Here is a 54,571-nt window from a genome sequence, read left to right as displayed (position 1 = left end):
TGGAGGCCAAGGCGTGAGGTGGTTGGCGGCACTGACCGGGGCTTTGGCTTTGATGGCGGGCGCCGCGATGGCCGAACCGCCGCCTCCGCCGGACCGCCCCCTGCCCGACGCGGCGCAGGAGGCGCGGGCGCGGGCCCTGTTCGGCGACATCCGCTGCGTCGTCTGTCAGCACGAATCCATCGCCGACAGCCCGGCGGGCATCGCCGCCGACATGCGCCGTCTGGTCCGCGAGGAGATCGCGGCGGGCAAGAGCGATGAGGCCGTGCGTCAGGACCTGGTGCGGCGCTACGGCGACTATGTGCTGTTCCAGCCGCCGGTGCGGACGGGGACCTGGCTTTTGTGGTTCGGGCCGTTTGCTTTGGTGCTGGGTGCGGGGGTTTTGTTCGTCTGGCGGGCGCGTCGTCGCCGCGTCGAGGCGCTGCCTCTGACGGCGGAAGAAGAACGGGCGCTGGCCGAGCTGACGGGCGATCCTGACGAAACCGAGAGCCTTTCGCCCCGATCCTGACGCACCCGCGCCTCACGGGGAACGCTGATCGCGGTCAACCATCGCGAGGGCGTGCATTGGCTTCGGCCATGACGCCCTATATCCATGGGCGAACGGAGCTTTTGGAGCTCCGGCTTACAGGACTGCAAGGACGACGATGCTGAAGCGCAAGGAGTTCATTCTGGGGGCCGCCGTCGGCCTGACCTTCGCCGCCGCCGCGACGGCGGGCGGGGTCATCAGCTGGCCGGGCGCCCAGGCCGCCCCCGCCGCCCAGGCGGGACAGCTGGTCCCCTCCGCCGGGGCCGGGGGGGCCGCCTTCGCCCCGCCGCGGGGCGCGCCGCTCAGCTTCGCCGACATCTTCCAGCAGGTCGCCCCCGCCGTGGTGCAGATCGACGTCAAGACGCGGGTGCCGCGCGCCAGCGGCCCGACCATCCAGATTCCCGGCCTCGGCGCCGTGCCGATCCAGCCGCGCGGCGGTTCTGGCGAAGAGGGCGAGGACGAGAACTCGACCACGGCGCTCGGCGCCGGTTCGGGCTTCTTCATCTCGGCGGACGGCTACATCGTCACCAACAACCACGTCGTCGAGAACGCCGAAGAGATCACCGTTCGCCTGAGCGACGAGCGTGAACTGACCGCGCGCCTGATCGGCCGCGATCCGCTGACCGATCTGGCCGTCATCAAGGTGGACGGCGGCGACTTCCCCTTCGTCTCGTTCGAGGACAAGGCTGAGCCGCGCGTCGGCGACTGGGTCATCGCCGTGGGCAACCCCTTCGGCCTGGGCGGCACCGCCACGGCCGGCATCGTCTCGGCCAAGGCCCGGGACATCGGCGGCAACGAGAACCCCTATACCGACTTCATCCAGATCGACGCCGCCATCAACCGGGGCAACTCGGGCGGGCCGACCTTCGACATCTATGGTCGGGTCATCGGCGTGAACTCGGCGATCTTCTCGCCGACGGGCGGGTCGGTCGGCATCGGCTTCGCCATTCCGGCGGGCATCGCCAAGGCCACGACGGACCGCCTGATGCGCGGTGAGACGATCGAGCGCGGCTATCTGGGCGTCACCATCGGCAATTTGACGCCCGAGTATCGCGAGAGCCTGGGACTGCCCGAGGCGACCAAGGGCGCCTTTATCACGGATGTCACCAAGGGATCGCCGGGCGCAATCGCCGGGCTTCAGCCGAGCGACGTCGTGGTGTCCATCGACGGCCGTGCCATCCGGGGCAGCAACGAATTGACCCGTGCGGTGGGCGCGGTGCAGCCGGGCGAGACCCTGAGGCTGGAACTGCTGCGTGAAGGTCGTCGCCAGACGGTCAACGTCCGGGCGGGCACACGCCCTGCCAATCTCGGCGCGCCCGAAGCGGGGCAAGATCCCGAGGCCGAGGCGCCCAATGCGCCCGCTGCGGTGGGCGAAGCGGTGGAGGGGCTGACGGTGGCGCCGATCAGCGCGGCGTTGCGCAGCCGCTATGATCTGGCCGACGATCAGCAGGGCCTGGTCGTCACCGCTGTCGCCCAGCAGTCGCGGGCCGGACGACTGGGCTTCCAGCCGGGCATGGTCATCTTGCAGGCGGACGGACGTCGGGTGACGTCGGTCAAGGAACTGCAGGACATCGTTCAGCGCGTGAAGTCCGCCGATCGTGCCGGCGTTCTGCTGATGGTGCGGACTTCGGCCGGCAACACACCGATCGTTCTGCCCTTCGCCAAGCCTGAATAAGGCGTAACTCACGAGATCGGCGGCGATGCGCTAACATCGCCGCCGAATCTGTTTCTGGAGGGGTCCATGCGTATTCTGGTGGTCGAGGACGACGCTGAGGCGGCGACTGCGATGGTGCGAGGCCTGTCCGAGGCCGGGCATGAGGTGACGCACGCCGTGGACGGCGCCTTTGGCCTGCTGGAGTCGCAGAAGGGCGGCTACGACGTCTATGTCGTGGACCGCATGATGCCGCGTCTGGACGGCGTCGGCATGGTCGAGACGGTGAGGAAGGGCGGCGATCAGACGCCGGTCCTGTTCCTGTCGGCCCTCGGCGAGGTCGAGGACCGGGTCACCGGCCTGAAGGCCGGCGCCGACGACTATCTGGTCAAGCCCTACGCCTTCGCCGAACTGATCGCCCGGGTCGAGGCCCTGGCGCGCCGTCGCGAGACCGGCGGGGTGCAGACCGTACTCAAGGTCGGCGATCTGGAGATGAACCTGATCGGCCGCACCGTGCATCGCGGCACGACCGAGATCGACCTGCAGCCGCGCGAGTTCCAGCTGCTGGAGTTCCTGATGCGCCACGCCGGCCAGTCGGTGACGCGCACCATGCTGCTGGAGAAGGTTTGGGAATACCACTTCGACCCCCAGACCAACGTCATCGACGTCCACATCAGCCGCCTGCGCTCCAAGATCGACAAGGGCTTCGACAAGGCCATGCTGCAGACCGTGCGCGGCGCGGGGTATCGGCTGGAGGCCTAAGGCCCCGGCATGAAACTGCCCTCGCTTTTCAGGCGGACGCCGTTTCGGCTGACGCTGCTGTTTCTGGCGCTGTTCGTGACGACGGCCAGCGCGGTGCTGGCCTATGTCTATGTGGCGTCCGCGTCCGAGGCGCGGGCGCGGGCCGAGGCCAGCGTCAAGGCCGAGGTGGACGCCCTGACCGCCGTCTATCGCACACGCGGCAAGGACGCGCTGAACCAGGCCCTGGTGGAGCGCGCCATTCGCGGCGGGCCCCACCTCTATGTGCTGAAGGACGCGGGCGGAAAGATCGTCACCGCCAACATCACCGACGTGCCCGAGGGCGTAGCGACGGGCGAGTGGGAGACCTTCCGCCTGACCGACACCGATGAGGACGGGCGGGTGCGCAAGCGCCAGTCCATCGGCATCGACACCGCCCTGTCGGGGGGCGAGCACCTGTTCGTCGGCGAGGACGTGGGCGACATCGAAGCCTATCTGTCGCGCCTGACCCAGGCCCTGTGGGGGGCCATGGTCATGGTTCTGGTGCTGGGTGTCGGCGGCGGTCTGTGGATCAGCCGGCGGGTCGAGAAGTCGATGGGCGGGCTGAACCGCGTGGTCTCGGCGGTGCAGGAGGGCGACTTGAAGGTCCGCGCGCCCGTCACCCATTCCGGCGACGAACTGGACGAACTGGGCCAGGGGTTGAACGCCATGCTGGACCGGCTGGAGGCCTCGATGGCCTCGATCCGTCACGCCGGGGACGCCATCGCCCACGACCTGCGCTCGCCCCTGACCCGGATGCGGGCCAAGCTGGAGGTGGCGCTGATCGACGCCGAGGCGGGCAAGGTGTCGGGCGTGGACGCCCTGGGCATCGCGTTGGACGAGGCCGACGCCCTCTTGAAGACCTTCAATACGGTGCTGGCCATCGCCCGGCTGCAGGCCGGCGGGGCGCCCGATCCCAGGGTGTTCGACGCCGCCGAACTGGCGACCGACATGGCCGAGCTTTACGAGCCGGCCAGCGAGGACAAGGGGCTGGAGTTCTCGGCCGAGATCGAACGCGGCCTGATGATCGAGGGCAACCAGCCCTTCCTGGCGCAAGCGCTGGCCAACATCATCGACAACGCCGTCAAGTACACGCCGTCGGGCGGGGCGGTGAAGCTGCGGGCGCGGCGGCGGTCCTCGGGCGAGATTGAGTTTTCCGTCACCGACACCGGGCCGGGCGTGCCGGACGACGACCGCGACCGGGTGCTGCAGCGCTTCGTCCGGCTGGACAACAGCCGCACCGAACCGGGTTCGGGCCTGGGCCTGTCGCTGGTGACGGCGGTGGCCGAGGCCCACGGCGGGCGGGTGCAACTGGACGAGGGGCCGGGCGCCTATGGCGGGCAGGGGCCGGGTCTGCGCGTGGCGCTGGTCCTGCCGCCGGCGGGCGGGACGGCGAACTGATGAGCGAGGTTTTGGGGCCGAGGCTGCGGCCGTGCGGGCCGGTGCGCGACGCCGAGGCGGCGAGGCGCATCCATGAGCGTCTGGTCGAGGCGATCGACGACCGGGATTGGTGGAAGACGCTGGACCGCGCCTGGGAAGCGCTGGAGCCGGTGTTCGCGGCCTCGCCCTATCTGGCCGGGCTGGCGCGGCGCTGGCCCGAGCGGCTGCGGCAAATCCTGGAGACGGCGCCCGAGACGCGGCTGGCCGACATTCTGGCCGCGACCGATGCGATCGACGGCCCGGCCGACGAGGCCAAGGCGCCGCTGCGGCATCTGAAGGCCGAACTGCATCTGCTGACGGCCCTGTCGGACCTCGGCGGGGTCTGGGGTCTGGATCAGGTGACGGGCGCCCTGTCGCGCTTCGCCGACGCCTCGGCCCAGGCGGCGCTGCGCTGCGTGGCGCATGACCAGAGGCGGCGCGGCAAGCTGACCTCGGCCGCCGACGATCCCCGCGGTTCGGTGCCCGGCCTGTTCATCCTGGCCATGGGCAAGGGCGGGGCGTTCGAGCTGAACTATTCCTCGGACATCGACCTGTCGCTCTTCTTCGAGCCGGAGGCGCTGGAGGGCGCCCTGGCCGAGGGGGTGGAGGCGCAGAGCTTCGTCAACCGGCTGGCGCAGGGTCTGGCCAGTCTGCTGAGCGAGCGGACGGCGGACGGCTATGTCTTCCGGGTGGATCTGCGGCTGCGGCCCGATCCGTCCTCGACCCCGCCGGTGGTCGCGGCGCCGATGGCCCTGGCCTACTACGAATCCGTCGGCCAGAACTGGGAGCGGGCGGCCTTCATCAAGGCGCGGGTCTGCGCCGGGGACGCGGCCGAGGGCGCCGACTTCCTGACGGCCCTGGTCCCCTACATCTGGCGCCGCAGCCTGGACTATCAGGCCGTGCTCGACATCCAGTCGATCAAGAAGCAGATCCACGTCCACAAGACCGGCGAGGGGCTGGACGCGGCGGGTGCCAATCTGAAGCTGGGTCGCGGCGGCATCCGCGAGATCGAATTCTACGTCCAGACCCAGCAATTGATCCTGGGCGGGCGCGACAAGGGGCTGCGCTCGTCGCGCACGCTGGAGGCGCTGGACGCCCTGACCGAGCGCGGCCATGTGGCGGTCGAGGCGCGCGACGAACTGGCGGCGGCCTATGGGACGCTGCGGGGCCTGGAGCATCGGGTGCAGATGCTGGCCGACGAGCAGAGCCATGTCCTGCCGCTTGATCCCGAGCGCCGGGCCGACGTGGCGGCCTTGGCGGGCGAGGGCGATCTGGCGGTCTTCGATGGCGGGGTCGAGATCGTGCTGGTCGGGGTCAACCGGCGCTACGGCGAGCTGTTCGAGGGGGGAGAGGAGCTGTCGTCGCCCTATGGCAGCCTGGTCTTCACCGGGGTCGAGAATGATCCGGGCACGCTGGAGACCCTGAGCCGGATGGGCTTTTCCGAGCCAGCGACGGTGTCGGACACCATCCGCAGCTGGCACCACGGGCGCATTCAGGCGACGCGGACGGCGCGGGGGCGCGAGCTGTTCACGCGGCTGGCCCCGCAACTGCTGACGGCCGTGGCCAGGACGGGGGCGCCGGATGCGGCGTTCCGGCGTTTCGCGGTCTTCTTTTCCGGCCTGAGCGCCGGGGTGCAGGTCCAGGCCCTGTTCCTGAACCAGCCCAAGCTGTTCGATCTGGTGGTCGGGGTCATGGCCTTTGCGCCGCGACTGGCGCGGGCGCTGGGGCGGCAGCCGCAGGCGCTGGACGGGGTGCTGGACGCGCGCTTCCTGATCAACCTCAGCGCCGAGACCGGCCTGACCGAACAGGTCATCCGCGAGGCGGGGGAGGCGGATGACTTCGAGAGCGCCATGAACGTGGTGCGGCGGGTGCACCGCGAACAGGTCTTCCGCATCGGCATGCATGTCATCACGGGACGCGCCGACGCCGAGACGGCGGGGCGGGCCAATACGGCCCTGGCCGACGCCTGCATGCGGGCGCTGGCGCCGGCGGCGCTGGCCGAAGCGGAACGAATGGGCGGGGCGTTTGCCGGCGCGGTCGCCGTGGTGGCCCTGGGCAAGGCCGGGTCGCGCGAGATGACGGCGGGCTCGGATCTGGACCTGATGACCGTCTATGCGGCGCCGCCCGAGGCCACCTCGGCGGCCAAGGGGTGGAGCGCGGACCTCTTCTACGGCCGCTTCACCCAGCGGTTCATCGCCGCCTTGTCGGCGCACACGGCCGAGGGCGGGCTGTACGAGGTGGACATGCGGCTGCGCCCCACCGGGTCCAAGGGGCCGGTGTCGGTGCGGCTGGAGGCGCTGGAGGAATACTACGCCGAGGAGGCCGAGACCTGGGAGTTCATGGCCCTGACGCGCGCGCGGCTGGTCTGGGCCAGCGACGCGGACTTCGGCGCGCGGGTCGAGGCGACGCTGGAGGCGGCGCTGGAGGCGGCGCTGCGGCGGCCGCGCCCCGACGTGGACGTGGCGCAGGACGTGCGCGCCATGCGCGACCTGATGGACCGCGAGCGGCGTCCCAAGGGCTTCTGGGACCTTAAGCTGTCGGCGGGGGCGCAGGTGGACGCCGAGTTCACAGCCCAGTACCGCCAGCTGTGCGCAGCGGCGGCGGGCGCGCCGCTGACGGTTTCGACGCTGGAGGCGCTGAAGGACGATCCCATCCTGGCCGACAGCTGGCGGACGCATCAGCAGCTGGGGCAGTTGATGGCCTGCGCCTTCGACGGCAAGGGCGACCCGGACGCGGAACCTTCGGGCTTCCAGCAGCGGTTGGCGGCCACGGTGGGCGCGCCGGACTTCGAGACGCTGAAGGCGCGGTTGATCGACCTGCGCCTGCGGGCGCGGCGGGCCTTCGAAGAGGCGCTGCCGCGCGTGCTGGGATCAGCTCGCGACGGAAACTGATCCGGGCGGCGTTCCAGTTCTCGACAGGGAGTTTTTCGGGCCTCGGCCCGTGGAGACCATCGAGATGAACAAGACCCTTGGCGGCGTCGCCGCCATCGCCATTCTGACCATTTTCGGCGGCGTCGCCGTGGCTCAAACGGCTGCGCCGCAGCGCCCGGCGCGCGCCGCCATGGCCCAGCCGGTTTCTCAGGCTGACTTCGTTCAGCGCCAGGTCGAGCGCCTGCGCGCCGCCGATGCTGACCGCAACGGCACGGTGACGGCCGAGGAAATGCGGACGGCTCATCAGGCCAAGCGCGCCGAGCGCCGCACGGCCCTGTTCGACCGTCTGGACGCGAACAAGGATGGTTCGATCAGCCGCGCCGAGTTCGATGCGCCGCGCCAACGAGTTGGCGGCGAGCGCGGTCCTCGCGCCGAGCACGCGGGTCGCGGCCATCGCGGGGGGATGCATCGCGGGGCTGAACGCATGGGCCGGGGCGGCCGCTTCCCCGTCGTGATCGCCGAGGCCGAGCAGAAGGCGACCGAAGCCTTCACGCGTCTGGACGCCGACCGCGACGGGACGCTGACCGTCGAGGAGCGCCGCGCGAGGATGCGTGAGCATCGGGCGCACCGTCAGGCGGCCCCGGCTGCTGCGGCGTCGCCTTCGACGCCCGCTTCGGAGTAGGATGGATGTCGGGGAAGGCGGTCGCACCGTCGGCCCGTTTCGTGAACGGCGAAAGAGGCTGGATTGGCGAAGACCGCCGACCCCGACGAGGAACTGGTGCGGCGCGTGGGTCAGGGCGACTCCGCGGCGATCCAGGCCATGGTCGCTCGCAAGCTGCCGCGCGTGCTGATGCTGGCGCAGCGGATGCTGGGCGACGCGACGGAGGCTGAGGACGTGGCGCAGGAGGCGATGCTGAGAGCCTGGCGGCAGGCGCCGCGCTGGACGCCGGGCCAGGCCAAGTTCGACACCTGGCTGCACCGGGTGGGGCTGAACCTCTGCTACGACCGGCTGCGGCGACGGCGCGAGATCGCGACGGACGCGCCGCCGGATCGGCCCGACGACGGCCCGGCGCCGGACCGGGGCCTGCTGGCGATGGAGACGGGGGCGCGGGTCGAGGCGGCCCTGGCCAGACTGCCCGAGCGGCAGCGCGAGGCCATCGTCCTGTGTCACTATCAGGAACTGGGAAACATCGAGGCGGCGGGGCTGATGGACGTCAGCGTCGAGGCCCTGGAGAGCCTGCTGTCGCGCGGACGGCGGGCGTTGCGGACGGCGCTGGCCGATATGGCGCCGAATGCAGCGAGAGCAGCGAATGGGTAAGGCGGGGGCTGGAACCATGACGATGACGTACGAGCGTTTTGAATATCTGGCCGACGCCTATGGCGGCGACCTGCGGCGCTGGCCCGAGGCCGAGCGCGAGGCGGCGCGCGCCCTGACGGCGAGCGATCCGCGCGCGGCGGCCCTGCTGCTTGAGGCCGACGGTCTGGACGCCCTGCTGGACGCCGCGCCGCGTCCGGCCGCGTCGCACGCCCTGCGCGAGGCGGTCATCGCCAGCGCGGCGGGGGCGGGGCTGCGGGCGCGGCGGCGCGGGGGTATCGGGCCTCTGGCCTGGCTGTCGGGGGCCGGCTGGGCGGCGGCGGCCTGCGCCGGGGTGGTGTTCGGCGTGGCCCTGACCAGCCATATGACCGCCGACGTGCAAGCGGATGCGGTGCTCTATCAGGCCAGTTTGGCCAGCGCGGACGACACGGAGGTTCTGGGCGGATGACGTCGCGGAGTTTGAAGATCGCCCTGGCCGTTTCGGTCGCCCTCAACGTCTTTGCGGCGGCGAGCGTCGCCGCCGTCTGGGTGGCGCGCGACAAGATCGAGCACCGCATCGCCGAGGCGCACAGGCCGGGACGCGGCGAGCCGGTGTGGGACGTGGTCGAGCGTGCGACGCCGGGCGCGCGTGAAAAGGTCAAGCAGGACCTGCGCGCCTCGGCCAAGCTGGCGCGGCCTGACTTCGAGGAGTCGCGGGCGGCGCGGCGCGAGGCCATCGCCCTGACCGGAAGCGACGCCTTCGATCCGGTGGCTGTGGCGGCTCTGCTGGAGCGCTCGCGGGCGTCCGAGATGCGCGGTCGCTCGCGGCTGGAGGCGGGCGCGGTGGAAATCCTGAGCCGACAGAGCCCGGCGGATCGCAAGGCCCTGGCCCCCATCCTGTCGCGGCACAAGCCGAGGCGCGACGAGCGGTGCAAGGGCGAGAAGCCGGCGGCGGCACAGGCGCCGGCGCCTGCTGAGGCTCCGGTTCAGGCCAGCCAAGGCTCCTGAAATCCTCCCTCGCTGCATGGGGGAGGACCTTTGGGTTTCAAGCCGCGCGCGGCTGAACCCGTTGCGGCGTGGATCCGGCCGGGGCGATGGCGCCCTCGGGGGCGCGGATCGGCATGTCGAACCAGACGGTGGTGCCGTGACCGGGCTCGCTCTCGATGGTCATATGGCCGCGATGCAGCTCGATCAGCGACTTGGTCAAGGCCAGGCCCAGGCCGGTGCCCTGGGTGGTCTTGGAATGCTGGCCCTCGACCTGTTCGAAGGGCTGGGCCAGCCGTTCCAGATCCTTGGCGGCGATGCCGATGCCGGTGTCGGCGACCGAGACGCGCACATGGTCGGCGTCATGAAGCGCGACCTTGACGGTGACGGCGCCGCCCTCGGGCGTGAACTTCACCGCGTTGGAGATGAGGTTCAGCAGCACCTGTTTCAGGCCGCGATGGTCGGCCTCGACCTCGATGACGTCCGGCGCCGTCAGGGCCAGGGTCAGGCCTGATTCCTGCGCCTTGCCCCGCATCAGACGAATGGCGTCGTTGCACAGGCCGTTCAGGGACAGGGCCTCGTAGTGCAGGGTCAGCTTGCCGGCCTCGATCTTGGCCATGTCGAGAATGTCGTTGATCAGGCTGAGCAGGTGCTGGCCCGAGGCGTGGATGTCGGCGGCGTAGCCCTTGTAGCGCTTGTCGCCCAGCGGGCCGAACATCTCGCCGGCCATGATCTCGGAGAAGCCGTTGATGGCGTTCAGCGGGGTGCGCAGTTCGTGGCTCATATTGGCCAGGAACTCGGACTTGGCCTGGTTGGCGGCCTCGGCCCGGGTCATGGCGACCTCGTACTTGCGAGCCAGCAGCGAGAGCTTGGCCTTGCGGTCTTCCAGTTCCGCGACCATGCCGCGCAGTTCGTCGGCGGCGCGGCGGCGCTCGGCCTCCTGACGGCGAATGACGGTGATGTCGGCGCAGATGACCACGGTGCCGCCGTCGCCGGTGAAGCGCTCGGCCATCTGCAGCCAGCGGCCGTCCTTCAGTTCGACCTCGCGCACGCCGGCGCGGCCGCTGGCCGAGGGGTGCTCGGCCTTGATGGCCTCGGCGGCGATCAGGTTGAGGGCGTCCTTCTGGGCCCCGCGCGCGACGACGCCGGCGGGGAAGGCGAAGGCGTCCTGGAATGCCTGGTTCCACAGGATCAGACGGCCGTGACGGTCGAACAGGACGAAGGCGTCCGACACGCTCTCGATGCCGTCGCGCAGGCGGTTCTCGGCGGCCTGGGCCTGAGCCTTGGAGCGGCGAGCCTCGGTGATGTCCAGGGCCACGCCCATCAGGCTGACATAGCCGCCGTCGCGGCGCGGCTGGCGCGACTGGCCGCGCGCGTCGATCCAGCGCACGCCCCCGGCCTTGAGCGGGACGGGGAAGGTGACGTCGAAGGCGCCGTGGGCGGCCGCCACGTCGAGGGCGTGGACCAGGGTCTCGCGGTAGCGCGGATGGACCCGCTCGATCAGGGCCTGGGTGGTCAGGGTCGCGCCGGTCTCCACCTCGAGCAGGGCGGCCATGTAGTCGGACAGGACGACTTCGCCGCGCGCCAGATCCCATTCCCAGACGCCGCAGCGCGCCGCCTCGACCGCGACCCGGAAGCGGCGCTCGGTGTCGGCCCAGCGACGGCCGGCGCGGGCCTGACGCCAGTTCTGCAAGGCGACGATCGCCAGGAACAGCACCACCAGCAGCAGCGGCCCGGCCAGCAGCCAGGCGTCGTCCAGCCAGGCCGAAAGCCCGGTGGAAACCGGCATGGTCGTCACCGCAGCCAGTCCGGTGGCGCCGATGGGGGCCGAGGCCGTCAGCCGGGCCTGGCCGTCCGGCCCCTTCACGGCCTTGGCGGCGTCCGCCGGAGCCTGCCCCGCCGGAACGACGCTCAGGGCGGCGCCGTCGCGCGTGGCGGTTGGCCGAGGCAGGGGCGTGCGGGCGACGATCGACAGGCCGTCGCCCGCCGGTCGGCGGACCAGAAGCGCGTTGTCCTGCAGGGTGAAGCGGCCGGCGGCGCCCGTGAGGGTCTTGGGCGCGGTTCGCGCCGACAGGCGTCCGCCGACGGCGGCCACGGCTTCGCCGTCGGCGTCCAGCACGGCGAAGGCGGTGTCGGGCGCCAGGGCGCGGGCGCGGTCCAGGGCCTCGACCGCCTGATCGGGGCGGGCGGTCAGGTCGCGGGCGGCGAGCGTCAGCGCGGCGCTGACCAGGGCGGCCTGGCCTTCGATGCGCGCTGCAGCGAGTTGGGCCTCCAGCGTCAGGGCTTCGATCCGCGCGGCCTGGGCCTCGCGCTGGGGCCGGCCGTCGTTGCGGAGCACCAGCAGGGCGTAGGCGGTGATGGTCAGGGCGACGGCGAGCAGCAGGACGCGCACCCAGGGCGTATTGGCCCGGGCGGTCTGGTCCGTGGCGCGTCGGCCCGGCCCGTAACTGCGGCGCTCGGTGCCCCGCAAGGCGCCCCTCCATCTCAAGATGGGGGGAATCTAGGCTGCGTCGCGGATTCCTGTCGAGGCCTGACGGCGACGCTTTTCGCCTGAGAGGCGATTCGTCCGTCCGGGCGGAATCAGGCGGCCTGGGATGCGTCCAGCGCCGCCGCGCGGACCGGCTCGGTCGGCGCGGCCAGAGCGTCGGTGATCTGGCGCAGGATGTCGCGGGCGCGGCGGGCCAGGCGGAGGCTTTCCGGGGGGGCGTCCTCGGGCGATTCCGACACCGTTTCGATCAGTTCGCGGGCCAGATCCATCAGGTCGGGCGCGGCGGCGATCAGGCGGGACTGGAACTCGACCCGTTCGGGGTCGCGGTCGTACTCGGCGCCCGGCACGCGCCAGCCGCCCCAGTCGGCCTTGTCGGTGACGACCACCGGATAGCTGCCGGGGAAGGGGTGATGGGCGCAGTCGGCCGGTTCCTGCCACTTGTTGCGGGCGCGCAGAATACGCCAGTCGCCCAGGGCCGTGGCGGCGACGTCCTCGGCCGGGAGCTGCAGTTCGGCGCCGGTGAACTCGCGGCCTAGGCCGACGTCGTAGGTGATGCGGACCGGCTCGTCGAAGCCCTTGGCCCAGACCGGCTGGACCTTTTCGATCTGCGCCCAGGCGCCGACGCTTTCGACCCAGACCTTCTGGCCCTTCTGGAACTGTGCGCGCGCCATGCGGTGTCTCCCATGCGAAGGGGGCAGCATGGCGCGTCAGCCGTTATCGTCCGGTTCCGCGACGTGGTTAGCGGAGGGTGAACATTCAGGTCGAGCGCGAGATCTCTTCCAGCGCCTCGCCCGCATAGCGCTCCTTGACCCGCGTCGACAGGTCGCCCAGCGAGACGACGCCGACCAGGCGGCCGTCCTTGTCCACGACGGGCAGGCGACGCACCTGACGCGAACTCATCAGGTCCAGCGCGGCCTTCAGATCGTCGTCGGCGCGCACCACCAGGGCGTCGCGGCTGAGAAACTCGACCACGCGCGAGTTGGGCGTGGCCCCCGCGGCCACGGCGCGCACCGTGATGTCCCGATCGGTGATGGCCCCGACCAGGTTCTCGCCGTCGGCCACCGGAATGAAGCCGAAATCGCCCGCCGCCATGCGCGCGGCGATCTCCTGAAGCGTATCGTGGGGACGGGCCACCTGCACGTCCTTGGTCATCACGTCGCGGATCTTCATGGGTCTCTCCCTCGCCGACAGACTGTCAGGCTTGACCACGGGAACCCGCGTCGGCGGACCCGGTTCCGGCGGGGGCGGTTCTGCGGAACGGCGCTCGGACCCGCGTCGTTAGGTCTTGGCCCGATGACCGGAGACACGCCCATGACCGACGCTGCGAAGACGCCAGACCCGCGTCGGGGGATGCCGTCGCCGGAACTGAACCGGGAAGACTTCACCGCCCGCTTTCTGAGCCGCTATCAGGACCCGGCGTTCGACAAGGTGCGCGAGGCGCTGGATCAGGTCGCGGCCGTGGCCTGGGACGGCTACATCAAGGGGCGCAAGAGCCCGGTGACGCAGAAGGCCGGTCCCGGCTACGCCGACCCCGACTACGACCTGTCGGTCGACTGGATCGCGGCCCATGCCGCGATCGAGGCGGCGAAGGCGCGCCACGCCGATCCGAAGGGGCCGTTGCGCGCACTGCTGGTCAACGGCTCGTCGCGGTCCGAGCACACCTGTCCGGGCGAGATGTCCAAGAGCTGGCGGCTGACCATGATCGCCGAGGCCGCGTTGAAGGCGGCGGGAATCGAGACGACGGTGCTGGACCTGTCGCGGCTGGCCTCGGAGTACGGGCGCGAGATCCATCCCTGCAAGGCCTGCTTCTCGACGGCGGCGGCGCTGTGTCACTGGCCGTGCAGCTGCTATCCCAACTATTCGCTGGGTCAGGTCCACGACTGGATGAACGACATCTATCCCCTGTGGGTCGAGGCGCACGGCGTCTTCATCGTCACCCCCGTCAACTGGTATCAGGTCTCCAGCCCGATGAAGCTGATGATCGACCGGCTGGTCTGCGCCGACGGGGGCAATCCCGATCCGACCCTGACCCATGGCAAGAACCCGAAGAAGGCCAAGGCGGTCGAGTTGGCGGGCTGGGACTATCCGCGCCATCTCGCCGGGCGGGTGTTCGCGGTCGTGGCGCACGGCGATGTCGAGGGGGCCGAGAACGTGCGCCGCTCGGTGGCCGACTGGCTCAAGTCGATGAAGTTGACGCCCGCCGGGCCGGACGCGGAGATCGACCGCTACATCGGCTATTGGGAGCCCTACGCCACCAGCCACGACGCCCTGGACAGGGACACGGACATCCAGGGCGAGGTGCGGATCGCCGCCGAGGAGCTGGCGCGGGCGATGAAGGCGCGCCGCGAAGGACGGCTGGACCCGACCTGGGAGGGGCTGGAAAGTCCCCGGCAGAAGTAGCCTCGCCATTCATGTCCGAAAGCCGCCGGACGCACGGGCTCCGTCGTGAGATGACGCGGACGCCGTCACAGGAGACCGCCATGACCGATCAGACCGCCCGCGCCGCCGCCTTCCGGGACCTGCACCGCCGCGGCGGTCTGATCCTGCCCAACGCCTGGGACGCCGCCAGCGCGCGGGTGTTCGAGAGCGCGGGTTTTTCCGCCATAGGCACGACCAGCGCGGGCGTGGCCTGGGCGCGCGGCGCGCGCGACGGCGAGGGGATGGACCGCGACGCCATGATGCGCGAGGTCGCCGCCATCGTCCGGGCGGTCGGCGTTCCCGTGACCGCTGACGTCGAGGCCGGCTACGGCCCCTCGGCCCGGGACGCGGCCGAGACCGGACGCGCGGTCTGGGAGGCGGGGGCGGCGGGCGTCAATTTCGAGGACGCGGACTATGCGGCGCCCGGCGCCCTGACGCCGATCGCGGACCAGGCCGAACGGTTGGCGGCGCTGCGCGCGGCGGCGCCCGATCTGGTGATCAATGCGCGGACCGACGTCTTCCTGCTGAAGCTGGGCGACAGCGACGACCAGAGGGTCGAGATGGCGGTCGAGCGGGGGCGGGCCTGGCTGGACGCCGGGGCCGACCTGGTCTTCCTGCCGGGCGTGACCGATCCGGCGCTGGTGCGGCGCCTGGCCGAGGGGATCGGCGGACCGATCAGCCTGATGGCGGGGCCCGAGGCGCTGCCGGCACGGACCCTGTTCGAGGCCGGCGCCTGCCGTGTCAGCGTCGGGCCCTATCCGATGCTGGCGGTGCTGGAGCGATTGAAGACCCTGGCGGACGGACTGGCGGACGATTGGTCGGTGATGCGGCCGGCGGGCGACGGCCTGTCGCGGATCGGCGCCGTCTTCGGCTGATCGCGCTCGCCATCGCGACGCTTCGACCCCACAATGGAGGCTCAAGCTTGAAGGGTGTGCGATGGCCGAGGCGGCGACGGGACTGGAACTGGGCCATGTGGCGGCCCTGCTGGCGGCGGGGGTCGTGGCCGTGCCCGTCTTCCGCAAACTGGGGCTGGGCTCGGTGTTGGGCTATCTGGCGGCGGGGGCGGCCATCGGGCCGTTCGGCCTGGCCCTGTTCCGCGAGCCGGAGACCATCCTGCACGTCGCCGAGTTCGGCGTGGTCATCTTCCTGTTCATCATCGGTCTGGAGATGCGGCCCAAGCGGCTGTGGGGGATGAGGCACGAGATCTTCGGCCTGGGCGCCGCCCAGGTGGCGCTGGCCGGTCTGGCGCTGACGCTGGTCGCCATGGCGGCCGGGGTTTCGGCGCCGGTGGCCTTCGTCGGGGCCATGGGCTTCGTCATGTCCTCGACCGCCGTCATCGTGCAGATGCTGGAGGAGCGGGGCGACCTGCCGACGCCGGCAGGGCAGAGGGCGGTGTCCATCCTGCTGTTCGAGGACCTGGCCATCGTGCCGCTGCTGGCCATTGTCGCGGTGCTGGCCGTGGCGGTGGGGACGGCGAGCGAGAGCGCCGCACCCCTGTGGCAGACCATCGGCCTGGCGGTCGCGGCGGTGGTCGGGGTGCTGGTCGCCGGGCGTTATGCGATCAATCCCGTGTTCCGCTTCCTGGCCCGCAACGGCGGGCGCGAGGTGATGACGGCCGCCGCCCTGCTGGTGGTGGCGGGCGCCGCCTGGATCATGGACGGGGTCGGCCTGTCGATGGCCATGGGCGCCTTCCTGGCGGGGGTGCTGCTGTCGGACTCGACTTTCCGGCACCAACTTGAAGCCGACGTGGAGCCGTTCCGCGCCATCCTGCTGGGGCTCTTCTTCCTGTCGGTGGGCATGGCCCTGGACATAGGGGTGGTGATCAACGACTGGCGCATCGTGGTGGCGGGGCTGCTGGCCTTCATGCTGGTCAAGGCGCTGGTCATCTATGTCGTGGCGCGGCTGTTCAAGGCGCGGCATCACGAGGCGATCGAGCGCGCGGCCTTGTTTGCGCAGGGCGGCGAGTTCGCCTTTGTCCTCTACGGCGCGGCGGCGGCGGGCGGGGTCATCGACGGCCAGGCCAGCGCGGCGCTGACGGCCATCGTCATCCTGTCCATGGCCCTGACGCCGCTGACGACCCTGGCGATGAAACGTTGGCTGCCCAAGGAAGCGGGGCTGTCGCCCGAGGACGCCGAGGGCGTCGACTCGGCCGAGGGCCTGCGCGGCCAGGTGCTGATCATCGGCTTCGGCCGCTTCGCCCAGGTGGTGTCGCAGCCGCTGCTGGCGAGCAATGTCGACGTGTCGATCATCGAGAACGACGTCGAGATGATCCAGGCGGCCGGGAACTTCGGCTTCAAGGTCTATTATGGCGACGGCACCCGGCTGGACACGCTGCGGGCCTCGGGTGCGGGCAAGGCCGAGGCGGTGCTGGTCTGCGTCGACAAGCCGGAGGCCGCCGACCGCATCGTGCAACTGGTCAAGTCCGAGTTCCCGGGGGTGAAGCTGTTCGTGCGCGCCTTCGACCGGGGCCACTCGCTGCGTCTGATCGAGGCGGGCGTCGACTACCACATCCGCGAGACGTTCGAGTCGGCGCTGAAGTTCGGCGAGGCGGTGCTGGTCGATCTGGGCGTGTCGGAAGACGAGGCGGCAGATACGGTGGCCGAGGTGCGCCGTCGCGACGCCGCGCGTCTGGACCTGCAGGTCACGGGCGGGCTGACGGCCGGACGGGCGCTGATGCGCGGCAACGCCGTGACGCCGCAGCCCGAGCCCTACATCAAGCCCGCGCGCGAAGGGCGGCTGATCAACGAGGACGAGGCCCCGCCCGAGGCGGTGATCGAGCACGAGGCGGACTGAGGTCATGCCGAGCGTCGATCTGGCCAAGCGGGCCTATGACCACGGCTGGCGGCTGGATCCCATCGTGCGCAGCCTGCTGGACACCGACTTCTACAAGCTGCTGATGCTGCAGCTGATCTGGCGGCGGCATCGTGACGTGCCGGTGACGTTCTCGGTCATCAACCGCACCACCAGCGTCCGTCTGGCCGAGGAGGTGGACGAGGCGGAGCTGCGGGCGCAACTGGATCATGCGCGGACCCTGCGTTTCTCGAACCGCGAGCTGATCTGGCTGGGCGGCAACACCTTCTATGGGGTGAAGTCGATCTTCAGCCCCGACTTCCTGGCCTGGCTGGCCGACTATCGCCTGCCCGAATACGACCTGTCGCGCGGGGCGGACGGGCAGTTCCGGCTGGAGTTCTCAGGCGGCTGGGCCGAGGTGACGCTGTGGGAAATTCCGGCCCTGTCGATCCTCAATGAGTTGCGCAGCCGACGCGCCTTGCGCCGTCTGGGCCGGTTCGAGCTGGATGTCCTCTATGCGCGGGCCAAGACCAGGCTGTGGGGCAAGGTCGAGCGGTTGCGGAAGCTGGAGCCGCTGTCCATTTCCGACTTCGGCACGCGGCGGCGGCACGGCTTCCTGTGGCAGGGCTGGTGCGTCGAGGCCCTGAAGGAGGGGCTGGGGAGCGCCTTCATCGGCACCTCCAATGTCCTGCTGGCCATGAACAACGATCTGGAGGCCGTGGGCACCAACGGCTATGAGCTGCCGATGGTGCTGGCGGCGCTGGCGGGGGGCGACGACGCGGCCTTGCGCGCCGCGCCCTATCAGGTGCTGGAGGCATGGCGGGCGACCTATGACGGCAACCTGCTGGTGGCCCTGCCCGACGCCTTTGGGACAAGAGCGTTTCTGGCCGATGCGCCCGACTGGCTGGCCGACTGGAAGGGCTTTCGGCCGGACTCGGCGCCGCCGATCGAGGGCGGGGAGGAGATCATGGCCTGGTGGAAGGCGCAGGGTCGCGATCCGCGCGAGCGGCTGCTGGTCTTCGCCGACGGCATGGACGTGGCTGCGATCGAGGCCACCCACGCCCACTTCAAGGGCCGGGTGCGGACCAGCTTCGGCTGGGGCACCAATCTGACCAACGACTTCCGCGATTGCGCGCCTGCGCCCATGCCGGAGCTGACGCCGATTTCGCTGGTCTGCAAGGTGACGCGGGCGGGCGGGCGTTCGGCGGTCAAGCTGTCCGACAATGTCGAGAAGGCGACCGGCGACCGGGCCGAGATCGAGCGCTATCTGCGGGTCTTCGGCGAGGCGGGGCGAGGGCGTCAGGCGGTCACGGTCTGAGGGTCGAGCCGGGGACGGAACCGCCAAGCTTTCCTGGGCATTTGGCTGGAGGCGGCGGTCGGCGTCGTCTCAATCCAGCGGGATGCGCGTGATGACCACCTATAACGTCGGCTATATCGTCGGCAGCCTGGCCAAGGGATCGATCAACCGGAAGCTGGCCAAGGCCCTGATCAAGCTTGCGCCCGAGAAGCTGAAATTCCACGAGATTTCCTTCGCGGACCTGCCCCTCTACTCCTACGACTATGACGCCGATTTTCCCGCTGCGGCCACCGAGTTCAAGGCGGGGATCAAGCGCTCGGACGCTATCCTGATCGTGACCCCGGAATACAACCGCTCTATTCCCGGCGGGCTGAAGAACGCCATCGACTGGGCCAGTCGGCCGTATGGAACCAACAGCTTCGCGCGCAAGGCGACGGCGGTGATCGGGACCTCGCCGGGGGCGATCGGCACGGCGGTGGCGCAGCAGAGCCTGCGCAGCGTCCTGGGCTTCCTGCAGGCGCCGCAGATGAACGCGCCCGAGGCCTATATCCAGTTCAAGCCGGGCCTGATCGACGACGACGGCAACGTCAGCGTGCCCGCGACCGAGCAGTTCCTGCGCGACTATATGGAGGAGTTCCATCAGTTCATGGCGCGGGTGCTGACCGTCTTGCCGCGCGACGCCTGATCCCGGGAGGCGAGCCCGACTAGTAGCCGGCGGCCAGGGCGAGACGCAGCAGGTCGGCGACCGTGTGGGTTCCGGTCTTGTTCATCAACTGGGCGCGATAGACTTCGACCGTGCGGGGGCTGATGCCCAGGTCCTGGGCGATGAGCTTGTTGCCGCGGCCCGCCGCCACGCCGCGCAGGACCTCGCGCTCCCGCGCCGAGAGCCGGTTCAGGCGCGCGCGGGGTGAGGCCGGTGCGTCCTGACAGTCCAGCGCCGACGTGATCGCCGCGATCAGCCGCTCGGGCGTCACCGGCTTTTCGAGCACGTCCAGCGCGCCGGCGCGCACGGCCTCCACCGCCAGGGGCACGTCGGCGTAGGCGGTGATGACCAGGACGGGCGGCGCCTCGTCGCGCGCCGTCAGGCGGTGAATCAGGTCCACCCCGTCAAGCCCCGGCAGGCGTATGTCGGTCAGGACGCAGCCGTTCGTCATGCGGCTGTCCGCGGCCAGAAAGGCCTCGGCCGAAGCATAGGATCGTGAGGCCAGCCCGTGGGCGTCGAGCATCGCCGACAGCAGCAGTTGCATGGCGGGATCGTCATCGACGATATGGACGACAGGAGAGGACATGGGCGGGTCCGCAATCCGAACACGGAAGACAACGGCTTGCCGCCGTTCCGGTTCTCGTCAGCGCGCCGCCAGCCGCTCCATCGCGGATCGCTTGAGAATTCGGAACGCCCGGCTGGCCTGGAACGCCACCAGGCCTTCGTCCTGAAACTGGCCGAGGGCGCGCGAAACCGTTTCCATGGCCAGGCCGAGGTAGTCGGCCATGTCTCGGCGGCTGACCAGCAGGCCGGCCGCGGCCGGGCCGTGGCGCGCGGCGACGTCCAGCAGGAAGCTGGCGATTTTCTCGCGTGCTGTACGACGGCCCAACATGGCCAGATGATCCTGGGCGCGCGCCAGTTCCTTGAGCGCAGCCTGGGTCAGGGCGTTCGGGTGCAGGCGCGACGACGGGCCTTTGCGGGCGAAGGCGATCAGTTCGCTCGGACACAGGGCCTCGGCGGAAAATCGATGGCTCGCGCCGGGTTCCAGTCCGAACAGGTCGCCGGGCGCGTAGAAGCCGCCGATCTGGCGTCGGCCCTCCGGGGAGTGGCGCACGGTTCGCACCGCGCCGCCCAGCAGGACATAGACCAGATGAGCCTCGTCGCCCTCGACATAGATCGCTTCGTCCGCGCCATAGGCCAGCGTCACATCCCGATCGCGGCAGGCGCGCACCGCAGGCCGTGGCGTGATCGTGAAGGGCAGGGCGTCTATGGTCATGGGCCGGCGGCTCGCAGTCCTGGACCCTGACCTATGGGATGGAAAGCCGCTGTCTCGAAACCCGGGGCGGGCGCCTAGGGGGCTTCACCTAACCTGTGCAGGTGAGGCGCAGGTCAGCGCCGCTGGTCGCGCCGGGCATGCGCACCTCGAACCTGACGCCGGGGCTCAGCGCCTCGACCGAGAAGGCGCCGCCGGTCTCGCGCACCATGCGGGCGATCAGGGACAGGCCGAAACCGGCGTTGGCCTCGGGGTGGGCGGTGTCGGGGAAGCCCACGCCGTCGTCGCTGACGGTCAGGCGGCAGCCTTCGGGCGTCGGTTCCAGCAGCACGCGGACCGTGCCGTTTCGTCCGGCCAGGCCATGCTCGAAGGCGTTGCCGACCAGTTCGGCGGTGATCAGGCCGAAGGCGGAGGCCAGGCCGGCCGAGGCCGTCATGGGCTGCATGTCGAGGCTCAGGACCGCCCCTTCGCGCCCGTCGATCTCGGCCACGTCGCGGCAGATGTCGGTGAGCAGCTCGTTGAGACAGACCTCCACCCCCTGTTCATGCAGCTGCAGGCGCTGGTGCAGACGAATGATGACCCGTACGCGGCGGGTCGCCTCATTGAGGGCTGTGGCGACCGGCGCCTCGGCCGAGCGGGCCTGGAGCATCAGCAGGGAGGCTACAGACTGCAGGCTGTTGCCGATCTGGTGGTGGGCGGCGCGGACCTGATCAAAGGGATCGGCGTCGTCGGTCGGGGGCGTCATCGCAGTCCCTCCTCTCGCGCGCAGCCTAGCGCGTCTAGACGGACGGCGAGTTGACGGTCGTCATGTCGGGCGACCGCGGCGGGTTCAGCCCGCGGGGTCCAGCGACCAGACGCGCGAGCGCTTGACCTCCTGATCCTCCAGTTCGCGCGTCGTCGGCACGGTGTATTCGGCCAGCAGGGTCAGGCCGGACTTGGGGAAGTAGGTGCGGCCGGGGTCGCCGACGATGACGCGCGTGCCGTTGGCCTGGGCCTGTTTCAGCCAGGCCAGCACCGCCTCGGCCATGGGCTTTTCATAGAAGACGTCGCCGGCGCAGATCAGGTCGGCGGGCGGCGGCGGGGCGTCCAGCAGGTCAGCGTCGGTGAAGGCGATCTCGACGCCGTTGGATTTCGCATTGGCGGCGACGGCGGCGGCGCAGAAGGGGTCGATGTCGGCGGCCAGGACGCTGGCCGCGCCCGCCTTCATGGCGGCGACGGCGACGAGGCCCGATCCGGTGGCCAGGTCGATCACCCGCTTGCCCGCGACCTCGGCCGGATGGTCCAGCAGCCAGCGCGCCAGGGCCTGTCCGCCGGCCCAGGCGAAGGCCCAGAAGGGCGGGGGCAGGCCCATGGCGCCCAGCTCTTCCTCGGTCAGCCGCCACAGGGGCGTGATCTCGTCCGCCAGCCACAGCGAGATCTCCGGCGCGTGCGGCACGGTCTGCAGCCGGGTGTTGGCGGCGATGAAGTCGGGGGCGTTGGCGGGGGTCAGGCGCATGGGGCTGAGTAACGACCATCTCGCCCCGTGCACAGGGCGATCAGGCGCGGGCGGCGCTTTGTTCTGTGCGGTTGTCACGCTCCGCACGATCCGAACCTGACTGATAGCCGATGTGATAGCTGGCCAGCGCAACGCAGATCATGCTGCCGAACAGCAGCGCCAGACCGCCGCTGGAATAGAGTTTCCGGCCTTTCGCTCGGCCCAGCGCGATTCCGACCAAGGCCAGAAGGCTCAGGGCCACGCCTGCCAGCGCCCAACTGATCGCGCCCATGCCTTTGATCTCCCTTTGAATTCGATGACCAAGGTTAGGTCGGCGTCGATCGACCTGGCAAGGGGCGTGGCAGGGTCAGGCGCGTCTGACGAAAAGTCAGGTTGACATGACATGCGAGTGGAGTAAGGTCGGCCTTACATTCAGTCAGGAGCGCCTTCCATGTTGACGATGTCAAAGCAGAACACGCCCGCCGGGCGCCGCTATGTGATCCGCACCATGGCCTTCATGGGCGGCTATGTCGCCGTCATGCTGGCGACCATCGGCGGGGCCTTCGATACGATTCAGGGCAAGCCCGCCGCCTGGGTTCTGGCGCTCGTGGTCGCGGCGCCGATCGCCGGCCAGATATGGGCGACGCTCAGCTTCATGCGCGACAGCGACGAATATGTGCGGGCCGTGACGGCCAAGCAGTTCATCGTCTCGGCGGGCGTGGCCATGACCCTGTTCAGCGCCTGGGGTTTCGGCGAGAGCTTCGCCGGGGCACCCCACGCGGAAGGCTGGATGATCTATCCCCTGTTCTGGGCGGTGTTCGGCGTCACCTCGCCCTTCATCCGGTCGTCGAACTGATGAAGAACCGTCTGAAACTGCTGCGCGTCGAGCGCAACTGGACCCAGGAACAGCTGGGTCAGGCGCTGGGGGTCTCGCGTCAGGCCGTCAACGCCCTGGAGACCGAGAAGCACGACCCATCGCTGGACCTCGCCTACCGCATCGCCGCCCTGTTCGCGCGGCCGGTGGAAGAGGTCTTCGAGAACCCGCACGGCTGACGTTTCTGTCAGCTTAACCTTACATTTTCGCCCTTGCTTTCCGCCGTCATCCTCGGGCTTGACCCGAGGATCGAGCCTGGCTGCGCCCTCTGCCTTGCCTAGGTCGCGCCGACGGACCATCCGATCCTCGGGTCAAGCCCGAGGATGACGCGGGGAGAGGGGCTTTTCTGAAGACCTGAAAGGAAACGTCATGTTCAATTCTGCTTCTTCGTCCAAGATCTTGCGCGCCCTCCTGCTGGCCTCCGTCGTGGCCCTGGCCGCCGGCAACATCTTCTCGCCGGCCCAAGCTGAACCGGCGCGGCTTGAAGCCCCGGCCTTCGCCTCCGACCGTCTGTCGGTCGAGGTGATGGGCCACGGTCCCGACGTCATCCTGATCCCCGGCTTCGCCTCCTCGCGCGATGTCTGGCGGCCGTTGGCGCAGCGGCTGGCGGCGACGCACCGGGTGCATCTGGTGCAGTTGGCGGGCTTCGCCGGCGAGCCGTGGAGCCACGGCGACGGCGCCTTCGTCCAGCCGGCGGTGGATGAGGTGGCGCGCTACGCCAAGACCCTGAACAAGCCCACGATCATCGGCCACTCCATGGGCGCCCTGACCGGGCTTCTGGTGGCGCAGCAGCATCCCGAGGCGGTCGGCAAGTTGATGAGCGTCGACAGCCTGCCCTTCTTCAGCGCCCTCTATGGTCCGACCGCGACGGCCGAGAGCGCCAGGCCCTTCGCCGAACAGGCCGCGGCGGGCATACTGAACGCCGACGCCGAAGGCTATCGCGTCCAGCAGGAGCGCACGGCGGGGGGCATGATGCGCAATGAGGCCGGGCGCGCCGCCATGGTCGAATGGTCGATGACGTCTGACCGTCACGCCATGGCCTCGGCCATCCGCGACGTCATGACCACCGACGCCCGTCCGGGCCTGGCGGCGATGACCACGCCGGTCTGGGCGGTCTATGCCTCGGATGCGGACGGCGGGGCGCCGGCGGCCATGGCGGACGCTCTGTGGGGGCGTGAGTATGCGGCCCTGCCGGGGGTGAAGCTTGTCCGGGTGGACGACAGCCGCCACTTCATCATGACGGACCAGCCGGAGCGGCTGGGCGTGCTGGTGGATGAGTTTCTGAAGTAGAGCGATCCTCCCCTGCGCAGCGGGGGAGGGGGACCGCGACGGCATAGCCGGCGGGGTGGAGGGGGCGAGCGTCAGGCGCGGCGCCCCAATCATTTGAACGTCTGTCTGTGTCCGCCCTCTCCACCATGCTGCGCATGGTCCCCCTCCCCCGTGAACGGGGGAGGATTGAGCGTGCGTCTCTTACTTCGGCCGCAGGTCCTCGGTGACGTCGCCGGCCTTCAGCGGCTGGCCGGCGAACTCGGCGGCGTAGGCCGGGGCCAGCAGGGTCTGGAAGGCCGAGGCGGGCAGGGTGATGTAGTAGGGGCCTTCGGCGTAGGGACCGACGGCATAGGCGTCGAGCAGGAAGGTCAGGCCGCCGGCTTTACCGGCCGTCGCGCCGGGGGCCAGGACCACGGCCACGTCCTTCAGCTTGGGGCAGCTCCACATGTCGCCGTTGGCGGTCAGGGCTTGCGCGCCCGGACGGGCCTTCTTGGCGTTGTTGATGGCGGCGCACAGGGCGCGCTCCAGCGACGCCGTGTCGGCGCCCTTGGCGAACAGGTCGGCGGGGGCGATGCGGCGCTTCTCGGTCTTGTCCCACAACAGGGCCGTGGCGACCGTGTTCGGGTGGGCGCCGCCCGAATAGTCGAAGTCGGTGCGCATGGCGCTGAACAGGCGGCCGGTCTGGACCGGGTCGCCATAGACGATGGTCTTCTCATAGGGACCCATGGCGGATTCGCCGCCGGCCTCGGTGCGGTCGGCCTGGGCGCCCTCGGCGTATTTGGCCAGGTCGGCGACTTCCTGACGATAGAGGGCGGCGTAAAGCTCGGGCTGGGTCTTGATGGCTTCGGGCAGGGTCAGGCTGGTCTTGGCCCACTGGGTGGCGCTTTCGTATTTCAGCGGGCCGGTCGCGGTGGCTTCGGCGGCGGCCGTCGGGGCCTCGGCCTTCTTCTCGGCGCGTTGGCAGGCGCCGAGGGTCGCGGCGACGGCGGCGGTCAGGAGGAGGGCGCGCAGGCGGTGGGAGGTCATTCGGAGTTCCTTGGGGGAGGGTGCGATCAGTAAGCTAGGCCGTTCAACGCAATCGCGGCCAGAAGGATCAATCCAGCTTCACGATTTGATTTGAACAGGCGCAGGGCCAGGACGCCGTCCTCGGGTTTGAGGCGCTTCACCTGCCAGGCCAGATGCAGGGCGTAGAGGGCCAGACCCGCGTAGAAGACGGGGCCGAGACCGGCGGCGAAGCCTGCCGCGCCGGCCAGCAGGACGGCCAGGACGTAGAAGACCGCCACGCCCGGCTTGACCTGAGACCCCAGACGCCGGGCCGAGGATTTGACCCCGGCCATGACGTCGTCCTCGATGTCCTGAAGCGCGTAGATGGTGTCGTAGCCCAGGGTCCAGAAGACGCCGCTCGCATAGAGGAGCAGGGTCGATAGGGCGACATGGCCGGACAGGCTCAGCGTAAGGCCTCCCGCAGTCATGAGGTCCAGCAGCCAATGCAGCACGCCGTAGCCGCCGGTCGCCGCGGCGAAGCCCAGCAGGGCGCCCCAGTTGAAGGTCAGGCCCAGCCAGGCCTGGGGCCACCAGGTGATGCGCTTCATGAAGGGATAGGCCGCCACCAGACCCAGCGACAGGGCGCCGAGCAGGACCGCTGTCAGGTTCATGCTCAGCAGGATGCACAGGCTGATCAGGCACAGGCCGGCGACGAAGGCCCAGGCCTGCTTGACGCTGATCTGGCCCGCCGGGATGGGGCGCATGGCGGTGCGGGCGACCTGGGCGTCGAAGTCGCGGTCGACGATGTCGTTCACGGCGCAGCCCGCCCCGCGCATCAGCGAGGCGCCGATGGCGAAGCCCGCGATCAGCCACAGCTCATAGAAGCCGAAGGGCCGCTCGTACTGGTTCAGGGCCAGCATGATCCCCTGCCAGCCGGGCAGCAGCAGCAGCCAGATGCCGATGGGCCGGTCGAAGCGGCCCAGCTTCAGCCACGGCTTCAGCCCCTCGGGGGCGTAACGGTCCACCCAGTTCTGGCGGGCGGCGTCTGGAAGCGGGGCTGTGCTCATGCAGGGGTCTTAGACCCTGAGGCCGTCGCGGGTGAAGGGGGCGCGTCCGATCCGCGTCATGCGAGGGCGGTTGCGAAGCGCGGCCGTGGCGGGTTTAGTGGCGCTTCAACCGGAGGGAGCCGCCGATGACCGAAGCGCCGATCAAGGGCCCTGCGTCCTATTTCCCCTCCATCGAGAAGAAGTATGGGCGCCCCATCAACGAGTGGAAGGCAGAGGTCCGCGCCCGCTATCCTGGCAAGCATATGGAGCTGGTGGCCATGCTCAAGGACGAGCACGACATGGGCCACGGCCACGCCAACGCCATCGTGGCGCATACGCTGGCGGAAGACGGTTTGAAGTAGGCTGGTCGTTCACCGACAAAACTGACCATTCACCGATCAAAGCTTGGTTCGGTGTAAGGCCGACCCTAGGGCGGAAGCTTCATCGGAGACTTCCATGCGCCTAGTCATCTGCATCACCCTCGCGGCCTGCCTTCTTACCGGCCTCGCCTCGACCGCCGTCGCTCAGTCGAGGGTGGCGATCGACCTCGAACCCGCCTTTGCCAGGATCACGCAGACCGGGCCTGGCTGCGTGGCTGGGGTGAGGCGCCCGGGCGCGCCCGACCTGATTGTCGCCCGCGGACAGTCCGATCTGGAACACGCCGACCCTCTCACGGCGGACAGCATCATCGAGACCGGCTCTCTGGCCAAGCAGTTCACCGCCGCCGCGATCATGCTGCTGGTCGAGGACGGCAAGGCGAGTCTGGATGACGATATTCGGCGCTATCTTCCGGAGATGCCGGACTATGGCGCGCCGATCACGCTGCGCCATCTGCTGAACCATACCAGCGGCCTGCGCGAACAGTGGAGCCTGCTGGCCCTGACCGGCAATGGGCCGGGCGCCCAGGTGCACAGCATGCCCCTGATCCTCGAACTGGCCTCACGCCAGAAGGGGCTGAATTTCGAGCCGGGCGGCGAGTTCCTCTACACCAACACCAACTACGCGCTGGCCGCGATGATCGTCGAACGGATCAGTGGCGTCAGTCTGCAGCAGTTCACCGACGAGCGTCTGTTTCAGCCGCTGGGCATGAGCCATACGCGCTGGCGTGAGGACTTCCGCACCGTCGTTCCGGGGCGGGCGACCGCCTATGCACCGACCGAAACCGGCTTCATCGCCAACATGCCCTTCACCAATGTGTATGGAAACGGCGGGATGCTGACGACGGTCGGTGATCTGTTGCGCTGGAACGCCTTCCTCGACCAGCCGTCCGCCCTGGTTGGCGGCCCGGCGCTGGCGGCGGCCTTGCAAGTCCCCGGGCGCCTGAACGACGGCAAGGCGCTGGAGTACGGCCTGGGATTGGAACTCGCGCCGGATCAGGGCCGGCGTCTGGTGGCGCACAGCGGCTCGACCGGCGGCTACAAGACCTGGCTGGCGCGCTATCCCGATCAGGGCGTCTCGATCGCCGTGCTGTGCAACAACGGCGGGATCAATCCAATCGCGATGGGCGAGCAGATCGCTGAACTGGTGCTGCCGGCCGCAGGGACGGCTTCGTCCGCCGAGGGCGCTGCAGCGAGTGCAGCGGTCCAGACGTCAAACGTGGACCTGACGCCCTACGAGGGCCTGTTCCGCAATCCCGTGACAGGGGCGCTGGTCCAGGTCGAGGCGGCCCATGGCCAGCTAACCTTGAAGCAAGGCGGCGTCCGGGTGCTGGCTGCGCTGGGCGAGGACCGTTTTCAGGCGCCGGACGGCGAGCCGGTCCGCTTCGCACGAACGAACGCCAAGGCGACGGAGCTGAACCTGAGCCAGGGACGGTTCGTCGCCGTGCAACCCGCCACGAGCGACCCCGCAGCCCTGTCGGCCTATGTCGGGACCTACTACAGCCCGGAACTCGACACCCGGATCAGCCTGATCCAGCGCGGTGATGGTCTGGTCGTTCTCCAACCGTTTGCGGTTGAGTGGCCGTTGAGCCCCAGCTTCGCCGACGGCTTCACCGCCCGCCTGCGGGGCACGACCACCTTCGTCTTCGAACGGGATGCGGATGGAGACGTCACCGGCGTTCGGGCGTGGGCCAATGGCGTTCGCGGTCTGCTGTTTTCAAAGCAGTGACGCTGCACTGGCGCTCGCACGACCGCTGCGCATTGTTGGCCGCGTTTTCGAAGGTTTGCTTTCGGACGCGAGAATGATCTTAAGGTGATAGACAGCGCTACAGGCGAAGGTTTCGGCGGGCTCGGGAGCATCCTATGACGTCATCGATATCGACGAACCGTCCGCCCGTCATCCTGTACCTGACCTGGATCATCCTGATCGGGGCGGCGGTGATCGGCTTCGTCACCGACGAGTTCAGCGTCACCTTTGTCGGGGTCGGGACCCTGCTGCTGTCGCTGGTTCCGATCTGGCTGGGCGAGAAGGTGGGGGTCAGCCTGCCCACGGCCTTTGTCAGCGCCATCGCCGCCTTCCTGTGCGCCACGCTGCTGCTGGGCGAGGTCGGGGACTTCTATGAGCGGTACTGGTGGTGGGACGTGGTGCTGCACGGCGGCTCGGCGGTGGCGTTCGGTCTGGTCGGGTCTTTGCTGATGCTGATGCTGGTGAAGGGGAACCGGCTGACGGCGGCGCCGATCACGGTCGCCTTCTTCGCCTTCTGCTTCGCCGTCATGATCGGCGCGGTGTGGGAGATCTGGGAGTTCATGCTGGATCAGCTGTTCGGCCTGAACACCCAGAAGTCCGGTCTGGTGGACACCATGTGGGACCTGATCGTCGACGCCATCGGCGCCCTGATCGGGGCGAGCGCGGGCTGGGCCTATCTGAAGGGGCGGCACGGCCCGCTGGTGGGGGGCATCCGCGCCTTCGTCGACAAGAACCGCCGCCTGTTCGGCGACGACTGAGGCCCTGTTTCGCCAGACTTCTACTTGGCCAGCCGGCCCTTGGCCTTGTCGGCGGCGAAGACGATGTCGGCGTCCGGCTGTCGCGCCTCCAGCCCCGGACAGTTCAGCTGGTGCAGGACGTGGCGGATGATGTTCAGCCGCGCCTTCTTCTTGTTGTCCGTGGCGATGACGGTCCACGGCGCATAGTCGACATGGGTGCGGTCCAGCATTTCATCGCGGGCGGCGGAATAGGCGCTCCAGCGCTTCTGGGCCTCGGCGTCCAGCGGCGAGACCTTGAAGCGTTTCAGCGGATGGGTGACGCGTTCCTCCAGCCGACGCGACTGTTCGTCGCGTGAGATGTCCAGCCACAGCTTGATCAGCTTGGTCCCCGACTGGGTCAGCATCCGCTCGAAATGCGGGGCGTCGTGCAGGAAGCGCTCGTGCTGCTCCGGCGTGCAGAAGCCCATGACCGGCTCGACGCCGGCGCGATTGTACCAGGAGCGGTTGAAGAAGACCGTCTCGCCCGCCGCCGGCAGGTGGTTGGCGTAGCGCTGGAAATACCACTGGGTCAGTTCGCGGTCGTTGGGCTTGGGCAGGGCGACGACGCGGGTCTGGCGCGGGGCCATGAACTCGGTCATCCGCTTGATCGCCCCGTCCTTGCCGGCGGCGTCGCGGCCTTCGAGGACGATCACGACCTTCAGCCCCTGTTCGATGGCCCAGGCCTGGGTCTCGACCACCTGGATCTGCAGGGCCTCCAGCGTGTCGGCGTAGTCGTCCTTGGCCATCGCGAGATTTCCTCCACCGTCGTGAACCCGGCGAGCTTGCGGCCATTTTCCTCGACGCGCCAGCCCGCGCCGCGAACGGGCGGCGGAGACGCCGTCCTGGATCGAAGACCGAAGATGTTCGATCGGCGTTCGATGTTAACCAAGCCCCGGCATCGAGCGTTTCGCTTTACAGTTGACGTGCTGTGGATAGTCGGGTGACAACATCGCCGCAGTCCGGATTTCACGTGGGGTCCAAACCCGCGTCTCGCTCCTTCGCCTGAACGAGCTTGTCCAGATGGACTGACGGACTCTCCAGCATGGAAGTCCGCCTGGCAAAGCGCGTTTACGGAGACGCTAAGATGGCGACCGGCACGGTCAAGTGGTTCAACCCCACCAAGGGCTATGGCTTCATCCAGCCCGACAACGGCGGCTCGGACGTTTTCGTCCACGTCACCGCCGTTCAGAAGGCTGGCCTGCAGGGCCTCGATGAAAACGCCAAGGTCGAATACGAGCTGGAAAACCAGCGCGGCAAGACCTCGGCTGTGGACCTCAAGGTTCTCTAAGGCCGACGAACCCGATCCGGGTTCAGACGATTGAAGGGCGCGGGACCAGCCGGTTCCGCGCCTTTCTTTTTGCCTGGAAGAGAAGGGCGCTAACGCGCGGCTCGCGGAGCCGCGCTGCTTGAGCTGCATTTTTGGGCGCTATGCTCGGGTCGCGGACCCTCGCGACTTGAGCACGAAAGAAACGTCACCAACCCCGCCGTCATCCTCGGGCTTGACCCGAGGATCGCGCGTAGGGGCGCGCTCCTCTTTGCCGATGTCGTGCAGGCGGACAACCCGATCCTCGGGTCAAGCCCGAGGATGACGGCTGTGAGGAGGCGGGTGGGGGAGGCGGATGGCGTCGCCTCCGCCTAGAACCCCAGCTCCGCCCGCAGCACCTCGGGCGTCAGGCCGCCGGCGCGAAGCTCGGCGAGCGTCACCGACTGGTCCCGCTTGGCGTAGCGGCGGCCGTCGGGGCCGGTGAGCAGGCGGTGGTGGCGATAGACCGGCGCGGGCCAGCCCATCAGGGTCTGGAGCAGCCGCTGGATGTGGGTGGCCTCGAACAGGTCCAGGCCGCGCACGACGTGGGTGACGCCTTGCAGGGCGTCGTCGTGGGTCACGGCCAGATGATAGGCGGCGCCGGCGTCCTTGCGCGCCAGCACCACGTCGCCCGCCGTCTCGGGCCGGGCGCGGACGACGCCGGTTTCGCCGTCGGGGCCTTGGCCTTCCTCGACGAAGGACAGTTCGTTCCAGGCGGTTTCGCCCAGAGCCTCTCGCGCCCGATCCAGCGACAGCCGCCAGGCGTAGGGGCGGCCCTCGGCCAGCAGGCGGGCTTCTTCCTCGGGCGGATGCGGGCCGGGGCGGACGGCCTCGGCCGGGCCGTGGGGGGCGTCGCTGATGGCGTCGAGAATCTCTTTCCGGGTGCGAAAGCAGCGATACAGCAGGCCGCGCGCGTGCAGCGTGTCGACGACGGCGGCGTAGTCGGCCAGGTGCTCGGACTGGCGCCGCACAGGCACCTCCCAGTCGAGGCCGAGCCAGGCCAGGTCCTCATAGATGGCCGCCTCGAACTCGGGCTTGCAGCGCGTCGGATCGATGTCCTCGATCCGCAGGATGAAGCGCCCGCCGGCCTCGCGCGCCGCGCTCCAGGCGGTCAGGGCCGAAAAGGCGTGGCCCCGGTGCAGGCGGCCGGTGGGCGAGGGGGCGAAGCGGGTGGCGAACACGGGCGACTCAGAAACGCTTGAGCGCGCCGGCCTTCTCGGCCCGATCGACGGCGGCGCGGATGTCGGCTTCGGGCACGAAGTCGAACTGGGCGACCAGTTCCTCCAGCGCGAAGTCTGGCTGGGACATGGCCCAGTGCATGGCGTGGGCCGCCGGACCGGCGCAGGCGGGACCCTGCAGCCCCGTCGGTCGGTAGGCGGTGAGCGTCAGCGGCTGCGGCAGGGCGAAGCGCGCCGGGCGCGGAACCAGCTTCTCCTGCGTCATCGCCACCTCGTCGCGGAAGGCCGGCAGGGCCGTCAGACGGGCCAGGCGTTGGCCGAGGTCGACGATGTGGGCCTGAAGCGCCCGACCGCCGTCCTTGTCCGCCGGAGGCAGGAAGGCGCGGAAGGCCGGGTCCTGCATCGCAGCCTGCTCCAGCAGGCTGAAGATGATGCGGCCATAGAGCGGCGTGACCGAGAAGGTCACGTGCAGCGAGGCGCCGTCCTGGGCCAGGGCGTCGTGATACCAGCCGCGCGGCAGATAGAGGACGTCGCCGGGGCGCATCCGCACCTCGGCCATCAGTCGCCCCCGGCTCTGTTCCAGCCAGCGGCGGGTCTCGGGCGTGTCGGGCGGGAAGTCGACGGGCGCTTCGGCCCGGTTTTCATACAGCCGCCAGATCTTTTCGCCCTCGACCTGGAGGGCGAAGACGTCGTGAAGGTCGTAGTGGGTCCCGAAGGCGCGGACGCCCTTGAACGAGCAGTAGAGGTTAGCCCCGACGGCGGCGGCGAAGGTGCGGGCCAGCATGGCCGAGGCCTCGGCCAGGCGCGGCGTCAGGTCCTGCGCGTCGCCGGCGATGACGCTGGCTCCGGTGGCCATGAAGACGGCGACCTTGGCCGGGTCGGGCCGCAGCACGGAACCGGACTGGGTCTGGACAGGGCGGCAATACTGGTCGGGCGGCACGGCCACGGCGTCGCGCATCAGCTTGAGGCTCTGCGCGGTCCAGATCGACGACTGGTTCAACAGGCCGTTGAAGCCGTCCCAGTCCAGCAGTTCCCGCTTCGCCTCGCCGTTCTCGGCGGGAATGTGCAGCGGTTTTCGGCCGTGAAACTCGGCGAAGAAGCGATCAGGGGTGATCGGGTGGAGAAGTTCGTCCAGAGTATGCATCGACCGCCACGCTAGAGCGGCCTTCTTTCCCTGTCGATATAGGCGATCATGGCCACAGCCCCGTCCGCCCCGTCCATCGCCGCCGCCCGCGAGGCCCTGGCCGCCGCCGATCCGGCGCTGGCGCGGGCGCACGCCTCGACCCCTGTGTTCGAATGGCGGCTGCGCCCCGGCGGATACGAGGGCCTGTTCCGCATGATCGTGGAGCAGCAGGTCTCGGTCGCCGCCGCCGCCTCGATCTGGAAGCGGACGGTGGAAGGGCTGGGCGGGGCGGTGACGCCGGACGCCGTGCTGGCGCTGGACGTCGAGACCCTGCGCACCTTCGGCCTGTCGGGACAGAAGGCGAAATACGGCCATGAGATCGCCCTGGCCCACGTCGAGGGCCGCATCGACTTCGACCATCTGGAGCGGCTGGACGACGCCGAGGCCATCGCCGCCCTGGTCGCCATCAAGGGCGTGGGCAAGTGGACGGCCGAGACCTTCCTGATGTTCTGCGAGGGGCGGCTGGATGTCTTTCCGGGCGGCGACGTGGCCTTGCAGGAGGCGATGCGCTGGGCCGATGCGGGCGAGGCGCGGCCGAACGAGAAACAGGCCTATGCTCGGGCGGAAATCTGGCGGCCGCATCGCGGGGTGGCGGCGCATCTGCTCTGGGGATGGTATGGAGGGGTCAAGCGTGGCGATATCACGCTGGAGGACCCGCCGACTTGAACCCCCTTACCCCTTTGGCTGACGCCGACCTGACCCGGCCCGAGACCGTCCTGCCGCTGCTGGACTTCGCCGGGGTGGCCGTCTTCGCCGCCACCGGAGCCCTGGCCGCGGCGCGCGAGAAGCACGACCTCGTGACCTTCGCCTTCTTCGGGGCCATCACCGGGGTCGGGGGCGGGACGCTGCGCGATCTGCTGATCGGGGCGCCGGTCTTCTGGGTGCAGGACTGGCGCTATATCGCCGTCTGCGTACTGGCGGCGACGGCCTTCTGGATGCTGGGCGCGCGGACCTGGCGCTTCCGGGCCCTGCTGTGGCTGGATGCGTTCGGTCTGGCGGCCTATGGCGTCATGGGGGCGGCCAAGGCGGCCTCCTATGGCGTGGCGCCGCTGATCTGTGTCGTCATGGGGGTGCTGACCGCCTGCTTCGGCGGGGTGGTGCGTGACGTCCTGGCAGGCCAGCCGTCGATCCTGCTGAGACGCGAGTTGAACATCACCGCCGCCCTGCTGTCGGCGGGCCTGTTCGTGACCCTGAAGGCCGTGGATGTGCCGACCTGGCCGGCGGTGGGCGTGGCGGTCGCGGCGGGCTTCGCCCTGCGCGCCGGCGCCTTGAAGTGGGGCTGGAGCCTGCCGGCCTTCCCCAGCGCCCCGACCCGAAATTGAGGACTGACCTATGATCGACGTTCCCGCCGCCTATCGCGACGCGCCGCGCTGGCCCTTCGGCGACAGCGCGGAACTGGCCGATGAACTGCTGGCCCTGGTGCTGGCGGGCGGCAAGCAGGCGACCTGCTCGTCGCTGGCCTCATGCGAGGCGGACATCATGCCGACCGTGGGCGAGATCAGCGTCATTCTGGACGGGGCGGGTGTTCCGCGCTGCGCCATCCGCACCACCGAGGTCGAGATCATGCCTTTCGAGCAGGTGAGCGAGGATTTCGCCCGCGCCGAGGGGGAGGGCGACCTGACCTATGAGTGGTGGCGCGACGCGCATGAGGCCTATTACCGCCGCGAAGGGACATGGGCACCGGGGATGAAGGTGGTCTGCGAACGGTTCGAACTGGTCGAGGTCTTCTGAGGCGGCGTCACGAAAACGCTGCATACCGGTCATGGCGATGAGGGAGAATCGGGCGTAGGCTTCCACCCGTAAGACTAGGGAAGGAGACGTGTCCTCACTCTTGTCGCCTCGGTATCCCCCCGTATGAGCGGGAGGGCCTGATGCAGGTCCTGACCCGCCCCCCGTCCGGCTTTCCCGCCTTGGTGCTGAACGCCGATTTCCGTCCTCTGTCCTATTACCCCCTGTCGATCTGGCCCTGGGAAGAAGTGGTCAAGGCCGTCTGGCAGGAACGCGTCGACGTGGTCGCCGTCTATGACAAGGTGGTGCGCAGCCCGTCGATGGAGATGCAGCTGCCCAGCGTCATCTCGCTGAAGTCCTACGTCGATCAGGACCGCAAGCCCGCCTTCACCCGCTTCAACGTCTTCCTGCGCGACGGCTTCGCCTGTCAGTATTGCGGCGAGAGCGGACTGGCCCAGGACCTGACCTTCGATCACGTCATCCCCCGCTCGCGCGGCGGCCGCACAACCTGGCAGAACATCGTCGCCGCCTGCAGCCCCTGCAATCTGAGGAAGGGCGGGCGTACGCCGCAACAGGCCGGAATGCCCCTGCTGCGCCGCACCGCGCACCAGCCCAACTCCTGGGAGTTGCAGGAAGCCGGCCGCCGCTTCCCGCCCCACTTCCTGCACCAGAGCTGGCTCGACTACCTCTACTGGGACATCGAGCTGGAGCCGTAGGGCGGGCTGCTGGGCGCTGAGTGTGGGGCTGTCAGTTCCTTTGGCGCCGCAGCGTCGCTCGGTGCTTGCCGGGAAGGTGCGGGCCGGCTGCGGCTGTGAGACTTCTGGTCTTGGCCAGCGTCAAGAGCTCCTGTCCGAAGCCGCTGTCGGCCGGTGTTTCATTCAGGATGACGCAGTTGGTGAGAGCTCCGTCTGCCGCAGCGTCGCACTCGATTGTTGCGGTAGCGGAACCGCCTGTCGTTGCGCAGCCCGTCAAGCCAAGCCACATCGCCAATGTCGCTATTCGCATCGCTTCCCTCCCGTGAGCACGGCGTCATGAACCCGAGGTTTGCGACGCCTTCCAGGTTTCGAGGTATTCCAGACGGCGCAGGACCTTTGAGCCGGGGTCCAGCAGGATGTGCGCGGATGCGGGCGCGGTGAAGGACGCGCGGCCGTGGGTCATGGGCAGGGTGCGGAGGCGGCCGTCCACCTCGACCTCGACCGGCAGGGGGAAGGGGCGGGCGCCGCCGGTCTTCCATTCCAGGGTCACGCGCTCGCCGTCGCGGGTCATGACCAGATCGGGCAGGGCGGCCTGATAGAGGTAGGCGTCGAAGAACCAGCCCAGGTCGCGGCCGGTCACGTCGTTGACGATGGCGATGAACTCGGGCGTCGTGGCGTAGCGCGGCTGGAAATTGCCCGGCTTCGGGTCGGGGCGGCCGTAGACCAGTCGGCGCAGGGATTCGTAGAAGGCGTCGTCGCCGATGTGGAGCCGCAGGGTGTGGGCCACCAGGGCGCCCTTGTAATAGAGGTCCAGCCCCGGCCCGGTGGCGGCGTCATAGACGGTTCCGGCGTCCTGGGGCCGCCCCGACACCATCGGGAAGCGGTTGGCCAAGGCCAGCCGCATGGTCTGCAGCTCGGACTGCATGGCCCGTTCGCCGTTCAGCCAGCGGGCGTAGAGGGGCTGCATATAGGTGCCGAAGCCCTCGTGCAGCCACATGTCGTCCCAGTCGGCGTTGGTCAGCTGATTGCCGAACCATTCGTGCGCCAGTTCGTGCTGCAGCAGCCAGTCGTAGCCCTTGCCGTCCAGCTTGTAGCCGTTGCCGTAGGCGTTGATGGTCTGGTGCTCCATGCCCAGGTGCGGGGTCTCGACCACGCCCATCTTCTCGTCGCCGAAGGGGAAGGGGCCGATGGTCGCCTCATAGAAGTCGAGCTGCTTAGGGAATTCGGCGAACAGGGCGGCGGCCTTGGCCGGGTCGGTCGAGGCCAGGCGCCAGAAGCGCAAGGGAACGACATTGCCGAATCGGCTGGGATAGTCGGCGGCCATCTCGACGAAGGGGCCGACGTTCAGGCTGATGGCGTAGGTGTCGGGCTGGCGCGCGGTCCAGTTCCAGGTGGTCGTGCCGTCGCCGTTGTCGGTCTTGCTCAGGAAGCGGCCGTTGGCGGGGGCGCTCAGGTCGGACGGGACAGTGATGTGCAGGTCGGCGCGGTCCGGCTCCCCCTGGGGATGGTCGACGCAGGGCCAGAACAGGTCGCAGCCCTCGCCCTGGACCGCGCTGGCGATCCACGGCTGGCCGTCGGGCGTGGTCGACCAGGCGAAGCCGCCGTCCCAGGGCGCGCGCTTGGCCTGATGCGGGCGGCCGGCATAGGCGATGCGGACGGAGATGGTCTGGCCCGCCGTCAGGGGGCGCGGCAGGGGGATGGTCAGGCGCCCCTCGGGATTGGACCAGTCGGCGACCGGCTGGCCGTCCACGGCGACCGAGGCGATGGCGAACAGCGTGTCCAGTTCGACCACGACGGCGTTGGTCGGGGCCGTGGCGGTGAAGTCCAGGACGGCGACGCCCTCGATCGACTGGGTCTCGGGCAGGAGCTTGAACGACAGGTCGGCCTTGTCGAAGCGCAGGGCCAGTTGTTCAGGCGTGCGCGCCGTGCCGCTGGACAGGGTGAAGGGCGTCGAATCGCGGGCGGGCGCGGCCTCCTGGGCGAGAGCCGGGGCGCTGAGCAGGGCTGTGGTCAAGCAGAGGGCGGCGGTCAGGCGCAAGGCTTCGGCTCCGGCAGATCGAGCCGTGAGGGTAGAGGGTAGAGCCGTGCTCGCAAGCCCGCACTTTACTTGCCGTCATCCTCCCCATCTCGCCGTCATCCTCGGGCTTGACCCGAGGATCGAGCGTAGAGGCGCGCTCGACCTTGCCGACGTCGCGCAGGCGGACACTCCGATCCTCGGGTCAAGCCCGAGGATGACGGCGTGGGGGATTGGCGGGGCTGGCGACCGGCCAAAGAAAAAGGCCGGTGTTTCCACCGGCCTCTTCAAACTTGGTCAGACGGCGCTGCTTAGGCGGCGGTCTGCTCAGCCAGCTTGGCCTTCACCTGGCGCTTGATGCGCAGGGCGGCGGTCGACAGCTTTTCGTCGCGAGCCTTGACGATGAAGACGTCCAGGCCGCCCTTGTAGTCGAGGGTGCGCAGCGCAGCATTCGAGATGCGCAGCGAGAAGGTTTGGCCCAGCGACTCGGAAGCCACCTTGACCGTCTTCAGCGACGGCAGGAAGCGGCGCTTGGTCTTGATGTTCGAGTGGCTCACATTGTGGCCGACCATCGGGCCGATACCCGTGAGTTCGCAACGACGCGACATCTTAAGATCCTCAAGGTCACATCCGCGAGACGTGTGCGGACGCATGAAACAGGTGCACGCAGCGGGCGGACCCCTGCGAGAGAGGGGGCCGTATAGATGAATGACTCGGAGGCCGTCAAGGCTGGAGTCGAGTCAGGCTGGGGATTGAGGCGAAGGCCCAGCTTCGTTCAGCCGATGTTCAACGACCTGCTATATAGAGGATAGCATGAAGACCCATCGGAAGCTGTTCCCCATGAAGACGCTGTCTGTTTCGTTCGTTCGCGTTCTGGCCCGCGCCGCGGCCGTGGCCGCCCCCGTCGTGGCGGGCGCCGTCATGCTGGGCGCGCCGGCCGCCGCGCCTCAGGCCCAGACCGCCGCGCCCGCCCAGCCGGTCCTGCCGGGATACTGGGAATACACCACCAGCGCCCTGGGCAGCCGCGACACCGAGCAGAAATGCGTCCGTCCCAGCGAGATCAATCGCTTCTTCGGCGGCCTGTCGACCAACCGCTGGAAATGCACCTATCCGACCCGCGCCGTCGGCGACGGCCGCGCGCGATTCGAAGGGACCTGCCAGGACAAGAAGGGCCGTCGCGTCAATGTGCGCCTGAACGGGACCTATCAGACCGAAAGCTTCCGCTTCAACGGCGGCGCCCAGCTGATGCGCGGCACGCCCTACATCCCCGCCAGCATCACCGCCCGCCGCCTCAGCGCCCAGTGCCCGGCGGGCGCCGAGTACTTCTGAGGCGGGGCGTAAGGGGGAGCGGCAAGGGCTGGTATCGACCCATAACCGACATCCCCCACGTTCGCAGTTGAGCTCCTGCCGACCTCTGATCTAGCCTTCCCGGCGAAGCTGGAGGGGCGAATGAAGCTGCATCGAAATACTGTCCTGTGGTCCCTGGTCCTTGCGGGGGCCTGTGTGACTGCCGGCGCCGCGATAGCCATGGCCGTCCAGACGACGGTCGTGCCCGATCTGCCTTGGACCTATGTCCCTGCCGAAGCGGCAGGACAGGTTCCGTGCTCAGTCGCCGTCTCGGCGCCAGCTCATCCAGAGAGATTTCCGAATAGGCTGCTTGTTGGCGCATGGATGCTGCGCACCGAGAGAGGAACGCTCAGCTGCCTTTTCCACCAGACAGAGGCCGGGCATTGCAGTTTCGGCAGCCCCGGACACCTTGTTGTCGAGCAAGGCGATACGACAACAATCTATGATGTCCCGAATGGCTCGGCTGTCGAGTTCGAGATCCGAGATGGCCGCTACGCCTGTCGTATTGGCCGGCGGATCAGGACGCATGGCGATACCATCGTTCCCAATCGCTAGCGCCTCCTCGCAGCGCCGCCGTCAGATCACGACAGCCGGTCGCGGAATTCCGTCCAGTCGAACGCGCGCACCATCCGCAGCTCGTCCGTGGCGCTGTTCCACAGGGCGATGGCGGGCAGGGGGACGCCGTTGAAGGTGTTGGTCTTCACCATCGAATAGTGGGCCTGGTCGAGGAAGGCGAGGCGCGTTCCGGGGACGGGGCGCTCGGCGAAGACGTAGTCGCCGATGATGTCGCCGGCCAGGCAGGACGGGCCGCCGAGGCGGACGGCGACGCCGTTCTCGGGCTCATGCAGCATGGCGGGGCGATAGGGGGCCTCGATGACGTCCGGCATGTGGCAGGTGGCCGACAGGTCGGTAATGGCGATGGGCATGCCGTTGTCGAAGACGTCCAGCACCTCGCCGATCAGAATGCCGGCGTCCAGCGCCACGGCCTCGCCCGGCTCCAGATAGACCTGCACGCCGTGGCGCTGGCTGATCTCGTTCAGGAAGGCGACCAGGGCGTCGGTCTGATAGTCGGCGCGGGTCACGTGGTGACCGCCGCCGAGGTTCAGCCACTTCACCCCGCCCAGCAGGGGCGCGAGCTTGGGCTCCACCGCCGCCCAGATGCGAGCCAGCGGCTCGAAATCCTGCTCGCACAGGGCGTGGATATGCAGGCCGTCGACGCCCTGCATGTGTTCCGGCTTCAGCTGCGACACCGGGAAGCCCAGGCGCGAGCAGGGCTGGGCCGGATCGTATTTGGCGACCTCGCCCTCGGAATGTTCGGGGTTCAGCCGCAGGCCGATCTCGAAGGTCTCGCCAGCGGCGCGCGCTTTGGCGATCAGGTCGGCGAAGCGCGTGACTTGATCGGGCGAGTTGAAGATGACGTGGTCGGACAGCCGCAGGATCTCGGGCAGGTCCTCGGCCTTGTAGGCGGGCGAATAGGTGGTCAGCTCGCCCTTGTAGAACTCGCGCGCCAGCCGCGCCTCCCACAGACCGGAGGCGCAGACGCCGTCGAGGTATTCCCCGACGACGTCCGCCAATGACCACATGGAAAAGGCCTTGAGCGCCAGCAGAACCCGGGCGTTGCCCCGGTCGCGCACGTCTTTCAACACGGCCAGATTGCGCCGCACCGCGACCTCGTCCACCACGAAGGCGGGCGAGGCGACACGGTTCAGATCGAAATGCGCGAAGGCGCCGGGATCACCGGCCTTGGTTTCCATGTGCTCTGGTCTCGACTTAGAAGGCCAGCGGAGCGTCCAGCTCCTCGACCGTCCAGGGCAGGCCGTGCTTGTTCAGCATGTCCATGAAGGGATCGGGGTCCAGCTGCTCCATGTTGAAGACGCCTTCGCCCTTCCAGGTGCCGGTCAGCATCATGGCCGCGCCGATCATGGCCGGAACGCCCGTGGTGTAGCTGACGGCCTGGTTGCCGGTTTCGGCATAGGCGGCTTCGTGGTCGCAGATGTTCTTGACGTAGAAGGTCTTGGCGACGCCGTCCTTCTCGCCGGTGGCGATGGTGCCGATGTTCGTCTTGCCCTTGGTGATCGGACCCAGCGACGAGGGTTCCGGCAGCAGGGCCTTCAGGAGCTCGATGGGGATGATCTCGCGGCCCTGGAACATCATCGGCTCGATCGAGGTCATGCCGATGTTTTCCAGCACTTCCAGGTGCTTCAGGTAGCTGTCGCCGAACGTCATCCAGAAGCGGATGCGTTTGATTTCCGGGTAGAACTTGGCCAGCGACTCCAGTTCCTCATGGTACATGAGGTACATGTTCTTCTGACCCACGCCCTCGAAGTCGAAGGCCTGCTTGTGGCTCAGCGCCGGGCCCTCGACCCACTGGCCGTTTTCCCAGTGACGTGAGTTGGCGGTCACTTCGCGCAGGTTGATTTCCGGGTTGAAGTTGGTGGCGAAGGGCAGGCCCGTGTCGCCGCCGTTGCAGTCCAGGATGTCGAGCGTGTCGATCCGGTCCAGCAGGTGCTTCTTGGTGTAGGTGGCGAAGACCGAGGTCACGCCCGGGTCGAAGCCCGAGCCGAGCAGCGCCATCAGGCCGGCTTCCTTGAAGCGCTCCTGATAGGCCCACTGCCACTTGTATTCGAACTTGGCTTCGTCGCGCGGCTCGTAGTTGGCCGTGTCGAGGTAGTTCACGCCGGCGGCCAGGCAGGCGTCCATCAGGGCCAGGTCCTGATAGGGCAGGGCCAGGTTGACCACGAGGGCCGGTTTGACGGCCTGGATCAGGGCCGTGGTCGCGGCGACGTCGTCGGCGTCGATGGCCGCGGTGTCGATGGTCACGCCAAAGCGCGACTTCACGGATTCGGCGATGGCGTCGCACTTGGACTTCGTGCGGCTCGCCAGGGTGATATGCGAGAACACGTCCGTGTTCATCGCCATCTTGTGGACGGCGACTGAACTGACGCCGCCTGCACCGATAACCAGCACCCTGCTCATGTGTGGCTTCTCCTGAAGTCTGAAATGCTCTGGCGACATGGCCGCCGCTATAAAGGGCGGGGGTCTTAACACGATGATGACACGACCGCTAACGATCGCGTCTCGCAAACCCCGGACGGACGCCACGGCGCACCTCGCGGCGCGCTATGGCGGTAGAAAGAAAAGGCCCGGCGTCGCCGCCGGGCCTTTGTCGTGCCGGTCGGCGTCCTGAAATCAGGCGGCTTCGGCCTCGGCTTCGGCGGCGGCGGCTTCCAGTTCGGCGGCGGTCGGGACCGGCTTCTTGGCGCTCAGCGACTTGGCCAGCAGGGCGACGGCGGCGTCCTTGTCGATGCGGTTGGCGGCGGCGACTTCGCGGGCCATGCGGTCCAGGGCCGATTCATAGAGCTGGCGCTCCGAATAGGACTGTTCCGGCTGGGTGTCGGCGCGGTGCAGGTCGCGGACCACCTCGGCGATCGAGATCAGGTCGCCGGAGTTGATCTTGGCTTCATATTCCTGGGCGCGACGCGACCACATGGTGCGCTTGACGCGGGCGCGGCCCTTGAGGGTCGTCAGGGCCTTGGTGACGGTGTCGTCGGCGGCCAGGGTGCGCAGGCCGGCGGTCTTGGCCTTCTTGGTCGGGACGCGCAGGGTCATTTTCTCGTGGTCGAAGGTCACGACATAGACTTCCAGCGACATGCCGGCGACTTCCTGAGTCTCGATCGCGGCGACCTTGCCGACGCCATGGGCGGGATAGACCACCGCATCGCCAACCTTGAATTCCAGACCGGTCTTGCTCGTCATGTCATTCCTTTCCCGGAACAGGGGCGAAGCGAGGCGCTGGCGCAGCCGATGAGCGAAAGCACCCATCCGCCGGAAACCGAAGCTCCCGCCGGTGGGATGGACAGATCACAGATCAGAAACGAAAGCGGATCACCGAACCTCTGGCCGACCCCGTCTCGACGGCGGGGTTCTGTCGCAAACGCGGGCGGCGCGCATGGCTGCGGAACCGCCCGTTTCGAATAGGCAGGAACCTATCATAAAATTAGGAAATCTCAAAACATCCACAGGACGACTGAGCGGTTCCGGCACTTTGTGACCGGATTGCGGCGAGACCTTAGGAGCCCTTGCCGGGTTTCTCGCTGAAGTATTTCTCGAACTTGCCGGTCTCGCGCTCATACTGTTCGCGGTCGGCGGGGGGCGTGCCCTTGACCGTGATGTTGGGCCAGACCTTGGCGTATTCGGCGTTGACCTGCAGCCACTTGCCGTCCGGCTCGTCCTCGGTGTCGGGGACGATGGCGTCGACGGGGCATTCCGGCTCGCACACGCCGCAGTCGATGCATTCGTCAGGGGCGATGACCAGGAAGTTCTCGCCCTCGTAGAAGCAGTCCACCGGACAGACCTCGACACAGTCCATGAACTTACATTTCACGCAGGCGTCGGTGACGATGTAGGTCATGGCGGGCGGGCGGGCCTGTTGCAGCAATCAAGGTCGAGGGCGGGCAAATGGCCCCGTCGGAACCAACTGTCAACCGAGGGCGCGGGCGTCGGCTTGACGGCGTCGCGTCTCGTCTGCATCCAATGCGATTACAGATCACCGTTCAGAAGGAGGTTCGCCCATGCGTTTCACCGCTCGTTCCACAGTCGTTCGCATCGGCGCCGGGGCCCTCGTTCCCGGTGTTTTGGCGCTCAGCCTTCTGGCCGGGGGCGCGGTCGTCGCCCAGGCGGCCCTGACCAAGGTTCCGTCCGAGGTCCAGGCCGGCGACTACAAGCTGGATCCCGCCCACGGCAAGATCACCTGGTCGGTCGATCACCTCGGCTTCTCGACCTATTCCGGCCAGTTCGTGAACGTTCAGGCCGAACTGAAGCTGGACCCGGCCAATCCGTCGGCCAGCACCCTGACGGCAAGCATTCCCCTGACCGAGGTGGCGTCGAACTCCGACGGGCTGAACCGCCACCTGCAGACGGCGGACTTCTTCGACACCGCCAACCACCCGGTCGCCACCTTCCGCTCGGTCCACATCATGCTGGACCCGTCCAAGCCGAACGAGGCCATGGTGCACGGCGAACTGACCCTGCGCGGCGTGACCAAGCCGGTGACGATGGAGGTCGAGTTCAACCAGGCCGGCCAGACGCGCGGCGGCTACAAGGCCGGCTTCGACGGCGAGGCCACCATCAAGCGTTCCGAGTTCGGCATCAACTTCGCCCTGCCCGCCCTGGGCGACGAGGTGGAGCTGCACATCGAGGGCGAGTTCGTGAAGCAGTAGGATATTTTTTGGGGCTGCCGCGCTTCGCGCTGCTTGAGCCCGATCTAGTCCTGAAGAGAGTAAAGGGCGCGGGCTTCCTCGGGAGGGCCGCGCCTTTCGCCTAATTGCAGCACGCGCACGGCGATCAGCCGCCCGCCTTGCGCGAACAGGAGGTCGTCGCCGGGGTGGACGCTGCGGCTGGGCTTGTCGAGCCGGGTCTGGACGCCGTGATGGGTCAGGCGGATGGCGCCGCGCTCGACCATGTCGGCGGCGTCGCCGCGGGTCTTGGCGAAGCGGGCGCGCCACAGCCAGAGGTCGATGCGGCAGGAGGGGATCACGCGGTCGCCGCCTTGCGCCTCGGGCGGCGCTTGCGGCGCGGGGGCGCGGGCGGCTGGGTCAGCTGGGCCAGGGCGGCGAAGGGCGAGTCCTTGGGCGGCGGCGCGGGCTGGCCGGGGCGCGGCGCCTTGTCGGCGCGCGGGAGGCGCAGGGCGGCCTGCACGGCCTTGGCCTGTTCGGCGGTCCAGCCCAGTTCGGTCAGGGCTTCCGCCGCAAGCGGCGCCTTGCCGGCCGCGCGCGACAGCTCGGCGAAGCGTTCCAGCGCCTCGACGGGGGCGGTCCACGGTCCGACGGCGCGACGCCCGAAGGCGGCGAGCGCGCGGGGTGACGGGGCGGGCGAGGGCAGGGGCAGAAGGGCCTCGCCGCTCGGGCGGAAAGGCTCCACGACGAAGGCCTGGGCCAGCAGCCGGGCGCGGGGCTTGAGCGCGCCGGGCAGCCAGACGGAATGGGCGCCGACTCTGATCGCAAAGGTCTTGACCGTGCGCCGCTCGTGCTGGCTCAGGGCGGCCAGATCGCGTTCGACGTCGGCGCGCGGAATGACGCCGCCCGCCTCGATCAGGCGGAAGGCCAGGCCGCGCGGCAGGCCGGTCAGGGCGCCGCTGTCGACCGCCTGACGCAGGCGGCGCAGCTCGCGCAGGCTGCGCCCGGCCTCGGACGCCAGCCAGGCCTCGATGCGGCGCTGCGCCCGCTCGCGCGCCGGGACCGGGCCGAGATCGCCCAGCAGCCGCACGCGCGGGGCGAAGGGATCGTCGTTGATGATCCGGGCCGTCAGGGCGCCGTTCCACAGCACGTCGCCGCCGCCCGAACGCGGGTTGGGAATGACGCTGAAGGCCTCGTCCGCCTCGGCGGCCAGCTTGCCGAGGCGCCGGGCGATCTCCGGCCCCACGGCGCGGGTCGCGGCCTGACGCAGCGCCCGGTCGGCCAGGGCCGAGCCGCCCGCGTCGGGGGTGAAGCGCACCCCCTCCAGATGGCCGACCACCTCGCCCTCGACCGTGACCTCGCCGTCGTCGGCGACGCCCGCCAGGGTGTCCGAGCGCACGTTCAACGCCCGCATCAGGGCCGTGGTGCGTCGGTCGACGAAGCGGGCGGTCAGCCGTTCGTGCAGGACGTCGGAAAGCCGCTCCTCCAGCGCCTTGGTCTTGTCGCGCCAGCCCTGGGCCTGATCCATCCAGTCGGGACGGTTGGCGATGTAGGCCAGGGTCCGCACCCCGGCGAGGCGGGCTGACAGTTGGTCGATCTGGCCGTCGTCGCGGTCCAGGTCGTTGAAGCGCGGGGCGACCCAGTCCTCGGTCAGGCGACCACGGCGACTGGTCAGGGCGGTGAAGATCTCCTTCGACAGACGGGCGTGCTCGTCCAGGGTGGTCTTCTGGAAGTCCGGCAGCTGGCAGGTCTCCCACAAACGCATCAGGGCGCCGCGCGAGCGGGCGATCTTCTTGACGTCCTCATCGGCCGCGAAGCGCCGCAGCAGGGTCTCGTCCAGGGCCTGGGCCGTCAGCCGCAGGCCGAAGCGTTCGGGCGTCACCGTCAGCGAGCGCAGCAGGTCGGGCAGGGCGTCGAAGTCCAGCCGGCCGTGGCGCCATTCGGCGGCCTCGACCGGATCGAAGCGGTGGCTGATCACCTGTTCGAGGATATCCTCGTCCAGATCCTCGGCCTCGCCGGTGACGCCGAAGGTGCCGTCGCGCAGGTGGCGACCGGCGCGCCCGGCGATCTGGCCGATCTCGGCGGCGTGCAGCCAGCGGGTGCGGCGGCCGTCGAACTTGCGAAGCCCGGCGAAGGCCACATGGTCGACGTCCATGTTCAGCCCCATGCCGATGGCGTCGGTGGCGACCAGGAAGTCCACCTCGCCCGACTGGAACAGCTCGACCTGGGCGTTGCGGGTGCGGGGGCTGAGCGACCCCATGACCACGGCGGCCCCGCCCCTCTGGCGGCGCAGCAGTTCGGCGATGGCGTAGACCTGCTCGGTCGAGAAGGCGACGACGGCGCTGCGGCGGGGCAGGCGGGTCAGCTTCTTCGACCCGGCGTAGGACAGGGTGGACAGCCGCTCGCGCGTCACGATCTCGGCGTCGGGGACCAGGGCGCGGATCAGCGGGGCCATGGTCCCGGCCCCCAGGAACATGGTCTCGAACCGGCCGCGCGCGTGCAGCAGGCGCTGGGTGAAGACGTGGCCGCGCTCGGGGTCGGCGACCAGCTGGATTTCGTCCACGGCCAGGAACTCGACCTGTCGTTCCAGCGGCATGGCCTCGACCGTGCAGACGAAATAGGCCGGGCGCGGCGGGACGATCTTCTCCTCGCCGGTGATCAGGGCGACCGACGAAGCCCCGCGCTGCTTGACGATCCGCTCATAGATCTCGCGCGCCAAGAGACGCAGCGGCAGGCCGATCATGCCCGAGGCGTGACCCAGCATCCGCTCGACCGCCAGATGGGTCTTGCCGGTGTTGGTGGGACCCAGGATCGCTGTGACGCGCGATGGGGCCAGACCTGCGGAACGATCACTCATGTCAGGTTCAAGGTGGAGAAGCCCCGTGGGTTTCTCAAGCGAAACCGCAAGGCGACGCCAATAATGAACAGAAGCTTTCCGGCGCCTGGAACGGGCGCGAAACAAATCATGACCGAATCAGCGACACGGCCCAATTCAGCATTTGTTCTCCACAACATATTGTAGCTTAACAGGGATTAATCGCTAGGAGTTTCTTGCCGGGCGCCAAATCGACGGCCTCCGTCTTTCCCTCACGCCCGCGACCGGCTAGGGACGATCCGAGACGGCCCCGTAGCTCAGCTGCATAGAGCAAGGCTTTCCTAAAGCCGAGGTCGGGGGTTGGAGTCCCTCCGGGGTCGCCATAGTTTTTGTTCTTTGTTTCAGTGTGTTGATTGCAGGTTCAAGCTTTGCGGCGCTCGCCTGCTATCAAACTGACACTGAACTTCGCCGTTTCCGTCACGCGCGGCTTCTATAGCGACGCTCCGGCGGGGAGCGTTGCGGTGATCGGTCACGAGCAGGAGGTGGGGCGGACGCTGGCGGCGCAGAACCGGGCCCTGCTGGCCTATGTCCGGCGACGGTCGGCGACGGCGGGGGACGCCGAGGACGTGGCGCAGGAGGCGATCGTGCGCGTCCTGACGCGAGCCCGCGAGACCCTGATCATCGACCCCCTGTCCTACGCCATGCGCGCGGCGCGCAACATCCTGGTCGATCGGGCCCGGCGGACCGCCAATGTGCCGATCGAGGATCTGGAAGAGGCCGAGCTTCCCGTCGACAGCGGGGCGACGCCGCTGGAGGCGCTGGACATGAGCGAGCGGTTGAAGCTGTGCCAGAAGGCGCTGGAGGCCATGCCGCCCTTGCGGCGCGAGGTCTTCGTGCGGCGCCGGGCGGGCGAGGAGTCCTATGAGACGATCGCGCGCGATCTGAGGCTGTCGGTCGAGGCGGTGCAGAAACACTACAGCCGCGCGGCCCAGACGCTGCGCCGGACGGCGGAGGGCCGCCATGTCGACTAGACCCGTGAACCCGAAGGACGACCGCGAGGCCGCGCTGTGGGCCGACGCGCGGCGCGACGCGGCCTGGTCGCCGCAGCAGCAGGCGGGGCTGGACCAGTGGCTGGAGGGGCGGCCCGATCGGGCGGACCTGTTGCGGCGGCACGAGGCGCTGATCGACGACGCGGCCGTGATCTGGGCGACGCAGCGGATGGCGCGAGCGCGGCCCGCACGGCGGCGCTTTCCGTTGCAGCCGCGCGGCGCGGTTGTCGGCGCGGGGCTGGCGGCGGCCGTCGGGGCGGTGGTCCTGGCCGGCGTCGTCCTGACGCCGCGCGGGGACCTGATCGTGGGGAGCCGTGGCGTCCCGCAGCCTGTCACGCTGGCGGACGGGTCCGCGGTGCGTCTGAACGGGCAAAGCCAGGTGCGGGTGGACCTGGGCGAACACGAGCGGCGTCTGCGCCTGAAGGGCGAAGGCTTCTTTGAGGTGGCGCCCGACAAGAGCCGGCCCTTCTCGGTCGAGGTCGACAGGGTGCGCGTCACCGCCGTCGGCACCCGTTTCAACGTCGATCAGCGCAAGACGCCCGACGGCACGGTGGTCGAGGTCGTGGTGTTCGAGGGGATCGTGAAGGTCGTTTCGGGGCGAGGGATGTCGACGCGCGTCCATGCGGGCGAACGGGCGACCGTATCCGGCGGCGTGGTGCAGCGCGCGGCGCTGATCCGGCCCGAGGCCGAGACCGATGTTCCGTCCTGGGCCAAGGGCTGGCTGGAGTTCAACGAGGCGAGCCTGGCCAGCGTGGTCGAGGATCTGGAACGCGCGACCGGGATCAAGGTCGAACTGGCCGACCCCGCCGTGGCGCGCGCCCTCGTCAGCGGCCGTTTCGCCTATGACCAGCCGGAAAACGCCCTGGCCGCGATCGTGGGGGTTCACGGCTTCAAGCTGACCCGTCTGGGTCCGGATCAGTTTGAGATTTCCGAAGGTTAGGCGACCATCGGAGCAAGTTTTCATGACAGGTGTCAGGAAGGCCGAGGCCGCCGTCTAACCCCGTAACGATCAGGTTCGATCGCAGGGGATTTATCGAATGCGTATCCATAAGACCGGCCTCCTCACGGCGGCCGCCGTCGCCGTGCTGGCCTCCGCCGCCGCGCCCGCTCATGCCTGGCAGGCGACGCCGGGCGCCGAGGCGCGCGCCGCCGTCGCCATTCCGGCCCAGGACCTGGGCCGGGCGCTGCAGACCCTGTCGCGCGACACCGGGCTGTCGATCGTCTTTGATCCGGCCCTGACGCGCGGCCGCACCTCCAACGCCGTCTCGGGCGCGATGGCGCCGCGCGAGGCCCTGCGCCGCATGATCGCCGGGTCGGGCGTCGAGGCGCGCGAGGTGCGCGGCGTGCTGACCTTGGTGCGCCAGTCGGCCGATCTGGGCGAGGCGTCCGCCGAGGCCTTCGAGGTCGAGCAGGTCGAGGTGGTCGGCTATGCGGCGGGCCTGCGCCGGTCGCTGGACGCCAAGCGGCGGGCCGACTTCATCTCGGACGTCATCAGCGCCGACGACATGGGCGACCTGCCGGCCAACAACGTGGCCGAGTCCCTGTCGCGCCTGCCGGGCGTCAACGCCGTGCGCAACCACACGACCGGCGAGGGCGACCGCATCACCATCCGCGGCCTGTCGACCGAGCTGAACAACTACACCATGAACGGCGTGCGCATGGGCGGCACCGGCTCGCGCGACGACAACTTCTATCGCGGCGTCCGCCTCAGCTTTCTGCCGCCGGAAGGCATCGACTCGATCACCGTCATCAAGAGCCTGACGCCGGACCGGGACGGCGACGCCCTGGGCGGGTCGATCGACATCCGCACGCCGACGGCCTTTGACCACGATCCCGTCTATGGCGTCCTGTCGGCCTCGGTCGGGATGCTGGACAAGTTCGACGACGAGAAGTCGGGCGAGATCGCCGGCTCGTTCGGGCGCCAGTTCAACGACAACTGGGGCTTGTTCGTCACCGGCAGCTGGTCGCGCCGCAAGTCGCAGTTCGAGCAGAACGGCGTGGACGGCGATAACCAGCCCCCGGTCTGGTACGAGAACAGCGAGACGATGGGATGGGACACCAGCACCTTCGTCATGCGCGGCATGAACCTGGGCTTCGGCGAGACCGAGGTCGAGCGGCGCGGCCTGAACGCCAGCCTCGACTACCGCAGCGAGAGCCATGACCTGCATCTGCGCGGGCAGTTCAACGAATACACCGAGGACGAGTTCGGCAACCGGCTGAATTTCCGCAACGACACCGGCAAGAACTCCACTCGCCTGGTTCAGGTCGACAAGACCTTGACCGGCCTGGCCCGGCCCGAGGACGTGATCATCGGCAAGGACGCCAAGCTGGGCAACATCTACGGCTATACGACCGCCCAGATCGTCGATCAGGACGGCGACGGCCGGATCACCGACAAGGACCGCAAGACGCGCTCCTATTATTCGCTGTTCGGCGCCTCGGGGACCTGGGACCCGCAGGGCTTCCGCCTGCGCCGCTTCTGGGAAGGTTCGCGCGAGACGGGGACCCTGATGTCGCTGAACCTGGGCGGCGTCAGCCGTCTGGGCGACTTCATCCTCGACTACGACCTGTCCTACGCCAAGTCCGAGGACAACGTCGACGACAGCTACGAGATGGAGTTCCGCGGCGACAAGTACGGCTGGCTGGGCAACAAGGGCGTCAATGTCGTCAACTTCGGCGACAGCCGCTTTCCCAAATGGGTGCTGAACGACGCCGGCATGGCGGCGATCCACGACAACGCCCAGTACGGCTTCAACGGCCTGTCGGGCGAGATCGGCGGGGCCGAGGAGGAGCTGTGGCAGGGCCAGTTCAACCTCGAGTGGCGTCCGGTCTCGACCTGGCTGGAGGCGGTCAAGACGGGCGGCAAGTTCTACAGCTCCGAGCGCGCGACCTATAGCGGCGAGTTCATGGATCTGGACGCCGAGGGGACCCTGGCGGACTTCTCGCGCTTCTACGGCAAGGAGGTGACGCGCCTGTTCGACGGCGAGTATTCGGGCCTCTATCGGCTGGGAACGGTCATCGACAACCAGGCCATGCTGGCCGAACTGCAGCGCGCCATGGCGGGCAAGAGCGACTTCTTCGAGGGCTTCGCCACCGATCCGGGCAACGCCGCGCTGAGCGGCGAGGACAGCTTCACCTTCAAGGAGGACATCTTCGCCGGCTATCTGATGGCGACGGCCCGCCTTGGTCGCGCCCAGGTGATCGGCGGCGTCCGGGTCGAGAACACCAACAACGAAATCTCGGCCTACATCCTCGACGAGGTCCAGGGCGCCCACTTCGCCACGGACGAGAGCGACTTCATCAACGTCCTGCCGTCGATCCACCTGAACTATGATCTGGACGACCAGACCCGGGTCCGCGGCGCGATCTGGACCAGCTTCGCCCGTCCCGACATCGCCCGCATGTCCTCGGCGCGCGAGTACAGCTACGACAGCGATCCGGACGGCGACGGCAAGATCAATCCGAAGAGCGAGTGGATCCTGGTCGCCATCGAGCAGGGCAACCCGGACCTGAAGCCGATGAAGGCGGTCAACTACGACCTGTCGGTCGAGCGCTACAACGGCGACACGGGCGCCTATTCGCTGGGCCTGTTCTACAAGGACATCGAGAACTTCCTGTACCGTTCCTCCTCGTCGAACATCCGCGACGGGACGGCCGGCGTGAACGTCGGCCCGGACGGCGTGACCATCTCCAAGCCGAACAACGGCAAGTGGGCGCGGGTCTATGGCGTCGAGATGAGCGCCCAGCAGGTCTTCCACTGGCTGCCGGGCCCGCTGTCGGCGCTGGGCGCCAGCGTGAACCTGACGCTGCAGAAGTCAGAGGCCGAGACCGGCATTTCCTGGCACCCCGAGGGCTACACCCTGCCGCTGATGGAGACGCCCGAGGCGGTCGCCAACGTGCAGATCTTCTGGGCGCGCGACGGCTGGGAGGCCTACGCCGCCTACAGCTACCAGTCGGAATTCCTCGAAGGCATCCAGGACTTCGGCAACAATCCCTATGAGCAGGACTACGAGTTCGTGGACCTGAACGTGCGGCGCAAGCTGTGGAACGGGGCGACCGCCTCGCTGCAGGTCCAGAACCTCTTCGACAACCACACCTACTGGTACACGGCCGGCGACAGCACCAGCTCCAGCCGCGCCTACATCAAGAACGGGCGGTCGATCTCGGTCGGCCTGACCTACGTCTTCTGATCGGGGAGGGGAGCATGAAGACGACCCACGCCCTGATGCTCGGGGCCGCGCTGGCGGCCCTGGGCGGACAGACGATGGCGCAGACGGCGGAACGTCCGCTGCGGCCCGAACCCGTCCCGGTCCAGGCTTCGGACCGGCCGGTGGTCCCGCCGACGGCCCAGCCGGAACGGATCATCCTGAACCTGACCGCCGATCCGGCGCACGAGATGGCCGTGACCTGGCGCACGGCGTCGGGCGCGGTCGGTTATGTCGAATACGCCGAGGCCCAGGACGGACCGGACTTCATCCAGCAGGCGGTCCGCGTGAGCGCCGTCACCGACGACGCGGCCATCGCCGTGCGCGAGGCGACCGAGTTCCGGGCGGCCTATCACTCGACGGTGCTGACGGGGCTGAAGCCGGAGACGGTTTACGCCTATCGCGTCGGCGACGGCGAGCGGTGGTCGGAATGGCTGCAGTTCCGCACGGCGGCGACGACGGCCCAGCCCTTCACCTTCCTCTACATGGGGGACATGCAGAACAACATCCTCAGCGAGGCCTCGCGCACCATGAGGATGGCTTTCCGCAAGGCCGGGGACGCCGCCTTCGTCATCCACGCCGGGGACCTGATCAACCGGCACGACAGCGACAACGAATGGGGCGAATGGTTCGCCGCCGGCGGCTTCCTCTACGCCCAGACGCCGCAGATGCCGACGCCGGGCAATCACGAGTACGGCCGCGGTCCGGTGCTGAACCCGCAGTGGCGGCGTCAGTACACCCTGCCGGAAACCGGCCCGGCGGGCGTCGAGAAGCTGAAGGAGACGGCCTGGACCGTCGACTATCAGGGCCTGCGCCTGATCTCGGTGGATGCGCCTCTGTTCCACGGCGACGAGGCCATGCGCGCCGAGATGGTGCGCTGGCTGGACGGGCTGCTGGCGAACAATCCGAACCGCTGGACGGCCCTGTTCCTGCACTTCCCGCTGTTCTCGATCGACCCGGATCGCGACAACGCCCGGGTGCGCGACGCGCTGAAGCCGCTGATCGACAAGTACGGCGTCGATCTGGTGCTGCAGGCCCACGATCACGGCTATGCACGCGGCGCCATCGGGACCGGGCCGATGGTCAATGCGGGGCCGGACCATCCGTCCGACCAGGGCTCGACCTATGTCGTCTCGGTCGCCGGGCCCAAGATGTATCCGGTCGCCGACCTGGGCTGGGCCACGCGCTCGGCCTCGCGGACCCAGACCTTCCAGACCCTGGAGGTGTCGCCGGCCGCCGTGACCTATCGCGCCTTCACCGCGACGGGCCGCGAACTGGACGCCTTCCGCCTGACCAAGGGCGCCGACGGCGTGGCGCGGGTCGAGACCCTGGCGGGCGGCGACTAGGGGGCGATCCGAGGCTAGAAGGGCGAACCGCCCGGTCGGCGACCGGGCTGTGCTGCGGCGATGCGTCGTCCGATCTGTTGGATCACCTGACGCCCGGCGTCGATGCGGCCGGCGAACAGGACGAAGCCGTGGATCGTGCCTTCGGTGCGAACCTCTTCGGCGTCCACGCCGCAACGCCGCAGCGCCTCCACATAGGCCCGGCCCTCGTCGACCAGGGGGTCCAGGCCGGCGGTGAAGACGACCGTCGGGGGATGCCGTTGGAGAACGGCATCAGAGGCTAGCAGCGGCGATTCAGGGCCGTTCTCGCGGTCCTGCTCAGGCGGGAAATACTCGACTTCGGCGCGCAGAATATCGAACTCGCGCAGGAAATACCGCCCGTCGCCCAAGGCCGAGCGCGAGGCGAGCTGGGCGTTCCGACTGGCCGTCATGACCGGATAGACCAGGATCGCCAGGGCCACGGGGACCGGGCTGACCTGGCAGGTCGCCGCCGCCAGATGACCGCCCGCGCTGTCGCCGGCCACGATGATGCGGTCGGGGTCGGCGCCCAGCCGCCGGGCGTTCCTCTGCGCCCAGTCCAGGGCGGCGACGCAATCATCCAGGGCCGCGGGGTGCTTGTTCTCGGGCGCGCGGCGATAGTCGACGTCAACGAGGATGCATTCGCCCGCCGCGCAATAGGCCCGCGCGACCCGCTCATAGGCCTGGGGTCCGCCCAGAACCCAGCCGCCGCCGTGGATGTGCAGCACCAGCGGGACGGGGCCGGTGGTTGTCCGCTTCGGCCAGTAGATCCTCAGCGGAACCGATCCATCGGGCGAAGGCGCGGTTTCGGTCGCGACACGCGCTGCCTCGGCCGGTTCGGGGCCGTAGAGGCGGGCTGCGGCTTCCAGCCCCTGTCGCCGCTGCTCCACCGTCGGATCGGCGGGCGCGCCGGCGAAATCCGCGACCATGGCGGCCAGCAGGGCCGCCGTGTCCGGCTCTACAAGCCGGTCCAACGCCTCGCCCATGTCAGTATTTCAGCCCGACGGTCAGGCGAACGGTCTGGGGCGCGCCGAAGTAGGCCAGCTGATAGCCAAGGGAGTCCGACAGATCGAAGCCATGTTCGATGTAGCGTTCGTCCGTCAGGTTCTTGCCGCCCAGTTCGACGAACAGGTGATCGTCGGCGTCGTCCCAGCGCACGAAGGCGTTCACCAGCGTATAGCCGTCCTGGGCCAGGACCTCGCTGGACGACACCGTGGGATAGGTCTTGGAGCGATAGGCCGCATCGGCGCCGAGGGTCAGCGATCCGTTCGCGCCCAGGTCCGCCACATAGACGGCGCCCAATCGACCCGACCATTCCGGCGCATTGACCAGTTTGCGCTGATGGCTGATGTCGAGGCCACCTGGGCCGATATACTCGTCGTAGCGGGCGTCCAGATAGCCGATCGTGGCGTTCAGGGTCAGCGGGCGGATCGGCCGAGCGACCAGCTCCAGCTCCGCCCCGCGAATGGTCGCGGCGCCGGCGTT

Annotated in this window: 56 protein-coding genes and 1 tRNA gene (2 of these 57 only partly in view); 34 read left to right on the top strand and 23 right to left on the bottom strand. The window is 68.9% G+C overall.

Annotation, left to right across the window (positions count from 1 at the left end):
• From AC3IS2_RS11570 to AC3IS2_RS11525, 10 genes are all read left to right on the top strand, one after another.
• Positions 1-17, top strand: partial view of a heme lyase CcmF/NrfE family subunit gene (locus AC3IS2_RS11570; protein WP_489197931.1) — the 3' end only. It extends 1,972 nt beyond the left edge of the window; the window shows 17 of its 1,989 coding nt (coding positions 1,973-1,989); its start codon lies off the left edge, out of view; its stop codon occupies positions 15-17.
• Positions 18-67: 50 nt separating this feature from the next.
• The gene (locus AC3IS2_RS11565; RefSeq protein ID WP_489197930.1) at positions 68-505 is read left to right on the top strand and encodes a cytochrome c-type biogenesis protein; all 438 of its coding nucleotides are present in this window, start codon (positions 68-70) and stop codon (positions 503-505) included.
• 136 nt (positions 506-641) lie between these two features.
• Positions 642-2,198, top strand: coding sequence for a Do family serine endopeptidase (locus AC3IS2_RS11560; protein WP_489197929.1), 1,557 nt, complete (start codon positions 642-644; stop codon positions 2,196-2,198).
• A gap of 66 nt (positions 2,199-2,264) precedes the next feature.
• Entirely contained in the window at positions 2,265-2,936 is a 672-nt protein-coding gene (locus AC3IS2_RS11555) for a response regulator transcription factor (RefSeq protein ID WP_248117903.1), read from the top strand.
• 9 nt (positions 2,937-2,945) lie between these two features.
• Entirely contained in the window at positions 2,946-4,352 is a 1,407-nt protein-coding gene (locus AC3IS2_RS11550) for a sensor histidine kinase (RefSeq protein ID WP_489197928.1), read from the top strand.
• Positions 4,352-7,261 carry a bifunctional [glutamine synthetase] adenylyltransferase/[glutamine synthetase]-adenylyl-L-tyrosine phosphorylase gene (locus AC3IS2_RS11545; protein WP_489197927.1) on the top strand — a complete coding sequence of 970 codons (2,910 nt, stop codon included), beginning with the start codon at positions 4,352-4,354 and terminating at the stop codon, positions 7,259-7,261. Before AC3IS2_RS11550 ends, AC3IS2_RS11545 begins: the two co-directional genes overlap by 1 nt.
• Before the next feature lie 64 nt (positions 7,262-7,325).
• Positions 7,326-7,922, top strand: a complete 597-nt coding sequence (locus tag AC3IS2_RS11540) for an EF-hand domain-containing protein (protein ID WP_489197926.1) — start codon at positions 7,326-7,328, stop codon at positions 7,920-7,922.
• 63 nt (positions 7,923-7,985) lie between these two features.
• On the top strand, positions 7,986-8,558 hold the full coding sequence (locus AC3IS2_RS11535) for an RNA polymerase sigma factor (protein WP_489197925.1): 573 nt from the start codon (positions 7,986-7,988) through the stop codon (positions 8,556-8,558).
• Positions 8,559-8,574: 16 nt separating this feature from the next.
• Positions 8,575-9,003, top strand: a complete 429-nt coding sequence (locus AC3IS2_RS11530; RefSeq protein ID WP_489197924.1) for a hypothetical protein — start codon at positions 8,575-8,577, stop codon at positions 9,001-9,003.
• Positions 9,004-9,014: 11 nt separating this feature from the next.
• Positions 9,015-9,542 carry a periplasmic heavy metal sensor gene (locus AC3IS2_RS11525; RefSeq protein ID WP_489197923.1) on the top strand — a complete coding sequence of 176 codons (528 nt, stop codon included), beginning with the start codon at positions 9,015-9,017 and terminating at the stop codon, positions 9,540-9,542.
• Between the two features lie 37 nt (positions 9,543-9,579).
• Here AC3IS2_RS11525 and AC3IS2_RS11520 read toward each other — a convergent pair whose 3' ends face one another.
• The 3 genes from AC3IS2_RS11520 to AC3IS2_RS11510 all read right to left on the bottom strand — a co-directional run bounded on the left by AC3IS2_RS11520 (position 9,580) and on the right by AC3IS2_RS11510 (position 13,176).
• Positions 9,580-11,988 carry an ATP-binding protein gene (locus AC3IS2_RS11520; protein WP_489197922.1) on the bottom strand — a complete coding sequence of 803 codons (2,409 nt, stop codon included), beginning with the start codon at positions 11,986-11,988 and terminating at the stop codon, positions 9,580-9,582.
• A gap of 110 nt (positions 11,989-12,098) precedes the next feature.
• Positions 12,099-12,677: a hypothetical protein gene (locus AC3IS2_RS11515; protein ID WP_489197921.1), complete on the bottom strand. Its 579-nt coding sequence runs from the start codon at positions 12,675-12,677 to the stop codon at positions 12,099-12,101.
• Between the two features lie 85 nt (positions 12,678-12,762).
• Entirely contained in the window at positions 12,763-13,176 is a 414-nt protein-coding gene (locus AC3IS2_RS11510; protein WP_489197920.1) for a CBS domain-containing protein, read from the bottom strand.
• 141 nt (positions 13,177-13,317) lie between these two features.
• Here AC3IS2_RS11510 and AC3IS2_RS11505 point away from each other — a divergent pair, with 141 nt between their 5' ends.
• The 5 genes from AC3IS2_RS11505 to AC3IS2_RS11485 all read left to right on the top strand — a co-directional run bounded on the left by AC3IS2_RS11505 (position 13,318) and on the right by AC3IS2_RS11485 (position 19,196).
• Positions 13,318-14,406: a flavodoxin family protein gene (locus tag AC3IS2_RS11505; RefSeq protein WP_489197919.1), complete on the top strand. Its 1,089-nt coding sequence runs from the start codon at positions 13,318-13,320 to the stop codon at positions 14,404-14,406.
• 80 nt (positions 14,407-14,486) lie between these two features.
• Positions 14,487-15,299 carry an isocitrate lyase/PEP mutase family protein gene (locus tag AC3IS2_RS11500; RefSeq protein ID WP_489197918.1) on the top strand — a complete coding sequence of 271 codons (813 nt, stop codon included), beginning with the start codon at positions 14,487-14,489 and terminating at the stop codon, positions 15,297-15,299.
• Positions 15,300-15,360: 61 nt separating this feature from the next.
• Positions 15,361-17,217 carry a monovalent cation:proton antiporter-2 (CPA2) family protein gene (locus AC3IS2_RS11495; RefSeq protein ID WP_489197917.1) on the top strand — a complete coding sequence of 619 codons (1,857 nt, stop codon included), beginning with the start codon at positions 15,361-15,363 and terminating at the stop codon, positions 17,215-17,217.
• 4 nt (positions 17,218-17,221) lie between these two features.
• Positions 17,222-18,532 carry a nicotinate phosphoribosyltransferase gene (locus AC3IS2_RS11490; RefSeq protein ID WP_489197916.1) on the top strand — a complete coding sequence of 437 codons (1,311 nt, stop codon included), beginning with the start codon at positions 17,222-17,224 and terminating at the stop codon, positions 18,530-18,532.
• Between the two features lie 91 nt (positions 18,533-18,623).
• On the top strand, positions 18,624-19,196 hold the full coding sequence (locus tag AC3IS2_RS11485; protein WP_489197915.1) for an NADPH-dependent FMN reductase: 573 nt from the start codon (positions 18,624-18,626) through the stop codon (positions 19,194-19,196).
• A 19-nt stretch (positions 19,197-19,215) separates the two neighbouring features.
• On the opposite strand, the gene AC3IS2_RS11480 is transcribed toward AC3IS2_RS11485, so the two are convergent.
• From AC3IS2_RS11480 to AC3IS2_RS11460, 5 genes are all read right to left on the bottom strand, one after another.
• Positions 19,216-19,800: a response regulator transcription factor gene (locus AC3IS2_RS11480; protein ID WP_489197914.1), complete on the bottom strand. Its 585-nt coding sequence runs from the start codon at positions 19,798-19,800 to the stop codon at positions 19,216-19,218.
• A 57-nt stretch (positions 19,801-19,857) separates the two neighbouring features.
• Positions 19,858-20,490, bottom strand: a complete 633-nt coding sequence (locus AC3IS2_RS11475; protein WP_489197913.1) for a helix-turn-helix domain-containing protein — start codon at positions 20,488-20,490, stop codon at positions 19,858-19,860.
• A gap of 88 nt (positions 20,491-20,578) precedes the next feature.
• Positions 20,579-21,232, bottom strand: coding sequence for a sensor histidine kinase (locus AC3IS2_RS11470; protein WP_489197912.1), 654 nt, complete (start codon positions 21,230-21,232; stop codon positions 20,579-20,581).
• An 84-nt stretch (positions 21,233-21,316) separates the two neighbouring features.
• A complete protein-coding gene (locus tag AC3IS2_RS11465; RefSeq protein WP_489197911.1) occupies positions 21,317-21,982 on the bottom strand; it encodes a class I SAM-dependent methyltransferase in 666 nt (221 codons plus the stop codon).
• Between the two features lie 40 nt (positions 21,983-22,022).
• Positions 22,023-22,253, bottom strand: coding sequence for a hypothetical protein (locus AC3IS2_RS11460; RefSeq protein ID WP_489197910.1), 231 nt, complete (start codon positions 22,251-22,253; stop codon positions 22,023-22,025).
• A 159-nt stretch (positions 22,254-22,412) separates the two neighbouring features.
• Here AC3IS2_RS11460 and AC3IS2_RS11455 point away from each other — a divergent pair, with 159 nt between their 5' ends.
• The 3 genes from AC3IS2_RS11455 (at position 22,413) to AC3IS2_RS11445 (ending at position 24,125) form a co-directional block, all read left to right on the top strand.
• Entirely contained in the window at positions 22,413-22,817 is a 405-nt protein-coding gene (locus tag AC3IS2_RS11455) for a hypothetical protein (protein ID WP_489197909.1), read from the top strand.
• On the top strand, positions 22,817-23,014 hold the full coding sequence (locus tag AC3IS2_RS11450; RefSeq protein ID WP_105562402.1) for a helix-turn-helix transcriptional regulator: 198 nt from the start codon (positions 22,817-22,819) through the stop codon (positions 23,012-23,014). The genes AC3IS2_RS11455 and AC3IS2_RS11450 overlap by 1 nt, the downstream gene beginning before the upstream one ends.
• A 190-nt stretch (positions 23,015-23,204) precedes the next feature.
• Entirely contained in the window at positions 23,205-24,125 is a 921-nt protein-coding gene (locus AC3IS2_RS11445; RefSeq protein ID WP_489197908.1) for an alpha/beta fold hydrolase, read from the top strand.
• Between the two features lie 180 nt (positions 24,126-24,305).
• On the opposite strand, the gene AC3IS2_RS11440 is transcribed toward AC3IS2_RS11445, so the two are convergent.
• Both AC3IS2_RS11440 and AC3IS2_RS11435 read right to left on the bottom strand, forming a co-directional pair.
• On the bottom strand, positions 24,306-25,130 hold the full coding sequence (locus tag AC3IS2_RS11440; RefSeq protein ID WP_489197907.1) for an RsiV family protein: 825 nt from the start codon (positions 25,128-25,130) through the stop codon (positions 24,306-24,308).
• 26 nt (positions 25,131-25,156) lie between these two features.
• A complete protein-coding gene (locus tag AC3IS2_RS11435) occupies positions 25,157-26,155 on the bottom strand; it encodes a UbiA family prenyltransferase (protein ID WP_489197906.1) in 999 nt (332 codons plus the stop codon).
• A gap of 125 nt (positions 26,156-26,280) precedes the next feature.
• Here AC3IS2_RS11435 and AC3IS2_RS11430 point away from each other — a divergent pair, with 125 nt between their 5' ends.
• The 3 genes from AC3IS2_RS11430 (at position 26,281) to AC3IS2_RS11420 (ending at position 29,016) form a co-directional block, all read left to right on the top strand.
• Positions 26,281-26,496 (top strand): DUF4287 domain-containing protein, encoded by a 216-nt coding sequence (locus AC3IS2_RS11430; protein WP_489197905.1) that lies wholly within the window; start codon positions 26,281-26,283, stop codon positions 26,494-26,496.
• Between the two features lie 94 nt (positions 26,497-26,590).
• Positions 26,591-28,240, top strand: coding sequence for a serine hydrolase (locus AC3IS2_RS11425; RefSeq protein WP_489197904.1), 1,650 nt, complete (start codon positions 26,591-26,593; stop codon positions 28,238-28,240).
• A 134-nt stretch (positions 28,241-28,374) separates the two neighbouring features.
• On the top strand, positions 28,375-29,016 hold the full coding sequence (locus AC3IS2_RS11420; RefSeq protein ID WP_489197903.1) for a DUF2238 domain-containing protein: 642 nt from the start codon (positions 28,375-28,377) through the stop codon (positions 29,014-29,016).
• A gap of 20 nt (positions 29,017-29,036) precedes the next feature.
• Here AC3IS2_RS11420 and ppk2 read toward each other — a convergent pair whose 3' ends face one another.
• Positions 29,037-29,780, bottom strand: coding sequence for a polyphosphate kinase 2 (ppk2, locus tag AC3IS2_RS11415; RefSeq protein ID WP_489197902.1), 744 nt, complete (start codon positions 29,778-29,780; stop codon positions 29,037-29,039).
• Between the two features lie 338 nt (positions 29,781-30,118).
• Between ppk2 and AC3IS2_RS11410 the strand changes: the two genes are divergently transcribed.
• On the top strand, positions 30,119-30,322 hold the full coding sequence (locus AC3IS2_RS11410) for a cold-shock protein (RefSeq protein WP_105564392.1): 204 nt from the start codon (positions 30,119-30,121) through the stop codon (positions 30,320-30,322).
• Between the two features lie 347 nt (positions 30,323-30,669).
• Here AC3IS2_RS11410 and gluQRS read toward each other — a convergent pair whose 3' ends face one another.
• Both gluQRS and AC3IS2_RS11400 read right to left on the bottom strand, forming a co-directional pair.
• A complete protein-coding gene (gene gluQRS, locus AC3IS2_RS11405) occupies positions 30,670-31,518 on the bottom strand; it encodes a tRNA glutamyl-Q(34) synthetase GluQRS (RefSeq protein WP_489197901.1) in 849 nt (282 codons plus the stop codon).
• A gap of 7 nt (positions 31,519-31,525) precedes the next feature.
• Positions 31,526-32,659 carry a JmjC domain-containing protein gene (locus AC3IS2_RS11400; RefSeq protein WP_489197900.1) on the bottom strand — a complete coding sequence of 378 codons (1,134 nt, stop codon included), beginning with the start codon at positions 32,657-32,659 and terminating at the stop codon, positions 31,526-31,528.
• A 48-nt stretch (positions 32,660-32,707) separates the two neighbouring features.
• Between AC3IS2_RS11400 and AC3IS2_RS11395 the strand changes: the two genes are divergently transcribed.
• The 4 genes from AC3IS2_RS11395 (at position 32,708) to AC3IS2_RS11380 (ending at position 35,142) form a co-directional block, all read left to right on the top strand.
• The gene (locus AC3IS2_RS11395; protein WP_489197899.1) at positions 32,708-33,364 is read left to right on the top strand and encodes a DNA-3-methyladenine glycosylase family protein; all 657 of its coding nucleotides are present in this window, start codon (positions 32,708-32,710) and stop codon (positions 33,362-33,364) included.
• Complete coding sequence (locus AC3IS2_RS11390; protein ID WP_489197898.1) at positions 33,361-34,020, top strand: trimeric intracellular cation channel family protein; 660 nt, start codon at positions 33,361-33,363, stop codon at positions 34,018-34,020. Before AC3IS2_RS11395 ends, AC3IS2_RS11390 begins: the two co-directional genes overlap by 4 nt.
• A gap of 10 nt (positions 34,021-34,030) precedes the next feature.
• Positions 34,031-34,429 (top strand): ASCH domain-containing protein, encoded by a 399-nt coding sequence (locus AC3IS2_RS11385; RefSeq protein WP_489197897.1) that lies wholly within the window; start codon positions 34,031-34,033, stop codon positions 34,427-34,429.
• Positions 34,430-34,566: 137 nt separating this feature from the next.
• Positions 34,567-35,142, top strand: a complete 576-nt coding sequence (locus AC3IS2_RS11380; RefSeq protein WP_489200146.1) for an HNH endonuclease — start codon at positions 34,567-34,569, stop codon at positions 35,140-35,142.
• Positions 35,143-35,455: 313 nt separating this feature from the next.
• Here AC3IS2_RS11380 and AC3IS2_RS11375 read toward each other — a convergent pair whose 3' ends face one another.
• Positions 35,456-37,159, bottom strand: coding sequence for a M1 family metallopeptidase (locus AC3IS2_RS11375; RefSeq protein WP_489197896.1), 1,704 nt, complete (start codon positions 37,157-37,159; stop codon positions 35,456-35,458).
• A 287-nt stretch (positions 37,160-37,446) separates the two neighbouring features.
• Entirely contained in the window at positions 37,447-37,743 is a 297-nt protein-coding gene (gene rpmB / locus AC3IS2_RS11370) for a 50S ribosomal protein L28 (protein WP_431566172.1), read from the bottom strand.
• 205 nt (positions 37,744-37,948) lie between these two features.
• On the opposite strand from rpmB, the gene AC3IS2_RS11365 reads away from it, so the two are divergent.
• Both AC3IS2_RS11365 and AC3IS2_RS11360 read left to right on the top strand, forming a co-directional pair.
• Positions 37,949-38,464, top strand: a complete 516-nt coding sequence (locus AC3IS2_RS11365; RefSeq protein WP_489197895.1) for a DUF3617 domain-containing protein — start codon at positions 37,949-37,951, stop codon at positions 38,462-38,464.
• Between the two features lie 120 nt (positions 38,465-38,584).
• A complete protein-coding gene (locus tag AC3IS2_RS11360; RefSeq protein ID WP_489197894.1) occupies positions 38,585-39,037 on the top strand; it encodes a hypothetical protein in 453 nt (150 codons plus the stop codon).
• Between the two features lie 26 nt (positions 39,038-39,063).
• Here AC3IS2_RS11360 and AC3IS2_RS11355 read toward each other — a convergent pair whose 3' ends face one another.
• From AC3IS2_RS11355 to fdxA, 4 genes are all read right to left on the bottom strand, one after another.
• Positions 39,064-40,236, bottom strand: coding sequence for a carboxynorspermidine decarboxylase (locus AC3IS2_RS11355; RefSeq protein WP_489197893.1), 1,173 nt, complete (start codon positions 40,234-40,236; stop codon positions 39,064-39,066).
• Positions 40,237-40,252: 16 nt separating this feature from the next.
• A complete protein-coding gene (locus tag AC3IS2_RS11350; RefSeq protein WP_489197892.1) occupies positions 40,253-41,458 on the bottom strand; it encodes a saccharopine dehydrogenase family protein in 1,206 nt (401 codons plus the stop codon).
• Positions 41,459-41,671: 213 nt separating this feature from the next.
• Positions 41,672-42,238 carry a CarD family transcriptional regulator gene (locus AC3IS2_RS11345; RefSeq protein ID WP_489197891.1) on the bottom strand — a complete coding sequence of 189 codons (567 nt, stop codon included), beginning with the start codon at positions 42,236-42,238 and terminating at the stop codon, positions 41,672-41,674.
• A 313-nt stretch (positions 42,239-42,551) separates the two neighbouring features.
• Entirely contained in the window at positions 42,552-42,893 is a 342-nt protein-coding gene (gene fdxA, locus AC3IS2_RS11340) for a ferredoxin FdxA (protein WP_207825511.1), read from the bottom strand.
• Positions 42,894-43,053: 160 nt separating this feature from the next.
• Here fdxA and AC3IS2_RS11335 point away from each other — a divergent pair, with 160 nt between their 5' ends.
• A complete protein-coding gene (locus tag AC3IS2_RS11335; protein ID WP_489197890.1) occupies positions 43,054-43,701 on the top strand; it encodes a YceI family protein in 648 nt (215 codons plus the stop codon).
• A 44-nt stretch (positions 43,702-43,745) separates the two neighbouring features.
• On the opposite strand, the gene AC3IS2_RS11330 is transcribed toward AC3IS2_RS11335, so the two are convergent.
• Both AC3IS2_RS11330 and AC3IS2_RS11325 read right to left on the bottom strand, forming a co-directional pair.
• Entirely contained in the window at positions 43,746-44,018 is a 273-nt protein-coding gene (locus tag AC3IS2_RS11330) for an RNA-binding S4 domain-containing protein (protein WP_489197889.1), read from the bottom strand.
• Positions 44,015-46,513, bottom strand: a complete 2,499-nt coding sequence (locus AC3IS2_RS11325; RefSeq protein ID WP_489197888.1) for a helicase-related protein — start codon at positions 46,511-46,513, stop codon at positions 44,015-44,017. The genes AC3IS2_RS11330 and AC3IS2_RS11325 overlap by 4 nt, the downstream gene beginning before the upstream one ends.
• 264 nt (positions 46,514-46,777) lie before the next feature.
• Here AC3IS2_RS11325 and AC3IS2_RS11320 point away from each other — a divergent pair.
• The 5 genes from AC3IS2_RS11320 to AC3IS2_RS11300 all read left to right on the top strand — a co-directional run bounded on the left by AC3IS2_RS11320 (position 46,778) and on the right by AC3IS2_RS11300 (position 53,071).
• Positions 46,778-46,854: transfer RNA gene (locus AC3IS2_RS11320), tRNA-Arg, on the top strand.
• Between the two features lie 138 nt (positions 46,855-46,992).
• Positions 46,993-47,502, top strand: coding sequence for an RNA polymerase sigma factor (locus AC3IS2_RS11315; RefSeq protein WP_489197887.1), 510 nt, complete (start codon positions 46,993-46,995; stop codon positions 47,500-47,502).
• Positions 47,492-48,460, top strand: coding sequence for a FecR family protein (locus AC3IS2_RS11310; protein WP_489197886.1), 969 nt, complete (start codon positions 47,492-47,494; stop codon positions 48,458-48,460). Before AC3IS2_RS11315 ends, AC3IS2_RS11310 begins: the two co-directional genes overlap by 11 nt.
• 97 nt (positions 48,461-48,557) lie before the next feature.
• Positions 48,558-51,710 carry a TonB-dependent receptor gene (locus AC3IS2_RS11305; protein ID WP_489197885.1) on the top strand — a complete coding sequence of 1,051 codons (3,153 nt, stop codon included), beginning with the start codon at positions 48,558-48,560 and terminating at the stop codon, positions 51,708-51,710.
• Positions 51,711-51,724: 14 nt separating this feature from the next.
• Positions 51,725-53,071 (top strand): purple acid phosphatase family protein, encoded by a 1,347-nt coding sequence (locus AC3IS2_RS11300; protein WP_489197884.1) that lies wholly within the window; start codon positions 51,725-51,727, stop codon positions 53,069-53,071.
• A 14-nt stretch (positions 53,072-53,085) separates the two neighbouring features.
• On the opposite strand, the gene AC3IS2_RS11295 is transcribed toward AC3IS2_RS11300, so the two are convergent.
• The gene (locus AC3IS2_RS11295; protein WP_489197883.1) at positions 53,086-54,072 is read right to left on the bottom strand and encodes an alpha/beta hydrolase; all 987 of its coding nucleotides are present in this window, start codon (positions 54,070-54,072) and stop codon (positions 53,086-53,088) included.
• A gap of 1 nt (position 54,073) precedes the next feature.
• Positions 54,074-54,571, bottom strand: the end of a protein-coding gene (locus AC3IS2_RS11290) for a TonB-dependent receptor (protein WP_489197882.1). The gene runs 1,713 nt beyond the window's last position; 498 of the gene's 2,211 nt are visible here — the last part of the coding sequence; its start codon lies off the right edge, out of view; its stop codon occupies positions 54,074-54,076.

This window comes from Brevundimonas sp. KH_025, from assembly GCF_057839885.1.
Note: the sequence above shows the minus strand (reverse complement) of the source record. Positions and strands in the feature narration are given on the sequence as shown.

Excerpts from the sequence above, each read along its gene's own strand:
- AC3IS2_RS11565 (WP_489197930.1), top strand. The coding sequence starts at position 68 with ATGGCCGAACCGCCGCCTCCGCCGGACCGCCCCCTGCCCGACGCGGCG.
- AC3IS2_RS11560 (WP_489197929.1), top strand. The coding sequence starts at position 642 with ATGCTGAAGCGCAAGGAGTTCATTCTGGGGGCCGCCGTCGGCCTGACC.
- AC3IS2_RS11555 (WP_248117903.1), top strand. The coding sequence starts at position 2,265 with ATGCGTATTCTGGTGGTCGAGGACGACGCTGAGGCGGCGACTGCGATG.
- AC3IS2_RS11550 (WP_489197928.1), top strand. The coding sequence starts at position 2,946 with ATGAAACTGCCCTCGCTTTTCAGGCGGACGCCGTTTCGGCTGACGCTG.
- AC3IS2_RS11545 (WP_489197927.1), top strand. The coding sequence starts at position 4,352 with ATGAGCGAGGTTTTGGGGCCGAGGCTGCGGCCGTGCGGGCCGGTGCGC.
- AC3IS2_RS11540 (WP_489197926.1), top strand. The coding sequence starts at position 7,326 with ATGAACAAGACCCTTGGCGGCGTCGCCGCCATCGCCATTCTGACCATT.
- AC3IS2_RS11530 (WP_489197924.1), top strand. The coding sequence starts at position 8,575 with ATGACGATGACGTACGAGCGTTTTGAATATCTGGCCGACGCCTATGGC.
- AC3IS2_RS11515 (WP_489197921.1), bottom strand. The coding sequence starts at position 12,677 with ATGGCGCGCGCACAGTTCCAGAAGGGCCAGAAGGTCTGGGTCGAAAGC.
- AC3IS2_RS11510 (WP_489197920.1), bottom strand. The coding sequence starts at position 13,176 with ATGAAGATCCGCGACGTGATGACCAAGGACGTGCAGGTGGCCCGTCCC.
- AC3IS2_RS11505 (WP_489197919.1), top strand. The coding sequence starts at position 13,318 with ATGACCGACGCTGCGAAGACGCCAGACCCGCGTCGGGGGATGCCGTCG.
- AC3IS2_RS11500 (WP_489197918.1), top strand. The coding sequence starts at position 14,487 with ATGACCGATCAGACCGCCCGCGCCGCCGCCTTCCGGGACCTGCACCGC.
- AC3IS2_RS11495 (WP_489197917.1), top strand. The coding sequence starts at position 15,361 with ATGGCCGAGGCGGCGACGGGACTGGAACTGGGCCATGTGGCGGCCCTG.
- AC3IS2_RS11490 (WP_489197916.1), top strand. The coding sequence starts at position 17,222 with ATGCCGAGCGTCGATCTGGCCAAGCGGGCCTATGACCACGGCTGGCGG.
- AC3IS2_RS11485 (WP_489197915.1), top strand. The coding sequence starts at position 18,624 with ATGACCACCTATAACGTCGGCTATATCGTCGGCAGCCTGGCCAAGGGA.
- AC3IS2_RS11480 (WP_489197914.1), bottom strand. The coding sequence starts at position 19,800 with ATGTCCTCTCCTGTCGTCCATATCGTCGATGACGATCCCGCCATGCAA.
- AC3IS2_RS11475 (WP_489197913.1), bottom strand. The coding sequence starts at position 20,490 with ATGACCATAGACGCCCTGCCCTTCACGATCACGCCACGGCCTGCGGTG.
- AC3IS2_RS11470 (WP_489197912.1), bottom strand. The coding sequence starts at position 21,232 with ATGACGCCCCCGACCGACGACGCCGATCCCTTTGATCAGGTCCGCGCC.
- AC3IS2_RS11465 (WP_489197911.1), bottom strand. The coding sequence starts at position 21,982 with ATGCGCCTGACCCCCGCCAACGCCCCCGACTTCATCGCCGCCAACACC.
- AC3IS2_RS11460 (WP_489197910.1), bottom strand. The coding sequence starts at position 22,253 with ATGGGCGCGATCAGTTGGGCGCTGGCAGGCGTGGCCCTGAGCCTTCTG.
- AC3IS2_RS11455 (WP_489197909.1), top strand. The coding sequence starts at position 22,413 with ATGTTGACGATGTCAAAGCAGAACACGCCCGCCGGGCGCCGCTATGTG.
- AC3IS2_RS11450 (WP_105562402.1), top strand. The coding sequence starts at position 22,817 with ATGAAGAACCGTCTGAAACTGCTGCGCGTCGAGCGCAACTGGACCCAG.
- AC3IS2_RS11445 (WP_489197908.1), top strand. The coding sequence starts at position 23,205 with ATGTTCAATTCTGCTTCTTCGTCCAAGATCTTGCGCGCCCTCCTGCTG.
- AC3IS2_RS11440 (WP_489197907.1), bottom strand. The coding sequence starts at position 25,130 with ATGACCTCCCACCGCCTGCGCGCCCTCCTCCTGACCGCCGCCGTCGCC.
- AC3IS2_RS11435 (WP_489197906.1), bottom strand. The coding sequence starts at position 26,155 with ATGAGCACAGCCCCGCTTCCAGACGCCGCCCGCCAGAACTGGGTGGAC.
- AC3IS2_RS11430 (WP_489197905.1), top strand. The coding sequence starts at position 26,281 with ATGACCGAAGCGCCGATCAAGGGCCCTGCGTCCTATTTCCCCTCCATC.
- AC3IS2_RS11425 (WP_489197904.1), top strand. The coding sequence starts at position 26,591 with ATGCGCCTAGTCATCTGCATCACCCTCGCGGCCTGCCTTCTTACCGGC.
- AC3IS2_RS11420 (WP_489197903.1), top strand. The coding sequence starts at position 28,375 with ATGACGTCATCGATATCGACGAACCGTCCGCCCGTCATCCTGTACCTG.
- ppk2 (WP_489197902.1), bottom strand. The coding sequence starts at position 29,780 with ATGGCCAAGGACGACTACGCCGACACGCTGGAGGCCCTGCAGATCCAG.
- AC3IS2_RS11410 (WP_105564392.1), top strand. The coding sequence starts at position 30,119 with ATGGCGACCGGCACGGTCAAGTGGTTCAACCCCACCAAGGGCTATGGC.
- AC3IS2_RS11400 (WP_489197900.1), bottom strand. The coding sequence starts at position 32,659 with ATGCATACTCTGGACGAACTTCTCCACCCGATCACCCCTGATCGCTTC.
- AC3IS2_RS11395 (WP_489197899.1), top strand. The coding sequence starts at position 32,708 with ATGGCCACAGCCCCGTCCGCCCCGTCCATCGCCGCCGCCCGCGAGGCC.
- AC3IS2_RS11385 (WP_489197897.1), top strand. The coding sequence starts at position 34,031 with ATGATCGACGTTCCCGCCGCCTATCGCGACGCGCCGCGCTGGCCCTTC.
- rpmB (WP_431566172.1), bottom strand. The coding sequence starts at position 37,743 with ATGTCGCGTCGTTGCGAACTCACGGGTATCGGCCCGATGGTCGGCCAC.
- AC3IS2_RS11365 (WP_489197895.1), top strand. The coding sequence starts at position 37,949 with ATGAAGACCCATCGGAAGCTGTTCCCCATGAAGACGCTGTCTGTTTCG.
- AC3IS2_RS11360 (WP_489197894.1), top strand. The coding sequence starts at position 38,585 with ATGAAGCTGCATCGAAATACTGTCCTGTGGTCCCTGGTCCTTGCGGGG.
- AC3IS2_RS11355 (WP_489197893.1), bottom strand. The coding sequence starts at position 40,236 with ATGGAAACCAAGGCCGGTGATCCCGGCGCCTTCGCGCATTTCGATCTG.
- AC3IS2_RS11350 (WP_489197892.1), bottom strand. The coding sequence starts at position 41,458 with ATGAGCAGGGTGCTGGTTATCGGTGCAGGCGGCGTCAGTTCAGTCGCC.
- AC3IS2_RS11345 (WP_489197891.1), bottom strand. The coding sequence starts at position 42,238 with ATGACGAGCAAGACCGGTCTGGAATTCAAGGTTGGCGATGCGGTGGTC.
- fdxA (WP_207825511.1), bottom strand. The coding sequence starts at position 42,893 with ATGACCTACATCGTCACCGACGCCTGCGTGAAATGTAAGTTCATGGAC.
- AC3IS2_RS11335 (WP_489197890.1), top strand. The coding sequence starts at position 43,054 with ATGCGTTTCACCGCTCGTTCCACAGTCGTTCGCATCGGCGCCGGGGCC.
- AC3IS2_RS11325 (WP_489197888.1), bottom strand. The coding sequence starts at position 46,513 with ATGAGTGATCGTTCCGCAGGTCTGGCCCCATCGCGCGTCACAGCGATC.
- AC3IS2_RS11310 (WP_489197886.1), top strand. The coding sequence starts at position 47,492 with ATGTCGACTAGACCCGTGAACCCGAAGGACGACCGCGAGGCCGCGCTG.
- AC3IS2_RS11305 (WP_489197885.1), top strand. The coding sequence starts at position 48,558 with ATGCGTATCCATAAGACCGGCCTCCTCACGGCGGCCGCCGTCGCCGTG.
- AC3IS2_RS11300 (WP_489197884.1), top strand. The coding sequence starts at position 51,725 with ATGAAGACGACCCACGCCCTGATGCTCGGGGCCGCGCTGGCGGCCCTG.
- AC3IS2_RS11295 (WP_489197883.1), bottom strand. The coding sequence starts at position 54,072 with ATGGGCGAGGCGTTGGACCGGCTTGTAGAGCCGGACACGGCGGCCCTG.